The organism is Crocosphaera watsonii WH 8501 (assembly GCF_000167195.1).
Taxonomy (GTDB): Bacteria; Cyanobacteriota; Cyanobacteriia; order Cyanobacteriales; family Microcystaceae; genus Crocosphaera; species Crocosphaera watsonii.
Map to the genome: position 1 here is coordinate 1 of NZ_AADV02000012.1, position 42698 is coordinate 42698.

Here is a 42698-nt window from a genome sequence, read left to right on the forward strand (position 1 = left end):
AGAACATTATCTTGAGAAATTTGCGCCACGGGTTTTCCCCAGCCGCTATGGGTCAGAATTACCCGGTATAAAACAGGGTGTCTACCGGTTAAATTTTCGTTAATCAAGGGAAAACCTTTGGGGTAATATTTCATACGTCGAAGTAAAATTTTGCCCGGACAAGCCTTAGTTAGTCATACCCGTGCCAGGAAAATAGGTTGATTTATGGGGAAGGGAGGGCACTGTATCATTTTCACGCTTCCATGAACATCAACATTTGGGGTTGTCCCCAAATATCTGAAAAATTTTTCGTTCTACGCGTGATTTTTTAGGAGACCTGCGCTAAGACTAAGCACAAGTAAACATTAAGTAAAAACAGTTCAGGGAAACAGGAGTTGATGCCCATGTCAGATAGTAGTAGTAAAATCGTGGGTCTCTTGGTTGAAGTTAGCCGGCTGTGTGCCGGGGCCGTACTCTAGAAGTTAAGTCCCCTTGGATCTAACCTAGGCTGGAGTTCCTTCCGGCAGTTAGGTTTCAACCAGAGACCCGCCAAAAAGAATTTAACCCTCTAGCTCCCTTAGTCAATGACTAATTGGAACTGGGGGGTTCAAAGTATCAAGATAGGATTTGATTTCCTATCTTGAAAAGGCTCTTATTTGAGTTCGATATACTTAGGCTGTTCTTGGATATGGATGGTATCTACAAAGCGCGCTGTCTGAGACTGACTGGAGATAACCAAACTTTGGGTTCTGGCACCACCGTGGAAGAAGCGAACACCTTCCATTAAGGTTCCTGGAGTAATACCACAAGCAGCAAATAAGACAGTTTCACCACTGGCTAATTCACTATCGGTGTAAACCCTGTCAGGGTCTTCGATACCCATCTCTTTGAGACGAGCCAAGTTTCCGTCACGGCTTTCTCCAATTAATCCGGTTTTGACCACTTCAGGATCATAAATTAATTGTCCTTGGAAGTGACCGCCTAAACAACGCATGGCAGCGGCTGAAATTACCCCTTCAGGAGCAGCACCAATACCCATTAAGGCGTGAATATTGGTTCCAGCGAACCCACAGGAAATAGCAGCAGAAACGTCACCATCGCTGATGAGACGAACTCTTGCGCCAGCCGCACGAATTTCTTGAATTAATTCTTTGTGACGAGGACGATCCATCACCACAACTACTAATTCCTCAACGCTACGTTCTAAGCAGTCTCCTAAGATTTGGAGATTTTCGGTAGCTGATTTATTGATGTCAACGTGACCTTTCGCTGCAGGAGGAGCGGCTAACTTCTTCATGTAGAAGTCAGGGGCAGCAAATAAACCGCCTTTTTCAGAAATAGCCAATACAGCCATAGAACCGTTTTGTCCGTAAGCAACCAGGTTGGTTCCTTCACAGGGGTCAACAGCGATGTCAATTTCAATCAATTCTTCTGGGTTACAGACATTTTTGGCATCTTCCTGGGTACAAATGCCAACTTCTTCACCGATATAGAGCATGGGAGCATCATCCCGTTCTCCTTCTCCAATGACGATCCGGCCACGCATATGAATTTTGTTCATTCTTTCGCGCATGGCTTCTACTGCTACTTCGTCAGCAGTATTTTTCTCGCCTTTACCCATCCATTTGGCTGAAGCGATCGCCGCTTGTTCGACAACTTCAATAATTTCTAAACCTAGTGTGCTTTCCAAGGTATGTCCTCCCTATCTGCTTATCTTAAGTTCTCAGGCGTGGTCTGAAATTTAAACCTTAGTCAAAAGTCTATCAGAGTTCGGGTATCTGATTAAATTTTTTCTTAAGAAAATGCTAAAAGAACCGATATAACAGGGTATTAGCCAGCAAAAATTCTCAGCCTAAAAAAAAAAATTCAAAAATTCTTCACCAAAAGAGAATCTTGTGCTACAATAGATAATTGTCGGTGAAAAAAGCTAATTTAGTTTCTGACCTGACGGGGGCGTGGCGGAATGGTAGACGCTACGGACTTAAGTAAAATTGAGCCTTGTTAGAGAAATCTTACAAGTGTAAGCTCTCAAATTCAGGGAAACCTACGTCTATTCTAATAGATAAGGCAATCCTGAGCCAAGCTAAATCTGGAAGGGTTTAGAAGGTGCAGAGACTCGACGGGAGCTACCCTAACAGATTAAGCTGAGGGTAAAGGGAGAGTCCAATTCTCAAAGCTCAGATGATGCAGTAGCGAAAGCTGCAAGAGAATGAAAATCCGTTGATCGCGAGATCGTGAGAGTTCAAGTCTCTCCGCCCCCACTAAGTCTAATAATAAATCGAGTCCTGAAAATGATTGCTATTTATCCAGGAAGTTTTGATCCCATTACCCTTGGTCATCTTGATATTATTGAGCGAGGGGTTATATTGTTTGAAAAAGTGATTGTGACGATCATGTATAATCCCAGTAAAAAACCTTTGTTTTCTGTGGAAAAAAGGATTGAACAGATTACTGAATGTACGCAACATTTACCCACGGTTGAGGTGGATAGTTATACGGGTTTAACTGTAGATTATGCCAAGTTACGCAATGCTCAGGTATTGTTACGGGGTTTACGGGTGTTGTCTGATTTTGAGAAAGAGTTACAAATGGCTCATACTAATAAAACTCTAGCTCAAGAGGTGCAAACTGTTTTCTTGGCTACCAGTAAAGAGTATAGTTTTTTGAGTAGTAGCACCGTTAAAGAAATTGCTCAGTTTGGTGGCTCTATCTCTCATTTGGTTCCTGAAAATGTATATCAGGATCTCCTACACTATTATAACATAAATTAGACAAAAATAGTCCATTAGATTGCGCTGAAAATTAACAATATTAATGATATTTTTTTGAGGGAGTATTAACGTTATGACTATTATTCTTGATAATCTTGACCCTGAAATTTTAGAAAAGTTAGAAACTCAAGCCACTTCTCATGGTCGTAGTTTAACCGATGAAATTAAGGTTATTTTGAGAAGGGAGTTAATTAAGGAAAATTTGGAGGATAATGCTAGTCAGTTAGAATGGCATGAATTTATTGATAAAACAGCAGGTTCTATCGATGATGATACATTTGTTAGACATCCTCAAGGAGACTATCCTATTAGAGAGGAATTAGAATGATTTATTTACTTGATAGTAACACTTGTATTGTCTATTTAAAGTTTGCTGATTCTAGGGTAAGAACTCGTTTAGATAGTTTATCAGCTAATGATATTGCAGTTTGTTCCGTGGTTAAATCTGAGTTATTTTATGGTGCAATGAAAAGTCGGAAACGAGAGGAAAAACTGAATAAACAACGTCAATTTTTTAGCCGTTTTGTTTCTCTTCCTTTTGATGATAAGTCAGCAGAAATTTATGGGGTTATTCGAGCAGACTTAGAACGAAAAGGAACTCCCATCGGTGGTTATGATTTACAAATCGCTGCCATTGTGATCGCCAATAATTTAACCCTTGTGACTCATAATATTCGGGAATTTGGACGTATTGAAGGGTTATTATACGAAGACTGGGAAATAGTTACGTGAGGCGCGGAGTTTTGGACTTTGGACAAAAAAGTTTGTTAGCGTATATTTTACGCTAAACTAAAATCCCAAAATATCGGCTCTGTATCAGTCAATAAAATTGGCTGACAAATAGGGCTAATCTATAGATTCTGAGGAAAACTAAGGAGCTTTTAAGTTTTCAGTTGATTTTTTGCTCCCTTTCTTGATAACATCATGACGAGTTCGTGGGGCTTTTTTGTAACCTTTAATACGTCCGGAAGAAAAACCTCGACGTTTGGGAAATTTGGCGAAAGTCCCCAAGGTCGTAATTATTCTTGAAAAGTCTCTTTGAACTAGACTAGGGGTGATTTTGATGGATTTATTAGTCTTCAAATACTGTTCCCAATCACGGGGTAAAACCACAGCTAATTTTCTGGCAGCCCACAAATTTACATAAGAAAGAAGTGTTAGTTTAAACCAATTTTCTTCATGATGTACATCGGGAGTTAAATAAGATGTCATCAATAATCTTTGTTTACCAAATCGAAAAAGATGTTCCATGTCATAACGTTGTCGATAACACTGATAACAATCAACTAAACTTAACTCATCGCGCCGAGAACCAATAACAATAAGCCACATAGGTTTCCAAATACTATTTCTTTCTTGAGCTCTGACAACAATCTGGAGTAAAGTAAAGGGGTGATTGTTCATTTTATAGTTTTTAGTTCCTCTCATTAACATCTGTTTCCATCCCGAAATAGTCACTGTTAATTGACGACCTTTTTTCGTTGTAAAGGGAACATGATGAACTTCATCAGGTTCAGTCCAAGTTTGGTCATCTTTAAGGTCAAATTTATCCCCATACCAACGGGGATGTCCCGAAGTTTTGGCTTGATTTGGGTCCCGAATAAATTGACGATAAAAAACTCGGTCACTTCTAACTCTTGTAATAGTAACTAGGTCTTCATGCTTAACTTGTTCCCCAATAAAATCCTTTTGGCTGTAGTCACTATCAGCCACTAAGACAGATAATTTATCAGAAAATAAAGAACTTTGCCAGATTTTTTTTAGTTGTTGATTGCCTTGATTTACTCCTTTATGTTTAGAGGGGACTAGCTCTCCTGATAAGGGGACAGCCCAAGGGACTTTTTCTGTGTCTATTTGGTCAGGTAAAGCGCAGACAACGGAATAACAATGTCCAATATTAATGGGTTTATTTCCCTTAATTGGATTGGGGTAATGAATAAAGGTTTTATCCGCTAACGTTTCGGCAAACGGTCGTGGACAGGGAGTTGTGTCAATACCAAATAAGTTATAATGTTTTGAAGTGGGAGGAATTGTTCTCGATACCGCTGAAAATAAAGTCTCAATTCTCTGTTCATAATTAGGGTCAGTTTGAGTGGGTAAAAACTCTTGAATTCCTCTATATAAACTGTTATAATCTCTTCTAAATAAAGGATTGAGAGACAATTCAACGACTGAGTGAGCTTGTTGGTTACTGGAGAGGGCATCGAGTAATTCTATAATAGTTTCTTTTCTAGCTTTTAGTCCTTGGAAGAGGTTAGACCTCCACACCAGGAATTCCTCGACAGACGTAGCCGTTTCATTTTTGGTCATTTTTAAAATTTATTACCTTATAAATTAGCTGAATATATACGCTAACATCAAAAGAGGTTGTTTGTTACAGTTAAGGCTAATGTCATCACATTCCGAACTTAAGACCAGTCAAGATGTCCACCTGAGAGCCAAACAAATTAAGAGTCTAATTCGCTCTCTTAAACAGAAAATAAAGAAAATTGAACGGGAAGGGGAAGTAGCACCAGCTAATTGTCATATTATTCGTTATCAGGTTAATCGAAAGGGAACAATCTACTGGTATTATAAACTACAGGCTGCTGAATCAATTTTTCCTATGGCCACTAATAATGAGAAAAAAACCAAATATAAATATTTAGGACGAGCCGGAAGTTCTGCTCATATTGATGCTGTAGAAAAACTCACTAGAAGAAATCTCATTGATGAATTAGAACGAGTCATTCAATCTCTAACTGAAAGCTACTTAGATATCTATATTGGAACCGAAACTGAATGAAGCTATTTAATATTTAAAATCCCCTAAAAAGATGGAAAGAGAGTTTTTAAAATCACCTTAATTCTCTATTTTAGCTCTGGAGATATGCTTAGCGTAAAATTTACGCTAACAATTGTTTTTTATCCAAAGTCCAATATTTAACTCCCGATGTACATCATGAAGAAAATTGGTTTAAACTAACACTTCTTTCTTATGTAAATTTGTGGGCTGCCAGAAAATTAGCTGTGGTTTTACCCCGTGATTGGGAACAGTATTTGAAGACTAATAAATCCATCAAAATCACCCCTAGTCTAGTTCAAAGAGACTTTTCAAGAATAATTACGACCTTGGGGACTTTCGCCAAATTTCCCAAACGTCGAGGTTTTTCTTCCGGACGTATTAAAGGTTACAAAAAAGCCCCACGAACTCGTCATGATGTTATCAAGAAAGGGAGCAAAAAATCAACTGAAAACTTAAAAGCTCCTTAGTTTTCCTCAGAATCTATAGATTAGCCCTATTTGTCAGCCAATTTTATTGACTGATACAGAGCCGATATTTTGGGATTTTAGTTTAGCGTAAAATATACGCTAACAAACTTTTTTTGTCCAAAGTCCAATTAAACCATAACCTTGTAATATTTCAGTTCTTTGACTATCGTATTCCTGAGCATTTTCCCTGTAATGACTATCACCATCAATTTCAATTACCAACTTTAACTTAGGACAATAAAAATCAACAACAAAATTATCAATAGGCCGCTGTCGATAAACACGATATTGATAATTTATTAAATATTTGTACCAAATTTTTTTCTCAGCTAAAGTCAGATTTTTTCTTAATTCTTTAGCCCTTGATACTAGGTTTTTATTGTATGGTAAATAGTTCATAAGATTGATCCCCCCAACCCCCTTTACTAAGGGGGGCTTTTAGTTTGATTTTATATAAAATCCGAAAATTTGTCGCCACCAAGGGACATCTTCAAAGTCAATAAAATCAATTTTTTTACGAATATCATAAATATTCCATCCTGTTAAACGAGATAGAGTTATAGCTTCTTTGTCTTGTCTTTCTCGAACAGATTGATAATAACTTTTAGCTGCATCACAGTTACGTTTTTCTCGAAAAGGACGACGAATAATATATCTTCCTTGAAAGAACTGATTATTAGCCGTTTCTTGAAACTTCAAATCTTCAGGAAAATTTTCCCGTTGATAACGAATATGAAGAAGGGTAATAAATACATTATTAAAACGGTTATTATTCAACCAAAATACTCCTGTTTTTTTTAACTCTTCACGGTTTAAAGGTTGTGCCGAACAAGGATCACAATTAGCCATGTTCCAAGCATATTCAATAAAAGCTACTTTTTTGCCATTATATTCATAACTTTTGCTAAACATAGCTTTATAAAAAGGAGCAAATTCTTGTTGAACAAACTCGGGAATTTTTAAATTAGAAGGAACTTTAACTGTGCGATAATTGGTTAATTCTATTTGTCCTTTAGGGGATAACAAGTAAACGATTAAATCTTGTTCTCCCTGAGCATTCAACATTCCTAAACGAATGGGTAACATAAATTTAGGAGATTCGTAGGCCATCATCAAAGGACGAAGAGATTTAAACCCTGTATTTTCGTATTCGGTTAAATTTACTTTAGCTACAAAAAATTTGAGATTTTGCTGAATATAAGGACGTAAAATTGTACTCGCTCCGTTAGGAATTTTATAGCCATTTTCCCTTAACCAAATTTCTAAACCATTGGATTCTTTTGCGCTCAAAATAACGATATCATACTCTCCCACGGTAAACTCTTCTTCAACCGTTACCTCCAAAGCATTATCACGACTGGAACTCATTTCTGGAGCAGATCGAGGAGCCGTCGGAGCCCTTAAAACTTCGTCTTCTAAATAGGAACGACCACAAGGATCTTCACCAAAGTATTCTACTAATCTGGGCGCACTAAAAGCATCCAATCTTTCAATAATTTCTGGTTCCCCTACCTTGACTTGTTCTTCTTTTAAAATAACAGGAACTGGAACCACCATGGCAAAGTCATCAACCTCCCCTTGATAATCATTAGCCATAGTTAAAACAGTGCGTTTTCCGTCCCTGGCAATAACCACCTGAGAAGCTTGATTATAGAGATTACTATCAGCTTTTGCCACATAAAAACCACAAAAAGCGGCAGCAGAGTTCATAGAAATCAATAAGAACAAAAAAATCAAACAGAAAAGAGTTAAACTACGACTTAATTTCATGGTGTCATTCCTATTTTTGCTGCCTGGGTGAGCTTTTTCTAGAAGACGAAAACCTAGACAATCCTAGATAGGGCATTAATTATTCTTGGGGCAATCGTGCTATCAATGATAACAGTAGTTACAATAACAAAACTAAAAAAAATATTAACAAACTGGAAAGTCTTGTGTCATGGGCATTTTTCCCCTACTTTCCCCTGATCGTATTAGAGATTCAACTGAAACAAGCTCTAATAGTAGCTATCATGTAAAACTAAAACTCTATACAATAGTAGCATCTATATTAATATTATTAAAATGTTATGGCTCCCCCAATTGTTAAACGATTTGCTATTTCTTTCCAACAAAACTACTGGTTAGGATTTTTGACCCTGGTAGCGGGTTGTGGGGTATCGGGTTTAATCGCCTTACAACCACCTGCACCACCCCCAGCCCCTACCTACTCAGCGTTTGGACAATTGATCCCTAAAGAACTACCACCGGCTTTCACCACCACAGGAAACGAACTACAAGCTCAAGGACGGGGAATATCCTTGAGTAAAGGAACCCTCTTGTCTGGACGGGTATTTCAGAGAGCTACAAATAGACTGGAGAAAAATGGGGTAAAGCTATCACCTCAAGAGATTCGTAAGATGCGAGAAAGAAATTTAGTTGTAGACGTACCCGAAGAAGGAGAAGTAGGGAGAATTAGATTACAATACACCGACAGGGAATCCCCCACTCGTGCCACACTAATCTTAGAGGTTTTTATGGAAGAGATGGTGGATAATAGCCGTTGGTTAAACACATCTGAATTGAGAAGTCGGATTGATGCCCTGAGTAGACGACTAGAGCAAGTTAAAAATGAGTTAACTGAAGCAGAAAACCGCTTTTATCGCTACGTTTCCCAGCAAGGTTCAGATTTACTGGCTATTCAATATGGTAGTCTTGTCAGTGGAATTACCAGCAGTCAACAGAGACAACGGGAATTAGGATTAGCCCTACAAGAAATCGATGGTCGAATCAACAGTTTAATCAACCAATTGGGGTTGACACCAGAGCAGGCTTATGCCTCAGTTGCCTTGAGTGCTGACCCGATTTTAGCGGGTTTACGGGGGCAAATTCTGGGGATAGAACAACAACTCGAAAGATTAAAACTAGATTTGCGACCGGAACACCCCACTATTGTAAAACTCCTTAAGGAAAAACAAGTCAATGAAACCCTTTTTCAACAAAGGGCGCAAGAATTAATTGGAGCCAGAGACTTAGCTCCGGTTCCTATCAGTCAAATTCGTCAAGATAGTAGTTTAGACCCCAGTAGACAAAGGTTAGCCAATCAACTCTTAGCCCTGGAAACCAGACGTGCTGGATTATTCAGACAATTAAATTCAGTAATTGCAACAGAACAAAAATTACGGGAACAGTACGAAAAATTTCCAGATAAACAGTTACAACAAGCAAAATTGGTTCAAGAAGTTGAATTTCAGAGGATTGTTTATCAAAACATTCTGACGGCATTAGTGGATGCACAATCAGCAGAAGCCGAAACAGTAGGCAGTTTATCAGTGGCGGTTCCTGCCAATTATCGCCCCTCTCCTCCCCCACAACCCGAACAAAAAAACAAAGTATTAATTATAGGACTTGGCGGTGGTGTTGGTTTGGTCGCAGGGTTAGGGGTCATTCTCCTACTGGCTTTAATTGACGATCGCCTACACACACCCCAAGAACTGCGAGATTCTCTGGTTGACCGTGAAGTTCCAGTTTTGGGTCAATTACCATTTATCTATAGTTCCCTTTACCGAGAGGATCTTAGTCCTGCTTTATTGGATGGAGACGCAGGTGATTTAAGTTTCTATGAGCGGTTTCGTAGTAACTTGCGTCGCTTGGGGTCGGATGTGTCTAAAGTTGTGATGATCACCAGTGTTAGTAACGAAGAAGGGAAAAGTGCAACGGCTTATAATTTGGCTATTGCTTCAGCACAAGCAGGAAAACGCACTTTGCTCGTAGAAGCTGACTTAAGATCCCCTTCTAAAGCCCAATGGTTAGAAGTTACCCCCAACCCCAATAATCATTTAGAACCCCTACGTTTCTACAATAATCGCACTGATGCCGTTAGTTTAGTCCCTGGAGTGGCTAATTTATACCTCTTACCTAGTCCCGGTCCCCAACGTCAGGCAGCAGCTATCATGGAATCCAGTGAGCTACAATTACTCTTAAAGGATGCCAGAGGACGCTACGATATGGTGATTATTGATTCTCCATCCCTCTCACGCTGTAATGATGCTCTGTTATTAGAGTCGTTAACCGATGGCTTAGTTTTGATCACTAGACCCGGATTTACTCGCTCTAGTTTGTTAAACGAGGCTATTGATCAATTATCGGATGCAGAGGTTCCTGTTTTGGGGGCAGTGGTCAACGGTATAGAAGATTTAGTTGCACCAACGGTGGATATACCAGAGACAGACAATAATGAGGATGAAAATGGGAGAGGTAATGCCGATATCAGAGAAATTCCTGTACTTAGAGAAAATCCGATCTAAACCCTCTTGTGTCACGTCACAGAATCTTGAATAATAATTCAACAACCCTAACTGAACGAAGCTACGCTGCGTTGAAGTTAGGGATTGCCAAACCCAAAGTTAGCAACGTTAAGTGTTGAATAGCCCTTTTTCGCCTAATCTTGGCACAAACTTCCAAATACTTCTCTAGTTTGGATTATCTTTAAGTCTTTTTGGGAAGACGGGCGTAATGGCAAGACATCTTAGATTAGGTGGGCAAAGAGACCACAACTTTACTCTTGAGGATTATCTCCATGTTAAGAGTCCCTGTTTTATCACCAGACGGAACCCCATTAATGCCGACCAAAGCAAGTCGAGTTAGACGATGGATATCTGACGGGAAAGCTGTCGGAAAATTCAACGATTTAGGGCAGTTTTATGTTCAACTTTTAGTCAAATCATCTGACACCAAAACTCAGTCTGTTTCTGTAGGAATAGATCCAGGTAAGCATTTTTCTGGTATTGGTGTTCAATCCTCAAAATATACTTTATTTACAGCACATCTTGAACTACCTTTTAAGAAAGTTCGAGAACGGATGAATAATCGTCGGATGATGCGACGAGGAAGAAGAGGGAGACGCATTAATCGTAAATTACCTTTTCATCTAAGAGCGCATCGTCAAAAGCGATTTTCAAACCGAAAACAAAGTAAGTTACCACCGTCAATTAAAGCTAATCGACAACTTGAGTTAAGAGTTATTCAACAACTGTGCAAAGTATTTCCTATTACTGATATTTACTTTGAGTACGTCAAAGCAGATGTTGATTTAACATCTGGACGGAAAGGAGCTAAGTCAGGGAAAGGATTTTCAGCCGTTATGGTAGGACAGAAATGGATGCTCAAACAATTAGAAAAGTTGGGCAATGTTCATACTATTTACGGTTGGCAAACTTCTAATCTTAGAAAACATCTTAGGTTAGATAAATCTAAAAATAAGTCTAAACAAACAGCTAGTTCCCATGCTGTAGATGGTGTTACCTTGGCTTGTTATCAATTTCTTGAGTATAAAGCCCATTGTTCGGGTAATAATCATGGACATATTTGGCAAGGCAATGTAACTATTACTGCTTGTCAATTCATGGTAATTAAACGTCCTCCTATTAGTCGTCGTCAACTTCACTTAATGTTACCAATTAAAGGAGGTAAAAGACGAAAGTACGGAGGGACAGTTACTCGTCATAACATCAGAAAAGGAGATTTTGTTAAAGCTATTAAGGCTGGGAAAGTCTTTTATGGCTGGTGTTCTGGTGATACGGCTAAACAAGTCTCAGTTTCCAATTTTGATTGGAAAAGACTAGGACAATTTACTGCCTCGAAAGTAGTGTTGCTCCAACGCTCTACGGGGTTAATTTGTAAACAGGAAGCGGACTTCGTTGGAGCAACTGTTTGTTAGTTGATGCTCGTTTCCTCCCCGACGTTTTCAGACGACGGGGTTTCCACTCGCATATTTCACGATGACGATTTGTCATGAGGGGTGCTGTGTCTCTTAATCAAAAAAAGTCCCGTTCTTTAGTGAGTATTGCTGGCCTTGTAGCTGTGGCTACCCTGGTTAGTAAAGTGTTTGGTTTAGTCCGTGAACAGGCGATCGCAGCAGCTTTCGGGGTAGGCTCCGTCTATAATGCTTACGCCTACGCTTACGTTATCCCTGGTTTTTTATTAATTTTACTGGGGGGTATCAATGGACCGTTTCATAGTGCCTTAATTAGTGTTTTAGAGAAACGAGATAAGTCAGAAGCTGCTCCCTTAGTGGAAACGGTAACTACCTTAGTCAGTCTGGTTTTATTGTTGGTTACGGTGGTTTTAATCGTCTTTGCGGATACTTTTATCTCTATGTTGGCCCCGGGGTTGGGAGGTGAGGTTAAAGCGATCGCTGTTCAACAATTACAAATTATGGCCCCATTAGCTTTGTTGGCAGGGCTGGTTGGCATCGGTTTTGGAACCCTCAACGCTGCGGATCAATATCTCTTACCCAGTATTAGCCCCTTGTTTTCTAGTGTGGCCATTGTTATTGGTGTTGTGACCTTAATGTGGCAGTTAGGAACTAATCTGAATAACCCCGAAAATTGGTATTTAGGGGCCATGGTTTTAGCCGGAGGAACTTTAGTAGGAGGGGTTTTACAGTGGTTAGCGCAACTATGGGCCCAATGGCAAGCAGGAATGGGTAAACTAAGGTTACGCTTTAATTGGCGTATTCCTGGGGTGATGGATGTGATGAAGGTGATGGGCCCGGCTACTCTATCATCAGGGATGTTACAGATTAATACTTATACTGACTTCTTTTTTGCCTCGTTTATCCCCAATGCAGCGGCTGCTATGCGTTATGCAAATTTTATTTATTTAACGCCTTTGGGTATTATTTCTAATATGATTTTAGTGCCGTTTATGCCGGTTTTTTCTCGTTTAACTGCCCCTGAAAATTGGCCGGAATTAAAGGTAAGAATTCGTCAAGGGTTATTATTAACGGCTTTAACTATGTTACCGTTAACGGCTATTTTTATAGCCTTAGCCCCTGTTATTATTCGGGTTGTTTATCAACGAGGTGCTTTTAAATCTGCTGATGCTGATCTGGTTATTCCTGTTTTAATGGCTTATGGAATCGGAATGTTTTTCTATTTGGCTAGGGATGTTTTAGTTAGGGTTTTTTATGCTTTAGGGGATGGAGAAACACCCTTTAGAATTAGTATTTTTAATATTTTTCTCAATGGTTTTTTAGATTTTCTGTTATATAAACCTTTTCAAACTCCTGGTTTAGTGTTTGCAACTATTGGGGTTAATATAGTTTCTCTGGTTATTTTCTTAGGCATTCTCAATAATCGTTTAGGGGGTTTACCTTTACAAGAATGGGGTAAGGCGTTATTGGCTTTAACAGGAATTAGTTTTTTAGCTGGTGTAGGTAGTTATGGTGTTAGTTGGGGTTGGGAACAGTTTTATCCTGATAATAATTTCTTCTTACAATTGTTACGATTACTGTTATCTGTGGTTACTGCTTTTACTATTTTTATAATCTTATCCATTCAATTAAAATTACCAGAAGTTTATATGTTACTGTCTCGAATTAAAGGAAAATTGAAAAAATAGAGTTGCTCTTTTGATTGTACAGATAAAAAATTATCATGTTTTCAATATTTCTGACCTCTAAACTAACATCTTGCACTTTCGCTCAAACTAGCTAGTTTGCTGATCTATAGCAGTACAAAAAAAGATTAGGACATTATTTTAAGGTGGGGAGTGCATCGGCCTACAAGGTTTTGCAATTTTATAGATGTCCTAACCATAACGCGTAGTGCTATATCCTTATAGCTACAGAAAAAACGATCGCCTCTCATCAAGCGATCGCCTCTAAAATTTAATCAGTTTCTTTAGCGTCTTCGTCTCATACTACGGGAACGGGAACGACGACTACTACCAAACCCGGAGCGACGTTGAACGTTAGATCGGGACTTACCACTACTATCTAAGCGACTGGAGCCAAACCCAGAACCACTGGACTTACTAGCATTAGGAGACTGTCTGTTACGGGTGCTAGTGGAACCAGAAGAGGAACGGTTGAGGTTTCCGCTTGTCCGTAAGGTTTGACGATTTTTTACGGCTGCAGGAGGTGCATTATACTTACTTTGGTAGCGTTGACTAGCTTGGGTGAAAGTATTGCCATAACCACCATAACCAGTCATCACCCCTCCAGGTTGGTACATGGGGGGTACATAGTATTGTGGCCTAAACAACAGACTACCCAACGCTTGACCAGCTAATGCACCTGCAAAGGGGGTCCAAAAATTGGATTCTCGACGCACAACAACTGTTTGAGGTTGTCCTGTTTGGGGGTTAGTTTGGGTTTCGGTGACAGTGTGAACGTACTCTATTTTAAAATCTTCGGTGAGGTACATCACTGCTTCATCCCCCGTCACTTCTAGATAAGTGGTTTCCCCTTTTTCGATGTCTTCGGGGGTTAACCTCGCCATTTGTAAGTTTTGAGTCTTATAAATGGGGGGTTTTCCTGCAGGAGTATTTAACAACATTAAACTGTAGGTTCCGTCACCATCATCATATTCTGCTTGTTGAACCGGATAACGTCCCTCATTGACTTGGTTGGGAGGGGTTACAGTGGCGTTATTGTTTCGAGGAGCAGAAGATTGAACGGAGTTGGAAGAACCACAACCAACCGTGGTCAAACACAGGGTTATGGATAAGAAAATGGCTAGTAATTTACGCATTATAAGGGTATGAGTTCAGAAAAATTCATTAATAATTGATCATTGGTGAGTTGGTCCCCAAACTGTGCCGGGGAATAGTGAACCTGTATGGCTTCTAACCGTTGGCTATAGTGAAGGTTTATTAAGGCTTTTAATCCATATTCTAACGCTTCTCTATCGGCTAAATTTGTTTCTAAGTCGGGTTCTTCCCCCTTAAAAGCTACGGTTATCATCACTACCAAGTTACGAGTCACTGGCAAAGATAAAGGGGTGTTTTCATCTTCTGAGGAGGAGGAAACTTCACTTAGATAACGTTGGGCCGAGTCGGTAAACAGTTCGTTAACATAGTCCCCTGCTTCTCCCTCTTTCCAAAAAAAGTCTCCCTCATTCCCAGCAGATTGCCAGTAAAGGCTCATTTGTAGAAGATTTTGAGAAATTTCAACTAAACCCTCTCCAATCACCTCTAAGTCCCCTTCTGCGTCGATGGCGTTTCTTCCTGCGCGGTTGAGGACTCCTAATAACGGAGCAATATCATCTCCGGCAAGATGCACAAAGATGCGACAAACCACATAACGGGTTTTTCCAGTAAATTTGTTCAGGCGATCGCCCCAAGCACTCATAGGTTATTCTTAAGATGTTTTAAATAATAAACTTTATCTTCAAGCCTATCATTTTTCCAGTTTTGATAACAAGTTCGGCCTGATCGTAGGGTGGGGTAGTTCAATGGGATAAAAACATTATAAGTTTTTATCTGCACCGTAACCCACCATTTTAACTATGTAGTTTTTTACACTTTTAAAAACACACTTTTGGGGTCTTTTATTCTTAGTTTATTTCTGTGACCCCTGCTGCTGCCAATGCTTCTAGAAACTGGGTTTCGGAGAGTTGAGCAATGCCGAATTTTTTGGCTTTTTTTAGCTTATCTCCAGGGTTTTTCCCAACAACAACATAGTTGGTTTTAGAACTTGGAGAACTGGTTAAATTTCCTCCTACTTGCTGCACTAAAGATTTAGCTTTTTCTCTATTCATACTGTCTAAACTGCCAACAATTACCAGTTTTTTCGACTTTAAAACAAGTTCACTTTTAACTTGTTCTTTACTTTCTTCTACTTCGGCCGATTCACTTTTGACTTCTGAAATAGCTTCACCTTTCTCGTTGTTAGTTAACTGTTTTTGCTCTAAACCATTGTCCTCCTGGGATATAGTTTCCTCTTGTTGAGTTAAACTATTGTCTAAAGATTGTTTTTCCTCAGTAATAGTTTTAACTTGCTGTTGTACTTCTTTCTCTAAACCATTGTCCTTCTGAGATATAGTTTCCTGTTGTTTGCTTAAACTACTTTCTAAAGATTGTTTTTCCTCAGTAATAGTTTTAATTTGCTGTTGCAGTTCTTTTTCTAAACTATTTTTCTCCTGAGATGTAGTTTCTATTTGTTTCTCTAAAGAAGATATAGTTTCCTGTTGTTTGCTTAAACTACTTTCTAAAGATTGTTTTTCCTCAGTAATAGTTTTAATTTGCTGTTGCAGTTCTTTTTCTAAACTATTTTTCTCCTGAGATGTAGTTTCTAGTTGCTTCTCTAAAGAAGATATAGTTTCCTGTTGTTTGCTTAAGCTACTTTCTAAAGATTGTTTTTCCTCAGTAATAGTTTTAATTTGCTGTTGCAGTTCTTTTTCTAAACTATTTTTCTCCTGAGATGTAGTTTCTAGTTGCTTCTCTAAAGAAGATATAGTTTCCTGTTGTTTGCTTAAACTACTTTCTAATTCTTCTCGTTTAGCTATAACTATTTTTAACTCTTGGTTTAAAGAACCATTATTTTGAGTCGCTTCTTGTAACTGACTATGGGTTTTCTTTTGTTCCTTTTTGACAATTTCTAGTTGTTGGTAAACCTGAGTCAACTCTTTCTTATAAGTTAGTTGCAACTGCTCTTTTTCTCCATACAAAGATTGATTTTTTTGTTCAGATATAATAAATTTATCTTGTTCCTGTTTAAGTATTTTTGATAAACTATTTTTCTCTCCATGTAATTGACTAATATTACTTTCTAATACTGTTACTTTTTCCTTGATGTAACCATAATTTTCTTGTAAATGCTCATTTTTGTCGGTCAACTCTTGATTAATGCTATCAAGATGATCTAATTTTTCTGTAAGATTTCCTTTTTCTTGAGTTAACTGTTTTTGTTGATATAATAGAGTTTCTTCTCGTTGTAAATGACTCTTACGAAACCGTAGATAGGTGATAGCAAAAACACCTGACACAACTATTAACGAACTAATTTCGTAAACTAATGGGTTAACCATCTAATATGTCTCCTACTAAACAAATAGCAACTAGCCAGTTCCAGTGTCGAGCCTTGTAGCGTCCTAGCTGCAATCAAGACTGTCTCATGTTTCTACTTATATCAAAATGCGATCGCTTTCTTAGAGAAATCTGTTTAATGCTTACAAATCTTAACGTCCTATTAATTACCAGCACATTCGAGCGTATTTGTCAACTCTATATTTATTAGTGATCAAGATCATGAAATAGCGCTGATCTCTTGCTTATCTTTGTTTAAAAAGTTGAGATATTCTGAAAAGGATTAGGTTTTTTAAGAGTATCATGAATTTACTGAAATCAAAAGCATCTTATCTCAGCTTACTACTTCTTGTATCCATATCTTATCCCGTTAATGCTCAAAATACGGAAACTCCTCCTGAGTGTGAGGAACAATCTTCCCAAATGAATAATAGAATTGGCATTGTAGAAAATCCTGTGAATGGGGCAACTTTGGCCTGGAAAAAAACCAATATTGTTATTAGTAAAACAGAGGATCAACTAGGTTTAATTGAATCTGGGGCTAAGGTCAAAATATTATGTGAACTGTCAACAAATAGCATTCTAAAATTCGTCACACAAGTCGAAATTTTAGAAGGAAGGTTAAAAGGCGAAATCGGTTGGGTATCCTCTTCTATGATTAAAATTAGATAAGTTTAACCTCGTGCTGAACTTAAGGAAGGTAAAAAACTAACAAGAGAAGGGAAAATAATAATTAACATTAAAACCAAAAGTTGTAGTAGAATAAAAGGAATAGCACCGCGATAAATATCTTCTGTTTTTAGATCTGGTGGTGCTACACCTCTGAGGTAAAATAGGGCAAAACCGAAAGGAGGAGTTAGAAAAGAAGTTTGTAAGTTAGCAGCTAAAATAACACCGTACCACATCAAATCTACCCCTAAGGTTTCAGCAACAGGTTTAAAAATGGGAATAACAATAAAGGCAATTTCAAAGAAGTCAATAAAAAAGCCCAAAATGAATACTGTAAACATACTCACGGCTAAAAATCCATATTGTCCCCCTGGTAAATTTGTTAAAATTTCTAACATAAAATGATCCCCATTAACTCCTCGAAAGACTAAACTAAAAGCAGTTGAGCCAAAGAGAATAAAGATCACCATGGTACTAATGCGTAAGGTTGCATCACAAACCTGTTTTAAAGTTAGCCAATTTAATTCCTTATTAAAAGCAGCTAAAATAATGGTTCCCAAAGCACCCACTGCCCCTGCTTCCGTTGGTGTAGCAACGCCAAAAAAGATACTTCCTAACACCAAGAAAATCAATAATAAAGGAGGAAGCATGGCTTGAGCAACCTGTTTTATTAATGCTTTTTTACCAATATTTTGTTCTTCTGGAGGCAAAGCTGGGGCAACATCTGGGCGAATTAAAGATACAATAATAACATGAAGGGCGAAGGCACTAGCCATCATTAACCCTGGAATAATTGAGCCAATAAATAAGCTACCCACGGGAATACCTAATTGATCAGCTAACACAACCAAAACAATACTCGGAGGGATTAATTGTCCCAAAGTTCCTGAAGCAACGATCGCCCCTGCGGCCAACTCTTTGTTATAACCATAACGCAACATAATCGGCAAAGAAATTAACCCCATCGCCACCACAGTTGCTGCCACAACCCCAGTAGTTGCTGCTAATAAAGCCCCTACAATAACCACAGCTAAAGCTATTCCCCCGCGCAACCTACCGAATAAAATTCCCATCGTTAATAGTAATTTTTCGGCAATACCTGTCTTTTCTAACATCGAACCCAAAAATATAAAATAGGGAATAGCTAGAAGAGTATAGTTCCCCATGATGCCAAAAATTCGACTAGGTAAGGCACTCAAAAAAATGGGGTCAAATGCTCCGACAATAACTCCAATAATAGCAAAAATAATAGAAACGCCACCCAAAGAAAAAGCAACAGGATAACCAAAAGAAAGTAAGATTAAGGCCGCAACAAACATTAAAGGGCCTAACCAATCATACGCTAGGATCATGGTGTTCCTCCTGGGGATTTAATTTACCGGTAAAGATGGCCCAATTTTTAATAGCTTCAGCGATTCCTTGAAAAATCAGTAAAACATAACTAACAATAATCATGGACTTGATAGGATAACGGGGAAGTCCCCCAGGATCAGGAGACATTTCTAAAATTTTCCAAGAATTAATAATATTGCCCCAAGAATAATAAATAATCATTAAACAAAAAGGAATTAAAAAGATAAAAACTCCGATAAAATTTGCTAAAGCTTTGCGTTTTGGTGACCAATCTTTATAGAAAAGATCAACCCTAACGTGTTCATCGTGTTTCAGGGTATAAGCAGCACCCAAGAGAAAGACAATATCAAACAAATACCATTGCACCTCAATAAAGGCATTAGAGGTTAAATTTTGTCCAATCAATCTCCCTAAATATCTTCCGATAACGTTCCAAACCCCAACCAATATCATGAGAAGAAGTAACCAATAGGTTAATTTTCCCACCCATTCGTTGATAGTATCGATAATTTTGGCAATATTTAGTAACTTTTGCAAAGGTTGACCTCGATTTCAACTGATTAGCATTCTAATATACAGCACAGGGGAAATCGTGGCAATTTTATATATTTTTAATAGTTTTGATAACAATTTTATGTTAATTTATCCTCAATTGATGGCGGCTAAAGCTTCTGATAAATAGTCCGCAGTTGACTCTACTAAGGGGATTGTATTTTCGTATAACATTCGAGTAGGTCCAATTAATCCTACACTTCCCACAGGAACATCTCCTTGACTATAAGTAGCCGAAATTAGACTACAGGGACGCATAGACTCTAAAGGGTTTTCTGTGCCAATTTTTACTGTAACTCGTCTATTTGATAATTCAGATTCAGGAATATCTAAAATTAAAGGTAGCAGTTTATCTTGTTCTTCTTCCAGTAAATGTAACAACATTTGAACCTGTTGTAACTGTGAAAATTCTGGTTGTCTCAGAACTTCTGACACTCCATGAATCATTATCTGTGTAGAGATAGATGTTTTTAAATAAGTTTGGAGTTGTTTGAGTAACCCTTTCAAAAAGTCAGCATAACTAACAAAGTTTTGGTCTATTTGCTGCCAATCTAAATTACTTAATTCTAATAGAGATTTGCCTTTTAATTCACTGTTTAAAAAATTGGAAAGGATATTTAATTCTTCCTCTAACCACTCTTGAGCTTCTTCATTATCTCTAACTAAAGTAGCAGGAAGGTCAACTAAAATAGATTGTGTTTGATAACTATCTGTTACCACCAGTAACATCACTTGTTTTGAAGAAACGGGGATAAATTGCAGATGACGTAGTTGATTAGGAGAAGTTTGGGGTAGAGTAATTAAGGCAATATAGCCACTCAGGTTGGCTAAAATTTGCGTTGCTCTTTGTAAAGCTGTTTCAAAATTATAGGTTTTTTGTTTGAGTTTTTGACTAAGATTTTGTTTTATTTGCTTAGCACTTTTTTGATCAGGTATCATTAAATTATCTACATAAATTCGATAGCCAAAATCAGAAGGAATACGACCTGCTGAGGTATGGGGTTGATACAAAAAACCAGCTTTTTCCAGTTTTCCTAAAGTGTTACGAATAGTGGCAGAACTCACACTAAAATCGTATTCTGTTACTAAAGTTTTTGAGCCAACCGGTTCGGCCGTGGCAATATAATGTTCTACTGTAGCTCTTAAAATGTCTTGATGACGTTGATTTAATAAAGTGGTAACTTTCATAATGGTTAGAGCAGTCAATCTAAGACTTGATCAAATTATTGTTAATATTAAAGCAGTTTTTAGTCATTAATATTGAGGTATCCTCCTATCAACTTTAGCAGAGTATGCAGCAATACCTCCCGTTATATTTTTAACATTGGTAAAACCGTTGTTGAGTAACCAAAGACACATTTGTTCCGATCGCATTCCATGATGACAGAGAACGAGGGTTTCTTTATGGGGATCAAAATTCTGAGCAATTTCTCGTGACCATTGTTCAAATTTACTTAAAGACAATACTTCAAATCCTTCGATATAGGCGATCTCCACTTCTTGTGGTTCTCTAACATCAATTAATTGTAACCCATCAGGGTCTTGGTCTAACCGTATTCCTAGTTCCTCGACGCTAATGACAGGAGGGGATTGAAATTGATTCATTAGGCTATTACATGGTGAATAGATTTAAGTACAGATTAACAGATTATTAAACCAATTTTCTGGACAGGATTGCTAAAGACAAAAAATAGCCAAGAAATGAGCTAAAACGAACTAATTATGATCAGTTTCGGTCGGGGCGTTAGTTTAGGGGAATTTATGGGAATGCTAAAGATGAAATCCTAAATGATATCTAATCTCTGATTCTAGAGAAAAAACCCCAATGAATCAAAATATATACACCCCGATGACATCCCTCTCCGTCGACTCTCATAGTAACGTGCCTTGGTGGAATCATTCTGTGATAGGAAAAGATAGTCTGCTAGAAGACTTGACAAGACAATTTAGTAAACCAGAAGTCTCAGAAAGTGCAGTGTTTTTGTATAGTCGGGAAATGATGAGTCTGGCAGTCTTTGCGAAAACTATAGAAGCTATTGACAGTGAGAAGTTTGGCAAAGAAGAGTTCTTAGTCTTTGTTAAAATGAAGTATTTATTGAGTTAAGGAATTAACGAGTATCAAGGAATCTATGAGAGTTTAAAACTGCTTAAAGTAGCTATTGATGCTAAAGATTGCTTTATCGCCATTGACCAAACAGAGTTACAGTATCGTGGAAAAAAACAGCAAGAGTTTTATCAGTTTGTGGAAAGTTTATTATGGGATCACAAAGATAAAGCAGCATTTAGAAAACAAGTTCATCTGAAATTAGCTGATAGTCTCCCTCAAATCAAAACAGAGGAAGGCAAAACTGCTTTGCAAAGCTACGCTGAACATATCGAGCAATTATCAGATAATGAATTAGGATTAAAATTATTGTCTCTTTTCAAAAGATATCAACTAGCTGACTATTCCATTTTACGAGTTATTTCTGAAATTATCCAAAGTCTAGGTAAACGGGATTTATTGGACTTTAACGGGTTACTTTCATTGGTAAGAGTTAATTATGATGTTTTTGAAAAATTACAGAATATCATTGGAATTACTGAACAACAAAGTACCCCAGAAACCTACGGTTTAATGATTCAGTATATTGGTTTATCCAATCGACATGGTCTTTCTAATCTGAAGTTTAAGGAATTAATGAATGTGATGAAAAAGTGGGATTAAGCTTACCAAACTTTGATTGGTATTCGCCAAGAACATCCCCCCAGTCAATATAAGCAACCTAAAGCTTTTAAACAAGCTATTCCAGGGGTGAAAATTTACGCAAAGTACAAGAAGTGGTTAACCGATAAGAAGACAGGTATGGTTTTTCTTGATCTTGGGGATGAAAGTTAATCAATTAGACTGTTTGTAGATCAAAATGTTACTTCCTGGTAATTTATGAGAACAATAAGACTACTGTATCAACCCTAGCCATATTTTAGTAAAAGGTAAAAACCTGGGTGCTTTGATTAGCTCAAGTATCTTGATGGCTATTTCAAGCGACTCGTGATGAATTCTAATTGATATTTATATCTTTGAATCTAGAAGAGAAACCCCATGAATAAAAGCACTGATACTCCCGTAACATCTATTTCCCAAAACTCCGATAAAGAGGCACCTTGGTGGAATCGTTCCGTTATGGGAAAAGATGGTCTTATGGATGACTTGCTAGGAAAGATTGGTACCCAAGAAGTCCCAGAAGATACCCTCCTCTCCCATACCCAGCACATGACTGAGCTTAAGGTTTTTGGGAAAACGGCCCAAGCTATTGATGATGAGAAGTTTGCTGAAAAAGAGTTTTTGGCTTTTGCCAAGATAAACTATTTAATGCGCAACGATATCAATGAGTATGAGGGACTTTATGAGAGTTTACAATTGTTGAAAGCGGCCATTGATGCTAAACATTATTTTATCTCTATTGATCAAGTTGAATTGCGCTATCGTGGTCTCAAACAACAAGAATTTTATAATTTTGTAGAACGTTTATTAGATGACCATGAAAATACAAATGCGTTCCGTGAACAACTTCAGATTAGATTGACTGATACTTTACCCGAAATTAAAACAGAGGAAGAAAAAATAGCCTTCCAAAACTACGTTAAATATCTTAATAAATTATCGAACAACGAATTAGGGCTACAATTGTTATCCCGTTTTAAAGCCTATCAACTGGATGACTACTCTATTTTACGGGTCATCTCTAATTTTATTCGTAATCTAGACAAACGTGATTTATTAGATATTAAGGATTTAGTTTCCTTGGTAAATCATAATTATAGTATGTTTGAAAAATTACGGGATGTTATTGAACTCGATCAAAACCAAAGTACCCCAGAAACCTACGCTTTAATGATTCAATTTATAGCTCTATATAATCGTCATGGAATTCTCTATTTAAAGTTTAATGACTTAGTAAGAGTGCTGCGACAATGGTATAAACCTTATCAAGCTATTCTCAGTATTCGTAAAGAGTATCCCTTCGGGACATATAAACAGCCTAAAGCCTTCAAAGAACCCATTCCAGGGATAGATATTTACGAGAAGTATAAAAAATTGTTGAGCGATAAGAAAACAGGGATGGTCTTTATTAATTTTAGCCATGAACATCAAATTTGACGTAATTAACTAAAATGTTTTACGATAATAGATTGTGTGTCTGATTCGATGCTCGGATCAGGTTATGACATAACTAAAAAGCACAAAGCTATCAAAAAGTTTAGCTTTGGGCTACCTGTACGGCAACTACAACAAGAACAAAATTATGAGTTATGCAATCATTGAGGCTGGAGGAACTCAACTCCGTGTTGAGCCTGGCCGTTTTTATGATCTCAATCGTCTCACTGCCAACGAAGATGGTTCCTATGTTATTGATAAGGTCTTATTGATCAACAATGACGATGAGGTAACCATTGGACAGCCTTTTATTGAGGGGGCAACGGTAGAAGGAACGGTGATGGAAGAACGACGGGGACGTAAGATAATCGTTTATAAAATGCGTCCTAAAAAGAAAACCCGTAAAAAACGGGGTCATCGTCAAGAATTAAGTCGTTTGATGATTAATTCTATCAGTGTTAATGGTTCTGTTATTGTAGATACTGCTCCAGACACTACTCCAGAGACAACTCCAGATACCACCGAGGGAGAATAACTCTAAAATAGAACTAATATTACAAGAGAGATAACTGAATTATGGCTCACAAGAAAGGAACAGGAAGTACCAGAAACGGACGGGACTCTCGCGCCCAGCGACTGGGGGTTAAACGCTATGGTGGCCAAGTGGTCAAAGCAGGGAACATCCTCATTCGTCAACGGGGAACTAGAGTTCACCCAGGAAACAACGTAGGGCGGGGTAAAGATGATACCCTTTTCTCTTTAATTGATGGTATTGTTACTTTTGAGTATAAAACCAAAAGTCGCAGAAAAGTCAGCGTTTATCCTGTAGCTGCTGAATAACCGCAACTTGTAGGGTGGGCAAGCATTTTAGGGCTTTATGATGGCTTTGAGTCTATTCCTGACTTGCCCACCTCTAATTACTACTTAAATTATTCCTTAACTTCCTAAACTTGGGTTGTCTTTTTTCATAACCTATGGACTAATTGGTATATAGTGTTTTAATATATATTATTTATCAGAAATCTTAACCAAATCAAAACACTGCACTGTTGTTCATTTCCTTCCCTGACAGTTAACACCAAATTTGAAACCTCCAAGGATGATGACTCATGAAAGGATATGTAATTATGAACGAACTGGGAAATTACCCCTTATATGTTTGTTTGTCTAAAGAACAAGCGGAAAACATGGTCAGGGAGATCAATATTTCTTGCTATGTTCTAGAAACTCAAGTGATAGAAGAAAAACCACAATCTAAGCCCAGCAGTATCCCCTCTCATTCCATGTTACAGGTATGTTAAATAATCAAAAAGTCTGTATGACTTTCATTTGTGCGGTAGGCAAGCTTCAATGATGGATAATTAATCATTACTAGGCGTTCGCCCTTTGTTTTACCCACATTTTAACTAAGAGAATTTCAAAGTCATATAGACTATCTATTTCCTCAATAATGTGATGTCTTAACATATATTGTAAAGCTTTTTCGCTGATATCATCTCTATTCTTATTCGGTTGTTCTCCTTTAGCTAACTTCAACAGTAAACTTTGTCCTGCTAAAATCTCCTCTTCTGACTCACCGGTAAACTCTGTCCAAATATTCGTAAAATAGGGTTCACCCTTAATAAAACCGTCTTCGATAGCAGCTTTTAATGGTTCTGGGGTGATAGTATCGGTGTGATGAAGATTAGCTTGAGTTACCATTGCGGCCCCCAAAAGTTGCAATAAATAGGGTTGACAACGGGTCAGTTTCAACACTTCTTCCACAATACCTTCATTGTAACGCAATGTAAAGTCTGGATCGGGATCTAATAGTAATTCTCTTGCTTCCTCTGGTTCAAGATAAAGCATTTCCATGGGAACCACACTGATAAAATAACTACTCCAGTTTGGTCCTATTTCTTTTAGGGTTTTGACACCAGAAAAAAGAAACCATAATTGATCGTAATGTTGAATCAGATGACGCAGTTCATCAAACAATCTTAAGCTTATTTGTTTTTCATTAATAGCTGTACCAATCTTTTCAAATTCGTCTAAATTAAGTAACAGTTGTCTATCTTCTAGTTTCTCCAATGCTTCATCTAACCAGTCTTCTAAAACAGTGTAAGGACTCTCTTGAAACTGGTTACGTTTTGGAGGTGTGGGTAATAAAACCCCTTGACTTTTGCTATCTTTATAAATAGCCCGGACTAAACCTTGACAAAAATCAGCTTCACTGCTGGTAATGGCTGCGCTTTGCATATCCAGGAATATAGGCAATACGTCACTGGGAAACATACGGGGAAGGTTATATAAAAAAGAGGTTTTACCACAACGACGAGGCCCGTAGAGGATGAGGGTGGGGCGATCGCGATTCAGAATACGGCGTACAATATCATCAGCGAACTTGCGGCGACCTTTAAATAAGCGATCGCGATTAATACGGACAGGGTTGCCAACCTGAAAGGGGTTGAGTTGTTCTCCTTGGGACTGTTTTTTCTGTTCTTCTAGTTCAAGTTCAATGACTCGCTGCCATCTAGTAATCACAGGTTGCCAACGCTTGATCTCAGGTGGTTTCAGTCCTAGTCCTGGGAGTTGCATAGATAACCTTTCTAATTTCTAACTGCATTACGAGAACGCGCTCTAAACCCCGTTCTCGTAAGGCTGCATTACTTGCTTCAAGGGCTGCCTCAACATCCCTGGCAATCCCTTGTAAGCGAGGGAAAATGATAGAAAGTTCTGCTTTAATATAGGGTGAAAGTTCTGATTTAGGAGCGTTTTCTCCTTCATTGTCTGATTGATAAAAGGTTGGAACGAGTAACGGTAATAAAGGATGTTCTGCCTTGGTAACAGATACCAGTTCAGCCAAGGTTTTGACGGTGGTTAATTGATCGGCAATAATTTGGGGTAAGGCTTGTTTTATGGTGCTTTGGAAACCAGGTAAGGGTTGGCTTTGCATTTGCCTAAAGGTTTCCATTGCTGCTGAAACATCTTGACGGAAAGCAGCCGCTAAAATGCGATCGTGATTCGGTAAAGGTAGCCAGAGTAACTCTGTTGTGTAGGGCGGAAGCCGTTTTAAAGTTTGTAGGGGTTTGAGGGCAAAACGCTTAATGAAAGGGAGTGATGGGAAGACGCTGATAGTTGTTAAGAGTAAATAATCTGGAAACAGTCGAGAATAAGTGGCTAATGTGATAGGAATGATTAACAGTGAATTTAAACCGAATTTTTCAAAGCCAAGAGCAGTTAATGTTCCGGCTATGATCATCCCTAACCATTTTCCTTGTACTGGTGCAAGACTAAAAGCGACTAAAATGCAGATCAAGATAAACAGGGGGAAGGGTAAATTTGTAACTCCCACCACTCCGAACGCAACAACGACTGCCATTCCGACTGTAACGAGAGCTATCATTCCGACTGAGGCAACTAACGCCATTGCTATAGTCGCTCCGACCATAACAACGACTATTATTCCTGGTATCAAAATGATCGCCAAACCAGCATTACCAGCGTTTCGTTTATCCTTATGAAAAAAGAAAAAGAAGCTGGACAACCAAGTAATAATAGTAATGATAAATAAAAAAAAACTATTGCTGTATCCACACTGACTGGGATTGACGGTATGAATAGTCTAGGTAAAGGTGCTATAATTTCCTGTGCTTTGTTTAGTCCATTTAAAAAAAATTTCAGGTTGCTCAAGATAAACAATAAACCAGATTAGTTGAAGATAAACAATAAACCAGATTAAACGAATAAATAAGCTAATAGTTAAAGTAAAACACCAAAAACTAGCACCATAACCTGCTAGTAAGACCAAGAGTATGTGCAACAAATTAACATTTTGACTGTTGACAGCCATGTTTATAAGTATAGGAAGACTGAAGACAAGTAATAATAGAAAGTACTGAGCGAGGAAACGAAAGTTAATACGCAATTGAAGCTTGGAAGGACAAAACATTGCCCAATAAAATAATTCCCAAGTTTCGCGCAGAAAACGATTCATAGAATGTTTGTTAATAAAAGATTGAAGGTAGTGCGAGCATCTTGCTCGCTGGTATAGTTAATTTCAATAAAAATGAGACAAAATTTATTTCTGTTCTTGTTAGTATAGTGAGCAAGATACTCACATTCCTATTGACTCATTTTAGCTGAGACACTTCACTACAATTATATTCTCATCCCCATTTTTCAATGTTCCTTGAATCATAGTGTATCAGAAACCCCTGTTTCATTAATTTGAAAGAGAAACGTTTTCTTATTGGGGTAAATTTGACGTATTTTCTTAAGAAGATTCATTTTATCTTGCTCAATTATATAGCTGCCACCTTCGGGTTCTATTACTATGTACCAATTATAGTGAGTTTTAATTAATTCTGGCTGAAGACGATTAAAAATTGATTGGCAACGCTGGCGATATTCTACTATTTCAGTTTTCCACTGATCAAGTTTTTCTTGTGTCCATTGATTTTCAGTAAATATTCTTTTTGTGGGAACCTTCGGAGTTAATTTTGTTTCAGTCATAATTTTTTTCTTGTATCCCTTCTTTAGCTAAAATAATAAGTTTTGTAGTAAGGACTTTAGTCCTAAAGCACTGGGTAGTGGACTTTTTAAGGCTAAAGCCTTTACTACGGACTTGGGATACTGCATTAGCATTATTTTATCGTTGATTTTTGATAAACTCTGCAAAAACACTACTAAATAAACCACCCTCTTGACGCAATAAACCATGACGTTTAAGTATATCAATAATAGCTCTATTGCGAACTGTTAACCCTGAAACATCGGCAGCATACCGTAAAGCATGACGTTCAATTTCTGTTAAATCTTTCCAAAGTTCCTGAAATCTTGGCGTTGCTTGGAAAATAAACTCTTTTTTTGCTTGTTCATCATCCCTATATTGCCACCATAATGAGGCTGCCATCTGCACATAATAAGGCAGTCCACCAGCTAATTCATCAATCCATGATAACGGTGCAACATCATTATTAAAGCCATCTTCTACTAAATTATGCCAAGCTTTCTCTTCTAATGGACCGAGAATAGTGGTACTGAAAATATTGGCAAAAGGAGAGGTTAAACTTAAGCTTTGATAAAGTTCACTGACAGGACGTTTACTAAAGATTACCATGGTCAAAAGACCGGCACAACCTTTAGATCGCCACTCTTCCCCCCAGTCATTAAATGTTTCCAGTCGTCGACTAATTGCTTCAAATTCATCTAACATAACAATCAAGCGATCACCGTGATCCACTAATTCCTGTAACCTATCTTCTATCTCAAAGGTTGGACTTTGGATAAAAAACAATTGTTAGCGTAAATTTTACGCTAAACATATCTCCAGAGCTAAAATAGAGAATTAAGGTGATTTTAAAAACTCTCTTTCCATCTTTTTAGGGGATTTTAAATATTAAATAGCTTCATTCAGTTTCGGTTCAAATATAGATATCTAAGTAGCTTTCCGTTAGAGATTGAATGACTCGTTCTAATTCATCAATGAGATTTCTTCTAGTGAGTTTTTCTACAGCATCAATATGAGCAGAACTTCCGGCTCGTCCTAAATATTTATATTTGGTTTTTTTCTCATTATTAGTGGCCATAGGAAAAATTGATTCAGCAGCCTGTAGTTTATAATACCAGTAGATTGTTCCCTTTCGATTAACCTGATAACGAATAATATGACAATTAGCTGGTGCTACTTCCCCTTCCCGTTCAATTTTCTTTATTTTCTGTTTAAGAGAGCGAATTAGACTCTTAATTTGTTTGGCTCTCAGGTGGACATCTTGACTGGTCTTAAGTTCGGAATGTGATGACATTAGCCTTGACTGTAACAAACAACCTCTTTTGATGTTAGCGTATATATTCCGCTAATTTATAAGGTAATAAATTTTAAAAATGACCAAAAATGAAACGGCTACGTCTGTCGAGGAATTCCTGGTGTGGAGGTCTAACCTCTTCCAAGGACTAAAAGCTAGAAAAGAAACTATTATAGAATTACTCGATGCCCTCTCCAGTAACCAACAAGCTCACTCAGTCGTTGAATTGTCTCTCAATCCTTTATTTAGAAGAGATTATAACAGTTTATATAGAGGAATTCAAGAGTTTTTACCCACTCAAACTGACCCTAATTATGAACAGAGAATTGAGACTTTATTTTCAGCGGTATCGAGAACAATTCCTCCCACTTCAAAACATTATAACTTATTTGGTATTGACACAACTCCCTGTCCACGACGGTTTGCCGGAACGTTAGCGGATAAAACCTTTATTCATTACCCCAATCCAATTAAGGGAAATAAACCCATTAATATTGGACATTGTTATTCCGTTGTCTGCGCTTTACCTGACCAAATAGACACAGAAAAAGTCCCTTGGGCTGTCCCCTTATCAGGAGAGCGAGTCCTCTCTAAACATAAAGGAGTAAATCAAGGCAATCAACAACTAAAAAAAATCTGGCAAAGTTCTTTATTTTCTGATAAATTATCTGTCTTAGTGGCTGATAGTGACTACAGCCAAAAGGATTTTATTGGGGAACAAGTTAAGCATGAAGACGTAGTTACTATTACAAGAGTTAGAAGTGACCGAGTTTTTTATCGTCAATTTATTCGGGACCCAAATCAAGCCAAAACTTCGGGACATCCCCGTTGGTATGGGGATAAATTTGACCTTAAAGATGACCAAACTTGGACTGAACCTGATGAAGTTCATCATGTTCCCTTTACAACGAAAAAAGGTCGTCAATTAACAGTGACTATTTCGGGATGGAAACAGATGTTAATGAGAGGAACTAAAAACTATAAAATGAACAATCACCCCTTTACTTTACTCCAGATTGTTGTCAGAGATCAAGAAAGAAATAGTATTTGGAAACCTATGTGGCTTATTGTTATTGCTTCTCGGCGCGATGAGTTAAGTTTAGTTGATTGTTATCAGTGTTATCGACAACGTTATGACATGGAACATCTTTTTCGATTTGGTAAACAAAGATTATTGATGACATCTTATTTAACTCCCGATGTACATCATGAAGAAAATTGGTTTAAACTAACACTTCTTTCTTATGTAAATTTGTGGGCTGCCAGAAAATTAGCTGTGGTTTTACCCCGTGATTGGGAACAGTATTTGAAGACTAATAAATCCATCAAAATCACCCCTAGTCTAGTTCAAAGAGACTTTTCAAGAATAATTACGACCTTGGGGACTTTCGCCAAATTTCCCAAACGTCGAGGTTTTTCTTCCGGACGTATTAAAGGTTACAAAAAAGCCCCATGAACTCGTCATGATGTTATCAAGAAAGGGAGCAAAAAATCAACTGAAAACTTAAAAGCTCCTTAGTTTTCCTCAGAATCTATAGATTAGCCCTATTTGTCAGCCAATTTTATTGACTGATACAGAGCCGATATTTTGGGATTTTAGTTTAGCGTAAAATATACGCTAACAAACTTTTTTTGTCCAAAGTCCAAAAAATTTGCTACCCAGTTCATTAAATTTAGTTTATGAAGAATAATCTGTCTTGCCTCTGCGATCGCAGCTTTAGCTTCGTGCCAAGCATCCAAGCTCGCAGTCACTTCTTTGATATATTCTAGACCTTTTTCATCCAAACTAGTGCAGCTTGGCGAAAGTAATCCACCAGATTTTTACAGAAACTTTCGTGACTAGCCACGACAATGTGTTTCAATGAAACTAACGGACGAATCTCGAAGTTGATGTCCATGATAAAAGCATTGCCAATTAACCTCTCCAACCTACAGAAAACAGTACTCCAACAAATAGTGAGAGGGACAACAAACCCCTATCGCCTTGTTAGACGAGCCAAGCTAATCTTAGCCGCAGCATCAGGAGAGAGCAATAGTTCGATTAGTCGAAGATTAGAATTAGACCGAGTACAAGTGCGTCAGTGGCGATCGCGATGGTTTGAGGAGAGAGAAAAACTGAGTGCCGCCGAAGAACAACAGGTAACGGAGAAAGCATTAATGGTCTTGATCAAAGGAATTTTAAGCGATCGCCCAAGACCTGGAACAACAAAATCCTTTACGGTCGAACAAGTAGTCCAGATTGTAGCGATCGCTTGTGAAGAATGTGAAAAATCAGACAGACCAGTGAGCCATTGGACACCTTCAGAGTTGGCGGATGAAGCCATAAAAAGAGGAATTGTCGAAAAGATTTCCCCCCGTAGTGTGGGGCGTTTTTTAAAAAGAAGCGACATTACAACCACATCTCGTTCGTTACTGGTTAAATGCCAAAATTGATGATCCCTTAAAATTTAAAAAGCAAGTCAAATATATCTGTGAACTTCATCAAGAAGCTAAAACTTTGTTAGAACAAGGAATTCATTTAATTAGTACAGATGAAATGACAGGGATTCAAGCTCTTGAGAGATTATTTCCGAACAAAAGAATCAAGCCTAAACAAGTAGAAAAAATCGAATTTGAATATGAAAGACACGGAACTTTAAGCTTGATTGCGAACTGGGATGTGGCAAGAGGAAAAGTTGTTAGTCCCTCTATTGGACCGACAAGAACAGAACAAGATTTTTCTGAACATATCCAGAGAACGATTAAGATTGATGAAAAAGCAGAATGGATTTTTATTGTAGATAAACTCAACACTCATAAATCGGAAAGCTTAGTCAAATTAGTAGCAGAAAGCTGTGGAATTACTATTGATTTGGGGAGAAAAGGAAAGGAGGGGATTTTGCAATCTATGGACAGCAGAGCAGATTTTTTATCAGATGAATCTCATCGAATTCGCTTTGTTTATGTTCCCAAACATACATCGTGGCTTAATCAAATTGAGTGTTGGTTTTCGATCTTAGTCCGGCGTTTACTCAAAAGAATTACTGTCCGTTCAACTGAAGAACTATCCCAAAAAATTCTCAATTTTATTGATTACTTTAATCAACATTTTGCTAAGCCGTTCGTTTGGAAATTTAAGGGCTTTAAAGATCATAAGTGACTGGTGGATTATTTTTGCTAAGCTGCACTAGGGATGTTACTGACTTGTGGAAGTCTGATTCTAGCTTGCAGTGCTGAAGCAGCTTTATTGTCCTCATTTCAGTTTAATGGAAAGGGAAACTGGTCAATCGATGCAGTGGGTAGCAACAGTACACCAGTAGGTACTATCTCAGCCGATGTACCAGTAGGTTCAACCGTAGAAAAAGCCTTTCTTTATAGCACAACTTTCTTGAATAATAATAGCTTTGTCCCAACGGTCACTTTTGAAGGGACCATCTATAGTGGGGCGGATTGGACAAATTTAGGAAGCTTTACTGGGTTTAATTTAACTGGATTTAGAACTGATGTTACCAGTCAGGTTGCCGCTCTTATTGGCGGGGGGAGCAACTCCCTTTTCAATTTCACTGTCAATAGTGAAAGCCCTAACAACAATATTGACGGAGAGGTTTTAGCTATTGTTTACAGTAACCCTAGTGAACTTGAACGAACCATTGCCTTCTTAGATGGTGGTACAGAGCCTGCCGGAGATACTACTTCAGTAAACTTAGCCGAACCTTTAACAGCGGATCAATTGGCTGACCCAGATTTTGAAGCCCTATTATCCTTGGGGATTGGTTTTGGACAGCAATCGGTCAGTTATAATCAGTTTTCTCTAGTCGATATTAATGGCACTCGTCTTACCAGCGCAGCAGGAGGCGAGGATGATGGTATACAAAATAGTGATGGGGGCTTAATTACTGTTGGAGGACTTGGTGATTCTTCCGATAACCCGGCTGATCCCTTTGCCGGTCCAACGAATCCCCGTTCGGATGATGAATTGTATGACTTAACGCCCTTCCTCAGTGCAGGGGATAGCCAAATTGTCATTGATACCGAAAACCCCAGTAACAATGATAATATTTTCTTTGCTGGTATTAATATCACAGCCGTTGCAGGTGTTAACGAACAACCACCCACAGTCCCTGAACCTACTTCTATTATCGGATTATTAACTTTTGGTCTTTTTGGCCTTAGTCAAGCCGTTAGAAAAGAAAGCAAATAAAAAATGCAATTTAAAATTGTTCTTTGCCAATCTTGTTCCCTAAACCAATTCTAATAAAAATAAACTAACAAAATGATTAAATATCCTCTGAGTCAATACAGGGTATATTTTTGAGTTTTTAATACTTGTTAATCAAACATTATTGAGAGATATATTTTATTGGGTAGAAACAGTGTAGTAGTAGGGTGGGTTAGACGGGGATAATTTAGGTTATAATTAGAGTATAAGTATCCGTCGTAACCCACCATTTTTGTTGAAAAGATAGATTTTATTATTTTTATGATCGGGTGAACAAATATTAACTAAAAAGTTTGCTATAATAACAGACTATATATATCTATCTTACAACTAAAGTTAATTAGAAAAGGGACTATTTATGATGATTTTTAAAGAGATAAAAGATAATATACGTTATGTTACTAATGAGAAAGGAGAAAAAACTGATGTTTTAATTCCTTTAGAACTTTGGAAAACTATCGTAGTTCAGTTATCTGAATCTGAAGAAATAGAAGATAGTCGAGAAGAAATTTTAAATGATTTAAAGCAAAGTCTTTTAGATGGAAAAATTGGTAAAACTTTTCCTTTAGAAGAACTTTGGCAAGAAACAGACTAAAATAACAGATATGGTAGAAATTAGATTTACCGAACCCTTTAGAAAACGCATTAAAAAACTAGCTAAACGCTATCGAAGCATACAGAAAGATATTGCTCCTATAATTAAACAATTACAAGAAGGGATATTGATTGGAGAACAAATCACTGATATTAAAGCTACAGTTTTTAAAGTAAGAGCTAAAAATAGTGATATTCCTAGTGGCAAAAGTGGTGGTTATCGTCTGATTTATCAAGTTATCTCACCAACCTTAATTTTACTTTTAGTTATTTATGCAAAATCAGATCAAATCACAATTAGTTCCACTGAAATAAAAAGATTAATTCAAGAGACTTTTAACCAATAAATTATCACTTTTATCTTCCATTAACCTGTGTTATTAATGTATTAAAATCACGAGAGTCAATGTTAACCAATCTGTTACATTTAACCGTTGTTGTATTGTGTTAATTCATGTTATAATCCTCTCCTATAGCAATCAGTTATCAGTTGTGAGAATTAATATTGAAACTGATCCCCCCTAACCCCCAAACCCCGTCGTTAACGACGGGGTCTTAAGGGGGGAACTAAAGGGGGGATCTCGAGAATCTCATGAACCATTACTGATTGCTATAGTTGTCTTATTTGTGCGATTCGTTGGGCTAGAAATCTTGTACTAAAGTATAAGCGTGTAGCCCGTTCAGAACCTAGAAATCTGAATAACTGTTGGTTTGTTGGCTAAAGGAGCCAAACTCGGAATCAAAGGAGTAATCCTAAGAGTAACGACATAACCCTCCGTTTTGGACATAGTAAACCCAGGATGGAAGCAGGGTTAAAAGGGGAACCCGTCATGAAACAGCATGGCAAGACGTTCCTCTAGTTAATCGGTCATGGTTAAACATTACGTTGAATCCTCGACTTGAACCCTCAAAACAACTAAGTAGCCAAAACTGTTTGATAGGCTGCGTTCAAAAAGAACAAGGTGAAAAGTGGAAAGCTAGGTAACTCATCCACACAGATTCCTAAAATTAACCTGGGGGAAAGATGAAACCTAAAATCGATACACCCAAACCAACGGAACGAATTAACCCCATGATTGCTCTTATCACTGGTCGAGTAGATAAGTAGTGACAAACTTAAGCGCAAGGGTCATGGGGGTGAGAAGCAATTAAGTTGCTAATGCCTACTTGCAATAAGTATGGATATGCTGACGTATTGCTGGTTAATTAGAAGAAATAGTCTCAATTAGAGGTAAATATGTCGAATGCGAGTATAATCAAGACTACGCCAGAATGGAACACAATCAACTGGGCAAAAGTCCAGAGAAAAGTGTTTAAGCTTCAAAAAAAGAATATTTCAAGCTGTTAAATCAGGTAATAAAGTTAAAGCTAAACAGCTTCAAAAGTTACTGTTAAAGTCACATTATGCAAAGCTCTTAGCCATACGCAAAGTGACCCAAGACAACCAAGGCAAGAAAACTGCTGGAGTTGACGGGAAAAAGGCACTACGCCCTAACCAAAGGTTAAAGTTAGTTAAAGAACTAGCATTTAAGGGTTACAAAGCAAAGGCACTCCGACGAGTTTGGATTCCCAAACCTGGAAGAGATGAAAAACGTGGCTTGGGGATACCCACCATAAAAGATAGAGTAATGCAAGCCTTGGTTAAATCAGCCTTAGAGCCATAATGGGAAGCTCAATTTGAAGGAACCAGTTATGGTTTTCGTCCAGGCAGAAGCGCACACGACGCAATCGGCAGAATATTCTCGACAATCAATCAATGTCCCAAATATGTTTTAGATGCTGATATCGCCAAATGCTTCGACAAGATTAATCATGATTACCTACTGTCCAAAGTAGAGTGTCCACACAACATCAAAAGAATCATCAAACAATGGTTGGAATGTGGTGTTATGGACAAAGGCATATTTGAGGAAACCGATTCAGGTACACCTCAAGGTGGTGTTATAAGCCCTCTATTGGCTAACATAGCACTACACGGAATGATAAAAGATTTAGAAAAACACTTCCCCAATTCAAAGAAAAGGGAGGGTGGCTCTATAAATCGAAGGTTTAAACCCAGATTCATCCGTTACGCCGATGATTTTGTAATTCTCCATGAGGATTACGACGTTATTCTACAATGTAAAAAACTGATTGCGCAATGGTTAGAAAAGGTTGGACTGGAACTAAAACAAGAAAAGACCTCCATCAGACACACCTTAAAAAGTATCAAACAGGATGGCAAAATCGTTGACCCTGGCTTTGATTTTCTTGGATTCAATATCAGGTCATACCCCGTTGGGAAACACCACTCAGGTAATACAGGTGGTAAACACCCCAGAATCATTGGATTCAAGACAATAATCAAACCAAGCAAGAAGAAAATACTAGCTCATCACGAGGCAATCAAAGAGGTTATTAAAGCCAACAAGAAAGCCCCACAAGCAGCATTAATCGCAAGATTAAACCCCATAATTAGAGGATGGTGCAATTACTACCGAACTGTAGCCAGTAAGGAAACGTTCTCATCCGAAGCCCACATATTATGGAATATGCTTAGAGCATGGACAGTCAGCAGGAAAAAGAAAAAGACAACGTTGAATAAAGCTCTCAGAAAATATTTCTCAAACGGAAAACACGGACTCTGGACGTTCCAAACCAAGGATTGTGTCCTTTACCACCATGCCGAAACGGAAATAAGGAGACATCAACTGGTTAAGCTTGAAGCATAGCCCTATGACGGAAACTGGACATACTGGAGCATACATACGAGGTGCATATACTGGGACACCAAATAGGGTTTCAAAACTCTTAAAGAAACAAAAAGGTATATGTCCTCAATGCAAGCAACACTTTACGCCTGAAGACTTGATAGAAGTTGACCACATTATCCCTAAATCGAAAGGTGGAAAGGATACCTACAACAACCTTCAAGCCCTGCATCGTCACTGTCATGATGTCAAAAGCAAAAATGACTACCTCTATGATTGGCTAGATAATGGCTATAAATGGAAAGACGATGTATTAACAGTACCCATGACAAGGGACTAATTGCCGAAAGCCGTGTGAGGTGAAAGTCTCATGCACGGTTTGGAATGGGAGGAGAGGTAAGCGATTACCTTTTCGACCCCTAATTATTTCTTATTGGTTAAAATTATGCCTAAATACGTTTTATTTGGTAGTTACTGCGAAAATGCTTTAGAAAAAAGAACTCCTTACCGTCAAGATCATTTAGAAGGTTTAAAACAGCAACAAGAAGCAGGTATTTTAATTACCATTGGACCCACTAAAGATAATACTAAAGTTTTCGGTATTTATGATGCAGAAAACGCCGAAAAAGTCAAGGAATTAATTGAAAATGATCCCTATTGGAAAAATGGAATTTGGACAGATTATGAAATAAAAGAATGGATACAAGCTTTTTAATCAATTTGAAAATTAGTCGTAATAGTTTATCTCTCTGACTTATTTGTATTTTGTAGTTTTTCTAACTTTTGCTGGCGTAAATCAGCTTCTATAATGGCAATTAATTCATCAAACATCAAGGTCACTAAATCTAATTTTCTGCAAGCTTCTCTCCATTGAGTAACATTTTTACTTCTTGTTTCTAGATCGGGAATATAAGATTTATTAGTCATGATAAACCCCAGTTTTTTTTAGTTTCAGATAGACTGGCTTCTACCACATCCACTGATATTTCAGCTTGTTCAATGGTTTCATCCAATAATTCCAGGATAGCAGAAGGAGCGATGGGATAGTATTCAGCAATTCTTAAAGTTAAGGTATGGAGGCGAGAGTAAGGATTTGTCAATCTTTCGAGACAGTTCTGCATTTGTTCTAATTCTGGTAGTGTCTCCTCTGTTTCACCATATTGTTCAAACAGATTAAATTCTGTTATTTTTATTTCAGCAATCAATTCTATTAATCGTCTTTGTAAACTAAAAATTTTGGTTAATGATTCGGGAGACAGTTTAGCCAAAAGTCACAATTTCCTTTAATTATTTGACTACTTTTTATTGTACAGTATTGTTTTACATATTGAAAGTAAATATAAAAAAGTGTGTTAAAATTTATGAATAATCAAGAAACCTAAGATCATACTTAAGTTATGACTATGCCAACATTAGTAAAATGGACAATAGAAGATTATCATAACATGATTACTGCTGGTATTCTATCACAAAAAAGAGTGGAGTTAATTGCAGGAGAAATCATGAAAATGACTCCAGAAAAACCCTTTCATCGAAGAGTTACTTTTAAGCTTGCCGACTATTTCAGAGAAAAATTAAGAGGAAAAGCAATCATCTTGAGGCACATCCGATTATGCTTTTTGATTCTGAACCTGAACCAGATATTGTCATAGCAAAACTGCCCCTAGAACGTTATGATAATCGTCACCCTTATCCAGAAGATATTGAGTTACTGATTGAAGTTTCAGACACCACATTAAAATATGATCTTGATACCAAACAAAAAATTTATGCTCTTGCTAAGATTAAAGAGTATTGGGTTATTCACCTTTAAAACGGTCAATTAATAGTCTTTCAAAAACCAGAAAATAATTGTTATTTAAAACAATTTAACTTGACTCAAGGTGTTATTTCTCCCTTAGCTTTTCGGGATATTGAGATAGACAGTCAAACAATTTTAAATTGATAACTGATAACTGATAACTGATAACTGATAACTGTTAAAAACTAGAATTCTTTAACGCATATTGAACCAACTGACTTAACTTATGACGTAACGTTTCTAAACCTAACCGTTGACTGGCAGAAATAAACACAGCTAAAGGATACTCTTCTTGTGCAACCTTTAAGGTTTCTCCATCTACTGTATCAATCTTATTAAAGACTAATAAAATGGGACCCGGAACTAAAGGCATTTCCTGTAAAATATTCATCACCGACTGTATATGATGTTGCCACGCAGGGTGAGATAAATCAACTAAATGTAACAACGCATCCGCTTCTGTTACCTCTTCTAAAGTAGCGCGAAACGCATCAACCAAAGATGGGGGTAACTCATGAATAAATCCTACCGTATCTGTTAACAAGAAAGTGTAAGGTTGCCCTGTGTTATCATCAATACCAGATAAACGACGAGTAGTGGGATCAAGGGTAGCAAATAGTTGATCTGCGGTATAGACTTCTGCATTGGTTAACGCATTGATCAAGGTTGACTTACCTGCATTGGTATAACCAACGATCGCAATACTGGGAACCTCCTGTTTTTGACGCTGTTGACGCAAACGGGAACGATGAGACTGTAACTTATTAACTTCCTGTTGTAGGCGAGAAATACGCTTTTGAATGGCCCGACGTTCCGTTTCTAACTTGGTTTCCCCTGGTCCTCTGGTACCAATACCACCCCCTAACCTAGACATAGCTTGACCCCTACCAACCAACCGAGGCAACATATATTCTAACTGGGCCAACTCTACTTGTAACTTACCGGCCCGTGACTGGGCCCGTTGGGCAAAAATATCTAAAATAACCTCAGTCCGATCAACCACTTTAACCCCTAACTGGGTTTCCAGGTTGCGAACTTGTGCAGGAGATAGGTCCAGACTAAACACCACTAGATTAGCCCTTAACGTTTGCACCCGTAAAGCGATCTCTTCTACCTTACCCTTTCCCACAAGGGTTTGAGGATGGGGTTTAGGGCGTTTTTGTTGGATGGTTTCCACGGTTTCACCACCAGCAGTGTCCACCAGTCGCTTTACCTCGGCCAACTCCTCAGCAAACGCGCGATCGCTCATTTTATCTGTTTGTAAGCCAACGATAAGAACCCGTTCGTGATCTCCTTCTACCTGTTGGGCCACATATTCCCGACTAAACTCCTCTTCTAACCCTTCTACTAAGCCAAAAAAGTCTTGTTCTGAGAGGGTTTCTATGGTCATGGCCGGGGAAACAGTCCAGTAATAGGCATGGTTGGGGTTAAACTCTGAAGGGGGCAGTAAATGAGCAATATAAGCCTCTTTAATATACCCTGTAGCCCCACCACCTCGTCGCGTTTTCCCTTCTGAGGTTATGGACAACACCACCAAACTATCCAGACGTTGCAGTACCATTGCTGTCAAACTAGACTCTTTGGGGGGATCGCTTTTGAGTTGGGTGGCAATGCAGCGAATACCACAAAGCCGTTCAGCCCCATAACGTGGCAATTCTAGGGCAGGTATTTGGGTTTGTCTAGGGGTCCCAACTCCTACCCGAATAACCTGGCCACGACGGTTAATATAGGCGCATACCCCTTGACCGAGATCCGAACTTACGGCGGCCAGTCTTTCGGCAAACTCTGGAGACGTGAAGCGATCGCCCCGTAGTTTTTGATGATAAAGTCGTTTTAACTGCTTGACTTGGTTGGGTTTTAACCCTTGCAGGTTTCCGTAAATGGTATCGATGGGCGAACCTCCTTACTGTGGTTAGTTAATTTGAGTAATTTCTCTATTATAGTGTTTCATCTCGGTACTTTTGCCTCCGTAAACTCCTTCTATTTGTTGGCGACAACATTCAATGGCAAAGTCGTTAAACTCAGAGGGATCAATATCATACATTTCTTGAAAACTATCTGGTTGTACCCGACAAAAACGGGGACGTTGTTCATAAATTAAACATTTTCGAGTTTCTTGCTCAAAATTAATACACCAACCTTTCTCTCCCACTAAACTTAAATAATGGTCTAATTCTTCTGGGGTTAAATAGTCTTCTAAGTCGGGGCGATCGCTTGGATCTAAGTTACAACAGGCTCCACACCCTTCTACACATTTCCATGTTTCTATTTTGGTCTTCATGAAGTTTCAATGTTTGAGTTTCTTTTTTTATTTTAATATCATTTTTAGTCTTTTCCTATAATTTTAATTGATCTTATCTCATTGATTAAGTATGATATTCTACAAGACCATTTAATTTTAAGAGATTTTACCAAATAATATGAGACAAAAGCTAAACATTACAAATAATCCAGAAGATTTAAACAATCTGATCAAATCTGTTACTGAAGACGATGTTATTTATGAAATACAAAATCAAAATGATTCTGCTATACTTATTTCCCAAAAAAGTTATGAAAGCTTACAAGAAACCATTGAATTACTTTCTATTCCCAAATTAAGAGAAAGCTTACAAAGATCCTTAGAACAAATTAATAATAATGAGACTTACTCCCTAGATGAAGTCTTGGGAGATACTGATTGATGGTCTATCAAGTCTGATTTACCAAAGAAGCTAAAAAAGATGTTAATAAACTTAACCAAAAATTAAAGAAAAAACTAAAAAAAATTATTCAAGAAAGAATTTCTATCAATCCTTAATTATTATGTCCCTACAAATCAATCAATTAAATTGTTATCTGAAAATTTAACCAAGATTACGCTTCTTGTTAAGTTTTCTTTTAAAAAATCCTCCAAATCCCAGAGCGGTTAAACTACCTAAAATGGTTAATGGTTCAGGTACAGTTTCCTTCGAGGTTTCGATATTAAATGACCATGTTTCAACGGCTGCTTGTGGGGGAACTGTATAGCTGAGCAAGTCAATAGTAATAGTATCATCAGTAAAAGAAATACCAGAGATTAAACTAGCATCCCCTGATGTCAAGGTCACACCTGTAATAATTCCAGGAGTATCTACCCAGTCAAGATCAGACAAAATCCAAGTTGTGTCAGCACCTACACCTGATGTTACTCCTAGGTCGTAAATAATATCAAAAGAATCATTTTTGACATCAAGTTCAAGGCCATTTGACCCGAAAGGTAAACTAAATTCAGTCCCTGGGTCAACAACCGTATCTGTTTCATCCAGGAATGTTCCAATACCAGCAGCAGTGAATTCTGCTCTGACAGTATCACCCAGCAAAGCAGCTTGAGCAGGTGCATAAGCTACCATCAAACCACTAGAAGCAGCCACTGTTCCTAATGCAAGTTTAGTTAATCTATTCATCGAATGCAAATCCTCAAAATAAAATCTGTAAAATTACAAGATTAATCACTATATAAGAGCAAAATAACTCTTAAACTAGAATTAATCTAAAAATAGTTTTGAAAACGCTCCTATCCTCCCCCCCCGTTGATTTTGTCAAAGTATTGTCAACAAACTTAATATTTGCTTTAGGTTTAGGGTTGCTGGTCATCCTCTGGGGATAGAGGTTTTTGTGCGGAGTGCCTAACATAGAGGATATGCACCGTTTGTTCAACGACGGTGAAAAGAATGCGGTAGGTGTTTTTGCCTTTACCGTAGACCCGGATTTCTCACAAATTAATTTGAAAGCCCAATCCAGAGATAAAAAATGATAATTTTTAGGACTAATAGAAATTTTGAATATAGATGAATAAAAAAATTGACTTTGATTATCCAAAAATTGAGTTTAAGAGGGAATAATTATATTAACTTTTGATTTTCTCCACGATAAATAAGACTAAATGAAAGTATCAGTCAGTCAACAACTTATGATAGATATCTTTTTTAAAAAACAACTTATTCTACTTATCCAGTATTAGGAATAGTTTTAATTCCTTTGTTAGCAATAGACAAAATATCTTGATAAGGACAAGCACTAGCTATAGCGATAATAATTCTTCTACAACTAATCTTTATTCTGGCTCCCAACTTAAGAAGATTTAGACGTATTCTTCCCANCAG

General features: G+C 37.7%; 45 protein-coding genes and 4 pseudogenes. 27 read left to right on the plus strand and 22 right to left on the minus strand.

All coding sequences use genetic code 11. The features are described 5' to 3' along the window. Nucleotides 1-631: 631 nt before the first annotated feature. Entirely contained in the window at nt 632-1669 is a 1038-nt protein-coding gene (gene glpX, locus CWATDRAFT_RS12770) for a class II fructose-bisphosphatase (protein WP_007305456.1), read from the minus strand. A gap of 601 nt (nt 1670-2270) precedes the next feature. On the opposite strand from glpX, the gene coaD reads away from it, so the two are divergent. The 3 genes from coaD (at nt 2271) to vapC (ending at nt 3482) form a co-directional block, all read left to right on the plus strand. After that, nucleotides 2271-2750 (plus strand): pantetheine-phosphate adenylyltransferase, encoded by a 480-nt coding sequence (gene coaD / locus CWATDRAFT_RS12775; RefSeq protein WP_007305412.1) that lies wholly within the window; start codon nt 2271-2273, stop codon nt 2748-2750. 73 nt (nt 2751-2823) lie between these two features. After that, complete coding sequence (locus CWATDRAFT_RS12780) at nt 2824-3078, plus strand: FitA-like ribbon-helix-helix domain-containing protein (protein WP_007305413.1); 255 nt, start codon at nt 2824-2826, stop codon at nt 3076-3078. Then, nucleotides 3075-3482: a type II toxin-antitoxin system tRNA(fMet)-specific endonuclease VapC gene (gene vapC / locus CWATDRAFT_RS12785; RefSeq protein WP_007305414.1), complete on the plus strand. Its 408-nt coding sequence runs from the start codon at nt 3075-3077 to the stop codon at nt 3480-3482. Before CWATDRAFT_RS12780 ends, vapC begins: the two co-directional genes overlap by 4 nt. 138 nt (nt 3483-3620) lie before the next feature. On the opposite strand, the gene CWATDRAFT_RS12790 is transcribed toward vapC, so the two are convergent. Continuing rightward, nucleotides 3621-5060, minus strand: a complete 1440-nt coding sequence (locus tag CWATDRAFT_RS12790; RefSeq protein WP_007305455.1) for an NF041680 family putative transposase — start codon at nt 5058-5060, stop codon at nt 3621-3623. A gap of 79 nt (nt 5061-5139) precedes the next feature. Here CWATDRAFT_RS12790 and CWATDRAFT_RS12795 point away from each other — a divergent pair, with 79 nt between their 5' ends. After that, a complete protein-coding gene (locus CWATDRAFT_RS12795) occupies nt 5140-5535 on the plus strand; it encodes a hypothetical protein (protein WP_007303423.1) in 396 nt (131 codons plus the stop codon). A gap of 119 nt (nt 5536-5654) precedes the next feature. Beyond that, nucleotides 5655-6002, plus strand: a pseudogene (locus CWATDRAFT_RS12800) (NF041680 family putative transposase); the annotation flags it as partial. Nucleotides 6003-6131: 129 nt separating this feature from the next. On the opposite strand, the pseudogene CWATDRAFT_RS12805 reads toward CWATDRAFT_RS12800, so the two are convergent. Next, a pseudogene (locus CWATDRAFT_RS12805) lies at nt 6132-6401 on the minus strand (endonuclease domain-containing protein); the annotation flags it as partial. A 39-nt stretch (nt 6402-6440) separates the two neighbouring features. Next, nucleotides 6441-7772, minus strand: a complete 1332-nt coding sequence (locus tag CWATDRAFT_RS12810; RefSeq protein WP_007305453.1) for a DUF2330 domain-containing protein — start codon at nt 7770-7772, stop codon at nt 6441-6443. 299 nt (nt 7773-8071) lie between these two features. On the opposite strand from CWATDRAFT_RS12810, the gene CWATDRAFT_RS12815 reads away from it, so the two are divergent. From CWATDRAFT_RS12815 to murJ, 3 genes are all read left to right on the plus strand, one after another. Beyond that, on the plus strand, nt 8072-10288 hold the full coding sequence (locus CWATDRAFT_RS12815) for an exopolysaccharide transport family protein (RefSeq protein WP_007305415.1): 2217 nt from the start codon (nt 8072-8074) through the stop codon (nt 10286-10288). 272 nt (nt 10289-10560) lie between these two features. Then, a complete protein-coding gene (locus tag CWATDRAFT_RS12820) occupies nt 10561-11700 on the plus strand; it encodes an RRXRR domain-containing protein (protein ID WP_007305416.1) in 1140 nt (379 codons plus the stop codon). Nucleotides 11701-11774: 74 nt separating this feature from the next. Continuing rightward, nucleotides 11775-13385: a murein biosynthesis integral membrane protein MurJ gene (gene murJ, locus CWATDRAFT_RS12825; RefSeq protein WP_007305417.1), complete on the plus strand. Its 1611-nt coding sequence runs from the start codon at nt 11775-11777 to the stop codon at nt 13383-13385. Between the two features lie 281 nt (nt 13386-13666). On the opposite strand, the gene CWATDRAFT_RS12830 is transcribed toward murJ, so the two are convergent. The 3 genes from CWATDRAFT_RS12830 to CWATDRAFT_RS12840 all read right to left on the minus strand — a co-directional run bounded on the left by CWATDRAFT_RS12830 (nt 13667) and on the right by CWATDRAFT_RS12840 (nt 16795). Continuing rightward, complete coding sequence (locus CWATDRAFT_RS12830; protein WP_007305452.1) at nt 13667-14518, minus strand: hypothetical protein; 852 nt, start codon at nt 14516-14518, stop codon at nt 13667-13669. Next, nucleotides 14518-15117 (minus strand): DUF1517 domain-containing protein, encoded by a 600-nt coding sequence (locus tag CWATDRAFT_RS12835; RefSeq protein WP_007305451.1) that lies wholly within the window; start codon nt 15115-15117, stop codon nt 14518-14520. The genes CWATDRAFT_RS12830 and CWATDRAFT_RS12835 overlap by 1 nt, the downstream gene beginning before the upstream one ends. Nucleotides 15118-15322: 205 nt before the next feature. Next, nucleotides 15323-16795 (minus strand): BRCT domain-containing protein, encoded by a 1473-nt coding sequence (locus CWATDRAFT_RS12840; protein WP_007305450.1) that lies wholly within the window; start codon nt 16793-16795, stop codon nt 15323-15325. Between the two features lie 301 nt (nt 16796-17096). On the opposite strand from CWATDRAFT_RS12840, the gene CWATDRAFT_RS12845 reads away from it, so the two are divergent. After that, nucleotides 17097-17465 (plus strand): hypothetical protein, encoded by a 369-nt coding sequence (locus CWATDRAFT_RS12845; protein WP_007305418.1) that lies wholly within the window; start codon nt 17097-17099, stop codon nt 17463-17465. Nucleotides 17466-17467: 2 nt separating this feature from the next. Here the strand turns inward: CWATDRAFT_RS12845 and CWATDRAFT_RS12850 are convergent, their stop codons facing one another. The 4 genes from CWATDRAFT_RS12850 to CWATDRAFT_RS12865 all read right to left on the minus strand — a co-directional run bounded on the left by CWATDRAFT_RS12850 (nt 17468) and on the right by CWATDRAFT_RS12865 (nt 20972). Next, nucleotides 17468-18814: a TRAP transporter large permease gene (locus CWATDRAFT_RS12850; protein ID WP_007305449.1), complete on the minus strand. Its 1347-nt coding sequence runs from the start codon at nt 18812-18814 to the stop codon at nt 17468-17470. After that, a complete protein-coding gene (locus tag CWATDRAFT_RS12855; RefSeq protein ID WP_007305448.1) occupies nt 18798-19352 on the minus strand; it encodes a TRAP transporter small permease subunit in 555 nt (184 codons plus the stop codon). Before CWATDRAFT_RS12855 ends, CWATDRAFT_RS12850 begins: the two co-directional genes overlap by 17 nt. 111 nt (nt 19353-19463) lie before the next feature. Then, complete coding sequence (gene hrcA, locus CWATDRAFT_RS12860) at nt 19464-20555, minus strand: heat-inducible transcriptional repressor HrcA (RefSeq protein WP_007305447.1); 1092 nt, start codon at nt 20553-20555, stop codon at nt 19464-19466. 66 nt (nt 20556-20621) lie between these two features. After that, a complete protein-coding gene (locus CWATDRAFT_RS12865) occupies nt 20622-20972 on the minus strand; it encodes a rhodanese-like domain-containing protein (RefSeq protein WP_007305446.1) in 351 nt (116 codons plus the stop codon). A 220-nt stretch (nt 20973-21192) separates the two neighbouring features. Here CWATDRAFT_RS12865 and CWATDRAFT_RS41755 point away from each other — a divergent pair, with 220 nt between their 5' ends. The 7 genes from CWATDRAFT_RS41755 to CWATDRAFT_RS39775 all read left to right on the plus strand — a co-directional run bounded on the left by CWATDRAFT_RS41755 (nt 21193) and on the right by CWATDRAFT_RS39775 (nt 24806). Next, entirely contained in the window at nt 21193-21471 is a 279-nt protein-coding gene (locus tag CWATDRAFT_RS41755; RefSeq protein WP_007305419.1) for a hypothetical protein, read from the plus strand. A gap of 138 nt (nt 21472-21609) precedes the next feature. Continuing rightward, nucleotides 21610-22074 carry a hypothetical protein gene (locus CWATDRAFT_RS41760; protein WP_007305420.1) on the plus strand — a complete coding sequence of 155 codons (465 nt, stop codon included), beginning with the start codon at nt 21610-21612 and terminating at the stop codon, nt 22072-22074. 12 nt (nt 22075-22086) lie between these two features. Further along, a complete protein-coding gene (locus tag CWATDRAFT_RS41765; protein ID WP_007305421.1) occupies nt 22087-22245 on the plus strand; it encodes a hypothetical protein in 159 nt (52 codons plus the stop codon). Nucleotides 22246-22449: 204 nt separating this feature from the next. Continuing rightward, nucleotides 22450-23508, plus strand: coding sequence for a hypothetical protein (locus CWATDRAFT_RS12875; RefSeq protein ID WP_007305422.1), 1059 nt, complete (start codon nt 22450-22452; stop codon nt 23506-23508). Between the two features lie 145 nt (nt 23509-23653). Beyond that, nucleotides 23654-24040, plus strand: a complete 387-nt coding sequence (gene rplU, locus CWATDRAFT_RS12880; protein WP_007305423.1) for a 50S ribosomal protein L21 — start codon at nt 23654-23656, stop codon at nt 24038-24040. A gap of 41 nt (nt 24041-24081) precedes the next feature. After that, complete coding sequence (gene rpmA / locus CWATDRAFT_RS12885) at nt 24082-24345, plus strand: 50S ribosomal protein L27 (RefSeq protein WP_007305424.1); 264 nt, start codon at nt 24082-24084, stop codon at nt 24343-24345. Between the two features lie 287 nt (nt 24346-24632). Beyond that, nucleotides 24633-24806, plus strand: coding sequence for a hypothetical protein (locus tag CWATDRAFT_RS39775; protein WP_021829562.1), 174 nt, complete (start codon nt 24633-24635; stop codon nt 24804-24806). 70 nt (nt 24807-24876) lie between these two features. Here CWATDRAFT_RS39775 and CWATDRAFT_RS12895 read toward each other — a convergent pair whose 3' ends face one another. From CWATDRAFT_RS12895 to CWATDRAFT_RS12920, 5 genes are all read right to left on the minus strand, one after another. Continuing rightward, nucleotides 24877-26082, minus strand: a complete 1206-nt coding sequence (locus CWATDRAFT_RS12895) for an AAA family ATPase (RefSeq protein ID WP_007305445.1) — start codon at nt 26080-26082, stop codon at nt 24877-24879. Further along, entirely contained in the window at nt 26048-27031 is a 984-nt protein-coding gene (locus CWATDRAFT_RS12900) for a hypothetical protein (RefSeq protein ID WP_198138982.1), read from the minus strand. Before CWATDRAFT_RS12900 ends, CWATDRAFT_RS12895 begins: the two co-directional genes overlap by 35 nt. Nucleotides 27032-27681: 650 nt before the next feature. Beyond that, the gene (locus CWATDRAFT_RS12910; RefSeq protein ID WP_007305443.1) at nt 27682-27999 is read right to left on the minus strand and encodes a hypothetical protein; all 318 of its coding nucleotides are present in this window, start codon (nt 27997-27999) and stop codon (nt 27682-27684) included. 136 nt (nt 28000-28135) lie between these two features. Then, nucleotides 28136-28783: an ATP-binding protein gene (locus CWATDRAFT_RS12915; protein ID WP_007305442.1), complete on the minus strand. Its 648-nt coding sequence runs from the start codon at nt 28781-28783 to the stop codon at nt 28136-28138. Between the two features lie 127 nt (nt 28784-28910). Further along, nucleotides 28911-29291, minus strand: coding sequence for a hypothetical protein (locus CWATDRAFT_RS12920; RefSeq protein WP_007305441.1), 381 nt, complete (start codon nt 29289-29291; stop codon nt 28911-28913). 79 nt (nt 29292-29370) lie between these two features. Between CWATDRAFT_RS12920 and CWATDRAFT_RS12925 the strand changes: the two genes are divergently transcribed. Then, nucleotides 29371-30747, plus strand: a complete 1377-nt coding sequence (locus CWATDRAFT_RS12925) for an NF041680 family putative transposase (protein ID WP_007305425.1) — start codon at nt 29371-29373, stop codon at nt 30745-30747. Nucleotides 30748-30887: 140 nt separating this feature from the next. On the opposite strand, the pseudogene CWATDRAFT_RS12930 reads toward CWATDRAFT_RS12925, so the two are convergent. Next, a pseudogene (locus CWATDRAFT_RS12930) lies at nt 30888-31079 on the minus strand (hypothetical protein); the annotation flags it as partial. Between the two features lie 63 nt (nt 31080-31142). On the opposite strand from CWATDRAFT_RS12930, the gene CWATDRAFT_RS12935 reads away from it, so the two are divergent. The 7 genes and pseudogenes from CWATDRAFT_RS12935 (at nt 31143) to CWATDRAFT_RS12965 (ending at nt 37488) form a co-directional block, all read left to right on the plus strand. Continuing rightward, nucleotides 31143-31724, plus strand: a complete 582-nt coding sequence (locus tag CWATDRAFT_RS12935; protein WP_007303150.1) for a helix-turn-helix domain-containing protein — start codon at nt 31143-31145, stop codon at nt 31722-31724. Between the two features lie 64 nt (nt 31725-31788). Next, entirely contained in the window at nt 31789-32430 is a 642-nt protein-coding gene (locus CWATDRAFT_RS12940; RefSeq protein ID WP_007305426.1) for a transposase, read from the plus strand. A gap of 33 nt (nt 32431-32463) precedes the next feature. Further along, nucleotides 32464-33471, plus strand: coding sequence for a PEP-CTERM domain protein (locus CWATDRAFT_RS12945; RefSeq protein ID WP_007305427.1), 1008 nt, complete (start codon nt 32464-32466; stop codon nt 33469-33471). 376 nt (nt 33472-33847) lie between these two features. Next, complete coding sequence (locus tag CWATDRAFT_RS12950; RefSeq protein ID WP_021832019.1) at nt 33848-34084, plus strand: hypothetical protein; 237 nt, start codon at nt 33848-33850, stop codon at nt 34082-34084. Between the two features lie 10 nt (nt 34085-34094). Continuing rightward, nucleotides 34095-34430, plus strand: a complete 336-nt coding sequence (locus CWATDRAFT_RS12955; RefSeq protein WP_007305428.1) for a type II toxin-antitoxin system RelE family toxin — start codon at nt 34095-34097, stop codon at nt 34428-34430. Between the two features lie 890 nt (nt 34431-35320). Continuing rightward, nucleotides 35321-37113 (plus strand): annotated as a pseudogene (gene ltrA, locus CWATDRAFT_RS41340) (group II intron reverse transcriptase/maturase). A 105-nt stretch (nt 37114-37218) separates the two neighbouring features. Beyond that, nucleotides 37219-37488, plus strand: coding sequence for a YciI family protein (locus CWATDRAFT_RS12965; protein WP_007305432.1), 270 nt, complete (start codon nt 37219-37221; stop codon nt 37486-37488). A gap of 26 nt (nt 37489-37514) precedes the next feature. Here the strand turns inward: CWATDRAFT_RS12965 and CWATDRAFT_RS12970 are convergent, their stop codons facing one another. Together CWATDRAFT_RS12970 and CWATDRAFT_RS12975 are read right to left on the minus strand one after the other, a co-directional pair. Continuing rightward, on the minus strand, nt 37515-37700 hold the full coding sequence (locus tag CWATDRAFT_RS12970; RefSeq protein WP_042711489.1) for a hypothetical protein: 186 nt from the start codon (nt 37698-37700) through the stop codon (nt 37515-37517). After that, nucleotides 37697-38041 carry a hypothetical protein gene (locus CWATDRAFT_RS12975; RefSeq protein WP_007305439.1) on the minus strand — a complete coding sequence of 115 codons (345 nt, stop codon included), beginning with the start codon at nt 38039-38041 and terminating at the stop codon, nt 37697-37699. The genes CWATDRAFT_RS12970 and CWATDRAFT_RS12975 overlap by 4 nt, the downstream gene beginning before the upstream one ends. Before the next feature lie 177 nt (nt 38042-38218). Between CWATDRAFT_RS12975 and CWATDRAFT_RS41345 the strand changes: the two genes are divergently transcribed. Together CWATDRAFT_RS41345 and CWATDRAFT_RS41350 are read left to right on the plus strand one after the other, a co-directional pair. Beyond that, nucleotides 38219-38425 (plus strand): hypothetical protein, encoded by a 207-nt coding sequence (locus tag CWATDRAFT_RS41345; RefSeq protein WP_326997415.1) that lies wholly within the window; start codon nt 38219-38221, stop codon nt 38423-38425. After that, nucleotides 38386-38586, plus strand: a complete 201-nt coding sequence (locus tag CWATDRAFT_RS41350) for a Uma2 family endonuclease (protein WP_007305433.1) — start codon at nt 38386-38388, stop codon at nt 38584-38586. Before CWATDRAFT_RS41345 ends, CWATDRAFT_RS41350 begins: the two co-directional genes overlap by 40 nt. Before the next feature lie 166 nt (nt 38587-38752). On the opposite strand, the gene hflX is transcribed toward CWATDRAFT_RS41350, so the two are convergent. Together hflX and CWATDRAFT_RS12990 are read right to left on the minus strand one after the other, a co-directional pair. Beyond that, nucleotides 38753-40465, minus strand: coding sequence for a GTPase HflX (hflX, locus tag CWATDRAFT_RS12985; protein ID WP_190273844.1), 1713 nt, complete (start codon nt 40463-40465; stop codon nt 38753-38755). Nucleotides 40466-40486: 21 nt separating this feature from the next. Beyond that, complete coding sequence (locus CWATDRAFT_RS12990) at nt 40487-40855, minus strand: YkgJ family cysteine cluster protein (RefSeq protein WP_007305437.1); 369 nt, start codon at nt 40853-40855, stop codon at nt 40487-40489. 139 nt (nt 40856-40994) lie between these two features. Here CWATDRAFT_RS12990 and CWATDRAFT_RS12995 point away from each other — a divergent pair, with 139 nt between their 5' ends. Then, nucleotides 40995-41258, plus strand: coding sequence for a type II toxin-antitoxin system Phd/YefM family antitoxin (locus CWATDRAFT_RS12995; protein ID WP_007305434.1), 264 nt, complete (start codon nt 40995-40997; stop codon nt 41256-41258). Between the two features lie 162 nt (nt 41259-41420). On the opposite strand, the gene CWATDRAFT_RS39795 is transcribed toward CWATDRAFT_RS12995, so the two are convergent. Beyond that, nucleotides 41421-41999, minus strand: coding sequence for a PEP-CTERM sorting domain-containing protein (locus CWATDRAFT_RS39795; protein WP_007305436.1), 579 nt, complete (start codon nt 41997-41999; stop codon nt 41421-41423). Nucleotides 42000-42698: the final 699 nt, after the last annotated feature.

What these genes read in the sequence shown, in the direction of transcription:
- coaD (WP_007305412.1), top strand. Translation starts at nt 2,271, where the DNA reads ATGATTGCTATTTATCCAGGAAGTTTTGATCCCATTACCCTTGGTCAT.
- CWATDRAFT_RS12780 (WP_007305413.1), top strand. Translation starts at nt 2,824, where the DNA reads ATGACTATTATTCTTGATAATCTTGACCCTGAAATTTTAGAAAAGTTA.
- vapC (WP_007305414.1), top strand. Translation starts at nt 3,075, where the DNA reads ATGATTTATTTACTTGATAGTAACACTTGTATTGTCTATTTAAAGTTT.
- CWATDRAFT_RS12790 (WP_007305455.1), bottom strand. Translation starts at nt 5,060, where the DNA reads ATGACCAAAAATGAAACGGCTACGTCTGTCGAGGAATTCCTGGTGTGG.
- CWATDRAFT_RS12795 (WP_007303423.1), top strand. Translation starts at nt 5,140, where the DNA reads ATGTCATCACATTCCGAACTTAAGACCAGTCAAGATGTCCACCTGAGA.
- CWATDRAFT_RS12810 (WP_007305453.1), bottom strand. Translation starts at nt 7,772, where the DNA reads ATGAAATTAAGTCGTAGTTTAACTCTTTTCTGTTTGATTTTTTTGTTC.
- CWATDRAFT_RS12815 (WP_007305415.1), top strand. Translation starts at nt 8,072, where the DNA reads ATGGCTCCCCCAATTGTTAAACGATTTGCTATTTCTTTCCAACAAAAC.
- CWATDRAFT_RS12820 (WP_007305416.1), top strand. Translation starts at nt 10,561, where the DNA reads ATGTTAAGAGTCCCTGTTTTATCACCAGACGGAACCCCATTAATGCCG.
- murJ (WP_007305417.1), top strand. Translation starts at nt 11,775, where the DNA reads ATGAGGGGTGCTGTGTCTCTTAATCAAAAAAAGTCCCGTTCTTTAGTG.
- CWATDRAFT_RS12830 (WP_007305452.1), bottom strand. Translation starts at nt 14,518, where the DNA reads ATGCGTAAATTACTAGCCATTTTCTTATCCATAACCCTGTGTTTGACC.
- CWATDRAFT_RS12835 (WP_007305451.1), bottom strand. Translation starts at nt 15,117, where the DNA reads ATGAGTGCTTGGGGCGATCGCCTGAACAAATTTACTGGAAAAACCCGT.
- CWATDRAFT_RS12840 (WP_007305450.1), bottom strand. Translation starts at nt 16,795, where the DNA reads ATGGTTAACCCATTAGTTTACGAAATTAGTTCGTTAATAGTTGTGTCA.
- CWATDRAFT_RS12845 (WP_007305418.1), top strand. Translation starts at nt 17,097, where the DNA reads ATGAATTTACTGAAATCAAAAGCATCTTATCTCAGCTTACTACTTCTT.
- CWATDRAFT_RS12850 (WP_007305449.1), bottom strand. Translation starts at nt 18,814, where the DNA reads ATGATCCTAGCGTATGATTGGTTAGGCCCTTTAATGTTTGTTGCGGCC.
- hrcA (WP_007305447.1), bottom strand. Translation starts at nt 20,555, where the DNA reads ATGAAAGTTACCACTTTATTAAATCAACGTCATCAAGACATTTTAAGA.
- CWATDRAFT_RS12865 (WP_007305446.1), bottom strand. Translation starts at nt 20,972, where the DNA reads ATGAATCAATTTCAATCCCCTCCTGTCATTAGCGTCGAGGAACTAGGA.
- CWATDRAFT_RS41755 (WP_007305419.1), top strand. Translation starts at nt 21,193, where the DNA reads ATGAATCAAAATATATACACCCCGATGACATCCCTCTCCGTCGACTCT.
- CWATDRAFT_RS12875 (WP_007305422.1), top strand. Translation starts at nt 22,450, where the DNA reads ATGAATAAAAGCACTGATACTCCCGTAACATCTATTTCCCAAAACTCC.
- rplU (WP_007305423.1), top strand. Translation starts at nt 23,654, where the DNA reads ATGAGTTATGCAATCATTGAGGCTGGAGGAACTCAACTCCGTGTTGAG.
- rpmA (WP_007305424.1), top strand. Translation starts at nt 24,082, where the DNA reads ATGGCTCACAAGAAAGGAACAGGAAGTACCAGAAACGGACGGGACTCT.
- CWATDRAFT_RS39775 (WP_021829562.1), top strand. Translation starts at nt 24,633, where the DNA reads ATGAACGAACTGGGAAATTACCCCTTATATGTTTGTTTGTCTAAAGAA.
- CWATDRAFT_RS12895 (WP_007305445.1), bottom strand. Translation starts at nt 26,082, where the DNA reads ATGCAACTCCCAGGACTAGGACTGAAACCACCTGAGATCAAGCGTTGG.
- CWATDRAFT_RS12910 (WP_007305443.1), bottom strand. Translation starts at nt 27,999, where the DNA reads ATGACTGAAACAAAATTAACTCCGAAGGTTCCCACAAAAAGAATATTT.
- CWATDRAFT_RS12920 (WP_007305441.1), bottom strand. Translation starts at nt 29,291, where the DNA reads ATGTCATCACATTCCGAACTTAAGACCAGTCAAGATGTCCACCTGAGA.
- CWATDRAFT_RS12925 (WP_007305425.1), top strand. Translation starts at nt 29,371, where the DNA reads ATGACCAAAAATGAAACGGCTACGTCTGTCGAGGAATTCCTGGTGTGG.
- CWATDRAFT_RS12935 (WP_007303150.1), top strand. Translation starts at nt 31,143, where the DNA reads ATGTGTTTCAATGAAACTAACGGACGAATCTCGAAGTTGATGTCCATG.
- CWATDRAFT_RS12945 (WP_007305427.1), top strand. Translation starts at nt 32,464, where the DNA reads ATGTTACTGACTTGTGGAAGTCTGATTCTAGCTTGCAGTGCTGAAGCA.
- CWATDRAFT_RS12950 (WP_021832019.1), top strand. Translation starts at nt 33,848, where the DNA reads ATGATGATTTTTAAAGAGATAAAAGATAATATACGTTATGTTACTAAT.
- CWATDRAFT_RS12955 (WP_007305428.1), top strand. Translation starts at nt 34,095, where the DNA reads ATGGTAGAAATTAGATTTACCGAACCCTTTAGAAAACGCATTAAAAAA.
- CWATDRAFT_RS12965 (WP_007305432.1), top strand. Translation starts at nt 37,219, where the DNA reads ATGCCTAAATACGTTTTATTTGGTAGTTACTGCGAAAATGCTTTAGAA.
- CWATDRAFT_RS12970 (WP_042711489.1), bottom strand. Translation starts at nt 37,700, where the DNA reads ATGACTAATAAATCTTATATTCCCGATCTAGAAACAAGAAGTAAAAAT.
- CWATDRAFT_RS41345 (WP_326997415.1), top strand. Translation starts at nt 38,219, where the DNA reads ATGATTACTGCTGGTATTCTATCACAAAAAAGAGTGGAGTTAATTGCA.
- CWATDRAFT_RS41350 (WP_007305433.1), top strand. Translation starts at nt 38,386, where the DNA reads ATGCTTTTTGATTCTGAACCTGAACCAGATATTGTCATAGCAAAACTG.
- CWATDRAFT_RS12990 (WP_007305437.1), bottom strand. Translation starts at nt 40,855, where the DNA reads ATGAAGACCAAAATAGAAACATGGAAATGTGTAGAAGGGTGTGGAGCC.
- CWATDRAFT_RS12995 (WP_007305434.1), top strand. Translation starts at nt 40,995, where the DNA reads ATGAGACAAAAGCTAAACATTACAAATAATCCAGAAGATTTAAACAAT.
- CWATDRAFT_RS39795 (WP_007305436.1), bottom strand. Translation starts at nt 41,999, where the DNA reads ATGAATAGATTAACTAAACTTGCATTAGGAACAGTGGCTGCTTCTAGT.